We start from the raw sequence: 57,671 nt of genomic DNA on the forward strand, positions 1-57,671 counted from the left end.
AGATGTGTATAAGAGACAGGTGACGACCTGGGTGTCGGCCGGGCCGGTGCCGTTCGAGGCGGTGATCGTCACGGTCGAGGACCCCGGCGCGGTCGGGGTGCCCGAGATGACGCCGGTGGTGCTGTCGATCGTGAGACCGGTCGGCAGGCCCGTGGCGGTGAAGGTCGGCGTCGGCGTCCCGGTGGCGGTCACGGTGTGGCTGTAGGGCTGTCCGGTCGTCGCGTCCGTGGGCGTGCCGGAGGTGATCGACGGCGCGACGGTCGGCGTGGGGGTGGCGGGCGGCGGGCAGGTCTGTGACGGCGTGAGCGTGTTCGTGTCGAGCGTCACCGCGCCGTTCAGGGCGAGCAGGCGGCCCTGGACCGTTGCACCGGTGACCGCGGTGACGGACTGCTGGGCGAGGACGGTGCCCTGGAACTGCGCACCGCTCTGGATGGTCGCGGAGCTACCGACCTGCCAGAAGACGTTGCACGAGCTCGCGCCGCCGGTGATCAGGATCCGGGTGTCCGTCCCGACGACCAGCGTGGACGCTGCCTGGAACACCCAGGTCGACTGCGCGTCGCCGTCCAGGGTGAGCGTGTTGCCGTCCGACAGGTCCAGTGCACCCCCGGAGTAGACCCCGGGGACGAGCGGCGCACGGTTGTCGAGGTCGGTGACGTCGACGCCGCTCGGCGTGAGTGCCGCGGCCGCGTCGTACGCGGTCCGGGCGTCCTGCTGCGCCTGCGCGGCCTCGGTGCGGGACCGGACCGTGCCGGTGACGACGCCGTCCGGTGCCGCTCCGAACCCGGTGACCGCGGTGCCGGGCGAGACGCCGAGGTCACCGTTGACGACGGTCGGTCCGGTGTTGGTGACGGCGCTGGCCCCGAGGACGCCGTAGGTGGCAGCGGTCCCGAGCGTGACGGGCCCGTCGATCTCGGTGGCCGCGGAGGCGCCGGATGACGCCGTGAGGACGAGCGACACTGCGAGGCCCATACCGGCACCACCCGTCAGGACGCTGCGGAGGAACGGTGACGCGGCCATGGAGGCACCTGTCTGAGAGGGAGAGGCACAGTGCGTTCGTCGACGACGGACGCATGATCTCCGGTCTCCGGAGTATGCGTCACATCTGCTCGGAACGGGGTGGAGACGCCCGATCCGCCTCGCTCACGGCCGGACTCCCAGGTCGCACACACGCTCGGAGCGGTCACCGGCCGTTGGGGACCCCCAGTGCAGGGGGCAGCACGCACGAGCGGCGTCGGACGGGTGCACCCAGAGCCCCGTCCGACGCCGCGGTCGTCCCGCCCGACTACGCCCGGCGCACCCGCAGGCTGACGATCTCGAACGGCCGGAACGTCAGCACGACGGGCTCGCCGTCCTCCCACGTCCCGTCGTCGAGCGGTCGTTCGAGCAGGTCCACCCGGGTGACGCCGGCGACGTCGAACCCGAAGTCAACGCCGACGTCGGTCGCCCGACCGCCGAGGGCCTCGTACAACCGCACGACGACGTCCCCGCTCCGGTCCTCGGCGAGCTTCACGGCCTCGACGAACACCTGCGGCGACGACACGGTGACGAGCGGCTCGACGGCGGTGTCGCCGGGCACCGTCCGCACCGGCAGGTTGAGCCGGTACCCGGAGTCGGCGGCGTCGAGCACCGAGGCGCCGACGCGCAGCACGGTGCGGAACACGTGGTGCCCCTGGTCGGCCTCGGGGTCGGGGAACTTCGGCCCGCGCACGAGTGACTCCCGCACCTGCGTGGTGGTCCCGCCGTCCGCTCGGGTGGTCCGCGTGACGTCGTGCCCGTAGGTCGAGTCGTTCGCGATCGCGACCCCGAAGCCCGGCTCGGCGACGTGCACCCACCGGTGCGCACTCGTCTCGAACCGTGCGAAGTCCCACGAGGTGTTCTGGTGCGTCGGCCGGTCGATGTGCCCGAACTGGATCTCGCTCGACGCCTCGTCGGCCTTGAGGTCGAGCGGGAACGCCAGCTTGAGGAGCTTCTGCTGCTCGTGCCAGTCGACCTCGGTCTCGACGACCAGCTCGGGCTGCCCCTCGGTCGCCGTGTACCGGGTGGTCACGGTCGAGCTGCCGAACGGACGGACGACGACGAGCGCGTCACCCTCGACCGTGACGCTCGTCGCGGTGAGCGCGGACCCGTGGCGCTGGTACGCCCGGTCGATGTCCCACGCCTCCCACTGGTTCGGGGTGTCGCGGAACACGGTGTACTCCGCCGCTGCGGCGCCCGGGGCGACGGCGTCCCGCCCGGAGGCCCGCTCCACGAACGACACGACGTGCCCGGCCGCGTCGACGGTCGCGACGACCGCACCGGTGTCGAAGACGAACCGGTCGCCGTCCGGCTCGGGAGGCACGGCCCGCGCCACGTCGACGGGCGCGGCTCCCAGCGCGGTCACGCCGTCGGCGACCACCGGGGACGCGTTGAACCGGACCTGCGGGGCGGACGCGGCCGGGCCTCCCGGCTGGTCCGCGGTGGCCGTGCCGCCGGTGGCGAGTGCGGAGGTCGCCGTGCCGATCAGTTCCTCGAGGACACCTGCGACGCGGGCGTACTCGGCCTCCGCGTTCTCGTAGACCCAGGCGATGGACGAGCCCGGCAGGATGTCGTGGAACTGCTGGAGCAGCACGGTGTGCCAGGCCGACTCGAGTTCGTCGTACGGGTACGCCTGCCCGAGCCGGACGGCCGCGGTGGAGGCCCAGAGCTCGGCCTCGCGGAGCAGGTGCTCGGAGCGGCGGTTGCCCTGCTTCGTGCGGACCTGCGACGTGTACGTGCCGCGGTGGAACTCGAGGTACATCTCGCCGGACCAGATGCCGGGGGTGGGCAGCGCCCGTTCCAGCTCCTCGAACACCTGCGCCGGCGTGCCGAGGTCGACGCGGGGCGAGCCGTCCAGGTCGTGCTGGCGTCGGGCGGCGGCGACCATCTCGCGGGTCGGGCCACCACCGCCGTCACCGAAGCCGTAGAGCAGCATCGAGGTGTTCGCGACGCCGCGCTCCTTGTTCTGCCGCTCCCCCCGGTGCAGGTCCGCGGGCGAGACGTCGGAGTTGTACGTGTCCGCCGGGGGCAGGTGCGTGAGGACCCGGGAGCCGTCGATGCCCTCCCACAGGAACGACGTGTGCGGGATGACGTTCGTCTCGTTCCACGACGGCTTCTGCGTGACGAACCACTTCGACCCCGCGGCGCGCACGATCTGCGGGAGCGCGCCGGTGTACCCGAACGAGTCGGGGAGCCAGGCCTCGGGCGTGTCGATGCCGAACTCCTCGAGGAAGAACCGCTTGCCGGCGACGAACTGCCGGGCCAGGGCCTCTCCGCCGGGCAGGTTCGTGTCGGACTCGACCCACATGCCGCCGACCGGGATCCACCGCCCCTCGGCGACGCGCTGCTTGATCCTGCCGAACACCTCCGGGTACTCGTCCCGCATCCACGCGTACTGCTGGGCGGACGAGCACGCGAACGTGAAGTCGGGGTCGCGGTCCATCAGGTCGAGCACGTTCGAGAACGTGCGGGCGCACTTGCGCTTCGTCTCCCGCACCGGCCAGAGCCAGGCGGAGTCGATGTGCGCGTGCCCGACGGCGATCGCGCGGTGCGCAGCAGCACTGGCGGGCACGGCGAGCGCCGTCGCCAGCACGGCGCGGGCGTCGGCGGCGGTCCCGGCCACGTCGTCGGGGTCGAGTGCGTCCGCGGCCCGTTCGAGCACGCGGAGCACGTCGGCGCCACGGGTGCCGTCGGTCGGGAGCTCGGCCATGAGACCGCGCAGCACCCAGAGGTCCTGCTGCAGCTCCCACACGGTGTCGTCGCGTTCGACGACCTCGAGTGCGCGCAGGCGGTAGATCGGAACGTCGCCGGCGGTGTGCTTCGAGCCGAGCGGGGTGGCGCCCTGGAAGTCGTCGCCGCCGATGTCGGGGTTCGCGCCGGCCTCGACGTAGAGCTCGAACGACTCCCCCGGGCCGACCTGCAGCGGGACGGTGTCGTTGCGCGGCTCGATGGCCTTGATGGTGGAGCCGTCCGGGCGGAACGCGAGCCCTTCGGCCTGGAACCCGGGCTGGCGCTTGCTGAACCCGAGGTCGACGAGGAGCTCGGCGGTGGTGCCGTCCGCGGTGCCGAAGTCCGCGGGCACGGTGCCGGTGACCCGGAACCACGTGGTGCCCCACGGTCGGGCGCCCCACGGCTCGCCGACCGTGAACGGCGTGTACGTCTGCTGCACGGCCTCGCCGAAGGGCACCGGTTCGTCCGGCACCTGCCAGGCCTCGATCGTCACCGGCGATGCCCGTCGGTGGACGTTCGGGTCGACGCGGTCCCGCACGAGTCGCGCGATGCGGGCCTCGACGAGCGGTTCGTCCTGGTGCATGAGGGTCCTTTCGTTCCGCGTGGTGAGCGCGGCTGGGGTGCGGTGGTCAGCCCTTGATGGCGCCGGCGAGGGCGTTGCCCCCGCCGAGGCCGCGGGACACGAGCACGTAGAGGGCGATGACGGGCACGGAGTAGACGATCGAGAACGCGGCGAGCTGCCCGTACGCGACGGCCCCGTTCTGACCGAAGAAGTTGAAGATGCTCACCGCGGCGGGCACCTTGTCGGGCGAGAGCAGCAGGACGAAGGGGACGAAGAAGTTCCCCCACGCCTGGATGAACACGAAGATGAACACCACGGCGATGCCGGGTCGCATGAGCGGCACGACGATGCGGGTGAGCGTCGTGAACATCGAGGCGCCGTCGGTCCAGGCCGCTTCCTCCAGCGAGATCGGCACCGAGTCCATGAAGTTCTTCGCCATCCAGATCGCCATCGGCAGGCTGGTCGCGGCGAGGAAGAAGACGCAGCCCCAGATGTTGTCGATGAGGTTGAGCGACACGAAGAGCGCGTAGACGGGGACCATCATCGCGGTGATGGGCAGACCGGTGCCGAACAGGATGCTGTACAGGAACGGCTTGTTCACGCGAAGCTTGTACCGGGACAGCGGGTACGCGGCGAGGAGCGCGGCGACGACCGTCACGACGGCCGTGCCACCGGAGAGCAACAGGCTGTTCGCGAGCGGGATGAACGACAGCTCCGGGGTGAGCACCTGGGTGAAGTTGTCGAGCGTGAACTGCGACGGCAGCTTCACCGACAGCGACGCCTGCGTGTCCACCGACGCGAGCACGAGCCAGAGCAGCGGCACCGCGAAGCACACCGCGATGACGAGCAGGACGATGTTCGACACCCACCGGAGGGTGCGACCCCGGGGCGAGGTCATGTGGACCGCGCCCGGGGCGGTCACCGAGCGGGTGACGTTCGAGACCGGACGGTCAGCGGTGAGGGCCATGGTCAGTCCACCTCCGGCTTCAGTGCCTTGATGTAGATGATCGAGAAGACCGCGCCGACCACGAGCAGGATGGTCGCGATCGCCGTCCCGAAGCCGAGCTGCGAGAACTGGAACGCCTCCTGGTACGCCAGGATCGGCAGGGTCGACGAGTTCGTGCCCGGTCCGCCGCCCGTCATCACGAAGATGAGGGTGAAGACCGACAGGGTCTGCAGCGTCGTGAGCATGAGGTTCGTCGAGATGCTGCGGCGGATGACCGGCAGCGTGATGTAGACGAGACGCTGCCAGCCGGTGGCGCCGTCGACCTCGGCGGACTCGGTGATCTCCTCGGGGACCTCCTGCACGGCTGCCGAGTAGACGAGCATCGAGAACGCCGTCCCGCGCCAGACGTTCGCGAGGATGACCGCGATCATCGGGTACGTGTAGAGCCAGTTCGGCCCGCTGACGCCGAGGGACGCGAGGAACGAGTTCAGCGTCCCCTCGTCGTGGAAGAACGCGTACGCCGCGAACGAGGCGACGATCTCGGGCAGCACCCACGCGGCGACGACGAAGGTGCCGACGACGCCGCGGACGACCCGGTTCGCGCTGCGCATGAGCAGCGCGAGGCCGAGGCCGAGCACGTTCTGCCCCACCACCGCCGAGGCGATGAGGAACACGATCGTCAGGACCACGGACTTCGGGAAGTCCGGGTCCTGGAAGAGCTCGACGTAGTTCTGGAAGCCGACGAACTGCTGGTCCGCGGCGTCGATGCCGGTCAGCGCCGCGTTCGTGAAGGAGCCGTAGAACGACGAGATGACCGGCCCGAGCAGGAACACGACGAGCAGGACGACGGCGGGCAGGAGCGGGACGACGCGCGTCGCGTTCCGCATCGGGCGCCGCTTCCGCGGCGGGGGTGGGTCGGCGCGGTTCGGCGCACCGGGGGCCGACAGCGTCGGCGCGAGGGGGGTGCTGGACACGGTGGATGCCTTCCGGGTGCGGAGAGGGTTCCGGAGATGGGGGGCTGTCGGGAGGCGCGGGGCGGACGGGCACCGCGCCTCCCGTCAGGTGGTGCCGGGCGGTCAGCCGGCGACGGTGGCGTCCTTGCCGACGACGCCCTCGACGGCCTTGTCGTAGACCGCCGCTGCCTCGGCGGGCGACTGCTGACCGGTCATCACGGACTCCATCGCGACCTGGATGGCGTTCGAGACCTGTGCGTACTCGCTCGTCGCCGGACGGAAGTTCGTGTGCTCCACGAGCCCGGAGAAGAACTCGAAGGTCGGGTTCGCGCCGGTGTACGCCGGGTCCTCGGCGACGTCCTTGCGGACGGCGATCTGGCTGTTCTCCGAGTCGTACTTGATGGAGCCGTCCTTGTCGAGGAACATCGTGATGAAGTCGAACGCGTCCTGCGGGTTCCCCGACTTCGAACCGACCGCGAGCGTCCAGCCGCCGGACATCGAGTTGTAGCCCGGTTCCTGGCCGTTCTGCGTCGGGAAGGGCGCCTGACCCATCACGTCGTTCCACTCGGCCCACGGGGCGGTGCCGGACTCCAGCCAGGTGCCGGACTGCCACGAACCGTCGAGGTCGATCGCGAGCTTGCCCTCCGGCAGCCACGTCTGCGTGATCGTCGTCCCGATGTTGGTGTCGAGGGCCTGCTGCGGCGTGGGCCCGAGGTCGCCCTGGTAGACGTCCTCGATGAACTGCAGCGAGTCCTGGAACTGCTCCGAGCCGACGACCCACTTGCCGTCGCGGTACAGCGTGTTGCCGTCGCCGTCAGCGCCGTAGAGCAGCATCTCGAAGCCCTGCATGGTCGAGGCCTCGCCCTGCGCCTTGCCGGAGTAGATGTTGAACGGGATGACGTCCGGCTGCTGCTCCTTGATGGTCTTCGCGGCGGCGAGGACGTCGTCCCAGGTCTCCGGCTTCCACGGCACGGGCAGACCGGCCTTCTCGAAGATCTCCTTGTTGTACCAGAGCGCACGGGTGTCGGTGCCCATCGGGACGCCGTAGATCTTGCCGTCCTCCCCCTCACCCGCCTGCTTCGCGTTGTCGTAGAACTGGTCCCACTCGTCCCACTTCTCGGTGAACCGGTCGATCGGCTGCAGGTAGCCGGCATCGGCGTCGGCCTTGATGCGGAACGTGTCCTCGTAGATGACGTCGGGCGCGGTCGCGGGTGCCCGGTTCATCAGCGCGAGCTTCGTGGCGTAGTCGTCCTCCTGCGCCTGGATCGGGACGAGTTCGACCTCCTTGCCGGGGTTCGCCTCCTCGTACTCCTTCTTGACGACCTTCATCTGGGCGTCGAGCTGCTGGAAGGCGCCGAACTTCTGGTAGGCGATCTTGATCGTGTCGCTCGAGGCGGACCCCGAGCTCGAGCAGCCGGCGAGTCCGACCGAGGCGACGGCCACGGCGGCGAATCCGGCGATGATGCGGGTGCGTTTCATCGGTGCTCCTTTGCACGGGTGAAGGTCGCGGACTCCGTTGCCCGCGTTGCCGGTTTAGTCCATCGTATGGATTTGAACGTTGTCAAGCGTTCGACGGGAAGCGCGTCCGGTTCGTGACCTGCGCGCGGCGGGGGCGGTCCGGTCCGGCTTGGTTCGCGCTGCGCGACGTTCTCCGCGTCAGCGAGCACGAACGGTGTCGCTGCGCGCGAAGCGGCCCGTCGGCTCGACTGCGACCGGCCCGGGTCCGTGCCGGGCCCGGGCCCGGGTGGGCGGCTACCGGATCGGGGTCGCCCCGCCGGTGACGGTGACGCCGCCGCTCACGGGCACGTCGACGAGCAGCACGCTCGGCCGTCCGACGTGCCGCCCCTGCCGGATCACGACCCGGTCACCCGGCACGGCCGCACCGGTCTCCCGCAGGTACGCCCCGACGGACGCGGCGGCCGATCCCGTAGCCGGGTCCTCCGTGATGCGGCCGACCGGGAAGAGGTTCCGCGCCTCGTACTCCCCCGGTGTCACCGGGTGCAGCACGGTCACGGTCGCCGGCCAGCCGCTCCGTCGCATGAGGTCGGCGAGCGCCGCGGGGGCGAACCGGAACTGGTGGAACAGGTCCGCGTCGGCGAGGACGAGCACGGGGTGCCAGTTGCCGGCGAAGGCCTCGAGGGGCGGGTGCGCCGCGTCGAGGTCGTCCGGCACGAGTCCGAGCAGGTCGAGCAGCGGCAGCAGCCGGTCGTCGGGCAGCGGCCGGGTCGCGGGCACGACGCTCGTCATCGCGACCTGCACGACGCCCGCGGACCGGACCGTGTCGAGCACGACGTCGCCCGACCGTGTGACGAACACCCGCTGCCCGGGCCCCTGCCGCTCGGCGATCGCCACCGCGAGCGCGACCGTCGCGTGGCCGCAGAACGGCACCTCGGCGGCCGGGGAGAAGTAGCGCACCCGGACCCGGTCCCCGTCCCACCCGGTGACGAAGGCGGTCTCGGAGTACCCGACCCGCTGCGCGATCGCGAGCATCTCGTCGTCGGTGAGGGCCGCGGCGTCGAGGACGACCCCGGCCGGGTTGCCGCCGTGCGCACCGGCCTGCGGGTCGGCGAACGCGGTGTACCGGAGGACCTCGACGTGCTGCACGGTCCGAGGCTACCGAGCGTGCGCGACCCTCAGTGCGCGATGAGCAACGTGCTCGCGCGCGGCGACAGCGCCGCGTCGAGCACCAGGCAGGCCGCCCCGACCGCGGCCACGTCCGCACCGCGCTGGCTCTCGACCACGGTCACGGGGTGCTTCGGGACGAGGATCGGCGACCCGGCGATCGCCGCCGTCGCCGCCGGGAGGGCAGCGGGTGCGATCCGCGACCAGAACGGCCCGCCGAAGACGACCCGGTCCACGTCGAGGAGGTTGACGATGACGACCACCGCCCGTCCCATCACCGTGCCGACCTCGGCCGCGAACGCCGACGCGACCGGGTCGCCGGCCGCGACCGCGTCCCCGAGCGCGTCCCACGCCCGGTCGACGGCCGCGAGGTCGACCCCGGCGTCCGCCCCGTCGACCGCGAGCTCGTCCACGTCCCCGAGCGGGACGCCACGCTCCGCCGCGATCCGCACGAGCCGGTCGGGCGTCACGGTGGCCCCGACCTCACCACGCGCGCCCTCGCCGTCGGGCGTGCCGGCGAGGCTCCCCTGGTCGACCATGATGTGTCCGGCGTCCCCGGCGTTCGCCCCGGACCCGCGGACGGGCTCGTGGTCGATGACGAGCCCGACGCCGAACCCGGTGCCGAAGTACACGAACGCGAAGTCCCGCGCCGCTGCCTCCCGCGCCAGGAACAACTCGCCGACCGCCGCGGCGGTGACGTCCTTCTCGAGGAGCACGGGGTACCCGGTCGCGTCCCCGAGGGCGTCCCGGAGCGCCACGTCCCGCCACCGCGGCAGGAACGGCGGGTCGAGCACGATGCCGGCGGCCGCGTCGATCGGCCCCGGCGAGGCGACCCCGACCCCGAGCACGGCGTCGGGGTCGACGTCGGCGCGACGGACGAGTTCGTCGACCGCGGACGCCATCGTCCGGATCACCTGCTCCGGGTCCTCGGCGCTCGGGGTCGACGTGGTGGCCTCGGCCACCACCGCACCCGCCAGGTCGAGCAGCACGTACGTGACGACCGCGGGGTCGACGTGCACCCCGACGGCGAAGCGACTGCGGGCCTCCAGGCGGAGGATCGTGCGCGGCTTGCCGCGCCCGGACACCACCGTGCCGGACTCGACGATCATGCCGGCGTCGATGAGGTACCGGGTGACGTTCGAGACCGTCTGCGGGCTGAGGCCGGTGCGGGCCGCGAGTTCGACGCGGCTGAGCCCGTCGGGTGAGCGGCGAACGGCGTCGAGCACGACCGTGCGGTTGAAGCCGCCCAGCGACGGCAGGTTCGCCCCACGTCGATGCTCCGCCACCCGAGCGACGATACCGCCGGAGCACGCTGCCTCCGTCGCACCGCTGGCATCCGACCCGCCCGCACCGTTAGCCTGACCGACATGACGGACCTCCGCCTCGAAGAACTCTCCGCAGCGACCGCCGCAGCGGCCAACTCGCTGACGCTGAAGCCGGGGCAGGAGCAGTTCGTCCAGCCGACCTCGTACGCGCAGGCCGAGTCGGACGTGAAGCCGAGCGCCTCGTGGCCGCGGGTCGTCCTGGACGGGGACGAGGTCGTCGGGCTCATCATCGGCAGCTTCGACGCCGACAACGCGCAGGAAGAGCTGCGCAGCTGCATCTGGCGGGTCAACGTCGCCGCGAACGCGCAGGGCCGCGGTGTCGGCCGGTTCGCCGTGCACGGCCTGGCCGAGGAGGCCCGCAAGCGCGGCTTCGAGCGCCTGACCGTGGTCTACGAGCCCGGTGCCGGCAGCCCGGCGGCGTTCTTCGAGGCGATCGGCTTCCGGGTGATCGGCGAGACCCAGTACGGCGACCACTTCGCGGCGCTGACGCTCTAGGCGCCGTCGTGTCGGCACCGTCGTCCCACGAGGACGCGGACGACTTCGGTGCCGCCGTCGCGGCGGTCGTCCGTGCCATCCCGCCGGGTCGCGTGATGACGTACGGCGACGTCGCCGCCGTGCTCGGCTCCCGTGCCTCCCGTGCGGTCGGCAAGGTGATGGCCCACGAGGGCGCCGACCTGCCCTGGTGGCGGGTCGTCCGGGCCGGCGGGCTGCCACCGGTCCGCCACGAGGCACGTGCCCTCGAGCACTACCGCGCCGAGGGCACGCCGCTGCGCCCGACGCGAGCGGTCGACGACGACGCGGCCTGGAGGCTCGACATGCGCCGTGCGCGCTGGTCGCCGACCGCGGACGACCGGTCGGACTAGCGCCGGGCGGACGTGGCTGGGCCGGGCGTCGCCGGGCCGGGGGTCGCCGGGCCGGGCGTCGCCGGGCCGGGCTGCAGGTCGAACCGCGTGCCCTTCGGGTTCGACGGCAGCAGGAAGAACACGAAGAGCACGAGCGACCCGATGCCCGGGAGCACGTGCAGGAACTGCCAGAAGCCGGACAGGTTCGCGTCGTGCAGGCGCCGCGCCCCGAGGGCCAGCCCGCCGACGAGCGTCACGAGGGCCCAGAGCACGAACAGGTAGGACCCGACGGGGTTCTCGAGCAGCGGGGCGTCCGGGGTGAACGCCTGCGGCACGAGCTGCAGCACGAGGCCGACCGCGAACGACGTGAGCCACCACCACCAGAACTCGGAGCGGGACGCCCGGCCGGTGAACACCGTGTACTTCCGCCAGAACCGCCGGACGGCCTCGGCGAAGGGGGCGCCGACGAAGGGGTCGCGCAGGGCGACGCCTCCCGGCTGGACGTCGTTGCTGCTCATCCCCCCAGCAAACCACGGCGTCCGGTCCCGCCCCGGACGGGACGCACCCCCTCCGCGGACATCACTAGACCAGCGAGTCCCGCCAGGCCGCGTGCAGCTGCGAGAACCGCCCCGTCCCGGCGATGAGGTCGGCGGGCGTGCCGTCCTCGACGATGCGGCCGTACTCCATCACGAGCACCCGGTGGGCGATCGCGACGGTCGACAGCCGGTGCGCGATGATCACCGCGGTCCGGTCGGCGAGCAGGGTCTCGAGCCCCTCCTGCACCAGCCGCTCCGACGGGATGTCGAGCGACGCCGTGGCCTCGTCGAGGATGAGCACCTTCGGGTCCGCCAGGAACGCGCGGGCGAACGACAGCAGCTGCCGTTGCCCTGCCGACACCCGGCCGCCGCGCTTGTTCACGTCGGTGTCGTACCCGTCCGGCAGTGCCGTGATGAACGCGTGGGCACCGACCGCCTTCGCCGCCGCAACGATGTCCGCTCGGGAGGCTCCCGGTCGACCGAGCTCGATGTTGTCCGCCACCGAGCCGGAGAACAGGTACGCCTCCTGCGTCACCATGACGACCGCCCGGCGCATGTCCTTCGGGTCGAGGTCCCGCAGGTCGACGCCGTCCAGGGTGACCACGCCCGAGGTCGGGTCGTAGAACCGCGCCATGAGCTTCGCGAGCGTCGACTTGCCGGCACCGGTGGACCCCACGAGCGCGATGGTCTGCCCCGCCGGGATGTGCAGGTCGAACTCCGGCAGCACGACGCGGTCCTCCTTGTAGGCGAACGCGACGTGCTCGAAGTCGACCCGGCCGGCCGCGTCCGGCAGCTTCACCGGCTTCGCCGGGTCCGGGACGCTCGGCTGCTCCTCGAGGACGCCGGAGATCTTCTCCATCGCCGCCGAGGCCGACTGGTAGCTGTTGTAGAACATGGCGAGTTCCTGCGCCGGGTCGAAGAACCGCTTGGCGTACAGCGCGACCGCGAGCAGCGCGCCGATCTCGAGCGACCCGCCGACGACCCGGAAACCGCCGACGATGACGACCGCGGCGAGCGTCGCGTTCCCGATGAGCACCAGACCCGGGTCGAAGATCCCGAACAGGTTGAACACGCGGGCGTTCGCCTGCCGGTTCTGCTCGACCTGCTCGCCGTACTCGACCTCGTTGCGGGACTCCTTGCGGAACGCCTGCACCGCGCGGATGCCGGTCATCGTCTCGACGAAGTGCACGATCACGCGGGCACTCGTCGTCCGGGTGGACCGGAAGAGCTGCTGCGAGCGCTGCTGGAACCACCGGGTCAGGAACCACAGCGGCACGAGGGCGACCGCGAGCACCAGGCCGGAGGTCGGGTCGAGGAGCACGAGCGCCACCGCGGTGAAGAGCATGTACAGCACGCTCTGGATGAGCTGGTTCAAACCGGAGTCGAGCAGTTCCCGGATCGAGTCGAGGTCGCTCGTCTGGCGGGAGATGATCCGGCCCGAGGTGTACGTCTCGTGGAACTCGAGCGAGAGCCGCTGCGTGTGCAGGAACACCCGCTTCCGCAGGTCGAACAGGATCGCCTGGCTGATCCGCGCGGACAGCACGGTGTACCAGGCGGTGAGGACGGCGCCGACGACCGCGATCGTGATGTACGACCCCACGACGAGGAACGCCGGCGCCCAGTCGTCCCGGTCGAGCACGGTGGGCAGGGCGTGGTCGATGCCCCAGGCGATGAGCGCGGGTCCGGCGACCTGCCCGGCGGTCGCGAGCACCACGACGACGGCGATGCCCCAGAGCCGGGCCCGCAGCGGCGCGGTGAGCGAGCCGAGCAGTCCGAGCGACCGGCGCCGCAGGCGGCGGCTCTCGGCCTTAGTGAAGTCCTCGCGTTCCTCGCCGCGCACCCCGTGCACGGTGATCGACGCGGTGACCGGGGCCGCTGCCTCGGCTGCCTGCGTGCCGGTGCCGACCTGCGCCACCGGCACCGATCCGCCCGTGGGTTCCTGGTCGACGGTCACGCGCGCGTCCTGGTCGGTCTCGTCGCTCATGCCATCGCCTCCTCTCGGTCGTCTGCGTCGTCGTCGTCGAGCGACGAGATGACGGCACGGTAGTGCTCGTTCGTGGCCATCAGCTCGGCATGCGTGCCGACGGCGGTGACGCGGCCGTCCTCCATGAGCGCCACCCGGTCCGCGAGCGTCACGGTCGACGGACGGTGGGCCACGATGAGCGAGGTCGTGTCGGCGAGGACCCGGCGGAGACCGGCCTCCACCCGGGCCTCGGTGTCGACGTCGAGCGCCGACAGCGGGTCGTCGAGGACGAGCACGCTCGGCCGCGCCGCGATCGCCCGGGCGAGCGCGAGTCGCTGCCGCTGCCCGCCGGACAACGACAGCCCTTCTTCTCCGACCCGGGTGTCGACGCCCTCGGGCAGGTCGTCCACGAAGGACGCCTGCGCGATGTCGAGGGCCTCGCGCATGATCCGCTCGGCCTCCGGGCCGGTCAGGTCCGGGCGGCCGAGCAGGACGTTGTCGCGCACGCTCGACGAGAACAGGGTCGCGTCCTCGAAGGCGACCGCGACGTGCCGTCGGAGTTCGGCTCGGGTGAGGTCCCGCACATCGACGCCGTCGATCGTGACGGACCCGCCGGTGACGTCGTACAACCGGGGCACGAGCGACAGCAGGGTCGTCTTGCCGGAGCCGGTGAGTCCGACGAGCGCCATCGTCTCGCCGGGCTGCAGGTGCAGCTCGACGCCGTCCACCAGGTCGGGGAACTGCGGCGGGGAGTCCTGGTAGCGGAAGTGCGTCGCGTTGAACGAGAGCGCACCGTGCGGCTCGGTGATGGTCTTCGGCTCCGCGGGGTCCGTGATCGTGTTCTCGGAGTCCATGACCTCGAAGTACCGGTCCACTGCGGTGCGGGTGTCGAACGTCATCGACAGGAAGAACCCGATCGACTCGATCGGGAAGCGCAGCACGGTCGCGGTCGCGAAGAACGCGAAGAGCTGCCCGACGCTGAGGTCCCCCTGGCTGGCGAGCCAGATGCCGGCGAGCAGGCAGAGCGCGAACGCCACGTCCGGCACGAGCAGCAGCCACAGCCAGATCGCCGCGATCGCCTTGGCCTTCTCGATCTCGGTGCCGCGCAGCTGCTCGGCCTGCTCGGCGAACTCGTCGAGCTTGTACCGGCCCCGCCCGAACGCCTTGAGCACGCGGATGCCGTGCACCGACTGCTCGACGCTCGTCGCGAGGTCGCCGACCTGGTCCTGGCTGCGGCGGGCGACGATCGAGTACTTCCGCTCGAACAGGACGCTGTTCACCCACACCGGGATCGACGCCACCAGGAAGATGAGGCCGAGCTGCCAGCCGAACGTGAAGAGCACGGCGAACCCGATGACGATCGTCACGACGTTCACGACGAGGAGCACGATGCCGAACGCCAGCCAGCGCCGGATGAGCGACAGGTCGGACACCGAGCGGGACAGCAGCTGCCCGGACTCCCACCGGTCGTGGAACGCGACGGGCAGGTCCTGCAGCTTCGCGTAGAGCGCGTTCCGCATGCTCGCCTCGATGCGGGTCGACGGCCGCATGACGAGCTTCCGGCGCGAGGCGATGAAGAACGCCTCGAGGACACCGAGCGCGAGCACCGCGGCTCCGGCGGGCAGGATGAGTCCGCCGTCCCCGGATGCGAGCGGCCCGTCGACGAGGGCCTGCAGGACGTACGGGATGGCGAGCGCGACGACGGAGGCGCCGAGCGCCGCCAGCATCCCGCCGAGCAGACGCCATCGGTAGGGCTGGACGTAGGGCCAGAGCCGTCCGAGCGCGCGGGCGGTGGACGGTCGCGCCGGGGTCGGCGCCGGTTCCCGATCGGGTCCCTGGGACATGCGTGTGCGTCCTCGTGCTTCGTGCCGGGTCCCGTCGGCCAGGGGCTGGCCCTGTCCGGACGGGAGGCCCGGGGTGCGTTGCGTGGTCTGGTCGGCCGGTTGCCCGGTCACGGTGCCGCGGTCGTCGCCGTCGGGACGGCGTCCGTCGGTGGGCCGGATCGGCATCCGGTCGGAGGCGACGGGGACACGTGTCCCTGGCGCTCGGTCGGGCTGGGCCCGATCCGGCCCGGCGGGTGCGGGAGGCGGCTCTACGCGGTCGGCGTCGCCGGGACGACGGGTGCCCCCGCGGACGGGGACGACGCGACGGCGCGACGGGCGCGTCGTGCGTCGGGAGCGGTCCCGCTGATGGACGTCCGTGTCGTCCGGGCCCCCGTTGCCGTGGTGCCGGTCGTCGTGTCCATCGTCACTCCAGTCGTCGTCTTCGTCACCGTCGTGTCCGCGGTGCCGCCGACCCGTGGAGCAGTCGTCGGCTGAGGCCGCAGAGCCCTGCAGACTATCGGCAGCGACTCCCAGCGCGCAACCAGCAACGCGTGCTGGTCCGCGCGTCGCCGCCGTGCCCGACGGATCGGCGCTCAGTGGAAGAAGTGCCGCTCGCCCGTGAGGTACATCGTGACGCCGGCTGCCGTCGCGGCCGCGATGACCTCGTCGTCCCGAACGCTGCCGCCCGGCTGGGCGACCGCACGCACCCCGGCGTCGAGCAGGACCTGCAGGCCGTCGGCGAACGGGAAGAACGCGTCCGACGCGGCGACCGAACCGGCAGCGCGGTCCCCGGCGCGGTTCACGGCGAGGTGGCACGAGTCGACGCGGTTCACCTGCCCCATGCCGACCCCGACGCTCGCGCCCTGGTTCGCGAGCAGGATCGCGTTCGACTTCACCGCACGGCTGGCCTTCCACGCGAAGGCCAGGTCGGCGAGGGTCTGCTCGTCGGCCGGCTCGCCGGAGACCAGGGTCCACGCGGACTGGTCGAACCCGGTGAAGCGGTCGGCGTCCTGCACGAGGAAGCCGCCCGAGATCTGCTTGACCTCACGCTCGGCGAGCGCGAAGTCCCCCGGCAGCGTGAGCAGGCGGATGTTCTTCTTGCGGGACAGGACCTCGAGTGCCTCGGGGTCGAACGCGGGAGCCACGACGACCTCGGTGAAGATGTCGGCGATCGTCTCGGCCATGCCCAGCGTGACCGGACGGTTCGCCGCGATGACCCCGCCGAACGCCGACAGCGGGTCGCAGGCGTGCGCGGCGGCGTGCGCGGAGGCGATCGGGTCGGATGCGTCGGGGGCGGCGACCGCGATGCCGCACGGGTTGGCGTGCTTGATGATCGCGACGGCCGGCTCCGCGAAGTCGTACGCGGCACGGACCGCTGCGTCCGCGTCGACGTAGTTGTTGTACGACATCTCCTTGCCGTGCAACTGGGTCGCCTGCGCGATCCCGGTGCCGTCGGCGCTCGTGTACAGCGCCGCGGACTGGTGGGCGTTCTCGCCGTAGCGGAGCGTCGCGGTGCGGTCCGCGGTCAGCGTGAGCTGCTCCGGGAAGGCGCTGGGGGCCTCCCGGTCGTCGGCGCCGGACGCGACCGGTTCGGCGACGACGTCGGACGCGAAGTACGCGGCGACGGCGGTGTCGTACGCCGCGGTGTGGCCGAAGGCCTGCGCGGCGAGGCGCTTGCGGAGGGCGAGGTCGGTGCCGCCCGCACGGACGGCCTCGACGACCTCGGCGTAGGAGGCGGGCGAGACGACGATCGCGACGTTCGGGTGGTTCTTCGCGGACGCGCGGACCATGGCCGGGCCGCCGATGTCGACGTTCTCGACCACGGTCGCGGTGTCGGCGCCCGAGGCGACCGTCTCGACGAACGGGTACAGGTTCACGACGACGAGCTCGAACGGCGCGATGCCGAGGTCGGTGAGCTGCTGCTCGTGCGACTCGAGCCGGAGGTCGGCGAGCAGCCCCGCGTGCACGGCGGGGTGCAGGGTCTTCACGCGGCCGTCGAGCGACTCCGGGAAGCCCGTGACGCTCGCGACGTCGGTGACGGCGTACCCGGCGTCACGGATGGTCTGCGCGGTGGAGCCCGTGGACACGAGCTCGACACCCGCGTCGGCGAGGGCGCCGGCGAGCTCGAGCAGCCCGGACTTGTCGCTCACCGAGATGAGGGCGCGACGCACGGGCACGACGTCCCGGTCGCGGTACAGGCTGGGGTCGGCGGCGTGCACGCTCATGCGGGGGTGGTGCCCTTCAGGTCGATGTGTCCGTTGGCGATGTCGAGGACGGTCTGGATGAGCAGCCGGCGTTCGACGGGCTTGATGCGGTCGTGCAGGGTCGACTCGGTGTCGTGCGGCAGGACCGGGACGCGCTCCTGCGCCAGGATCGGTCCGCTGTCGACGCCGTCGTCCACGGCGATGACGCTCGCGCCGGTCTCGGTCACGCCGGCGGCCAGGGCGTCACGGACGCCGTGCGCTCCCGGGAACTCGGGCAGGTACGCCGGGTGCGTGTTGATGACCGACGGTCCGAACTCCGCCACGACCGCGGGCGGCAGCAGGCGCATGAGCCCGGACAACACCAGCAGGTCGGGCGTCCACGGGCGGATCTGCTCGGCGAGCGCCTCGCCCCACTCGGCGCGGGTCGCGTAGCGCGTGAACGGCACCGTGAAGGTCGGGATCGAGTACTCCTCGCCGAGCTGGAGGCCCTCGGCGTCACGGTCCGCCCCGATCGCGACGACGCGGGCGGGGTACTCGGCATCGCGGGTCGCCTCGAGCAGGGCCCGGAGGTTCGACCCGGTACCGGAGATCAGGACGACCAGTTCGAGCACGGGAACAACCCTAGCGGGGCTGCGCGCCGGACCGGGTGGTCAGAGGTCCACTCCTCGATCGGTCGTGACATGTGCAATACCAGTAGGTAGGTTCGATGGCGGAGGCGATCCGACCTCCGCCATGACGATCGGAGTCATCGTGAACCGTCCATCCATCCACTCGACGACCGTGGGCATCGCGACGGCGAGCGCCGTCGCCGCCGCTGTGCTCCTGCCGGTCGCACCAGCCGGAGCCGCCCCGGAGCGGCCGACGACCTCCGTCGCCACACGGGACGGGTTCGACACCGATGCGGTGCGCCAGGAGCTGCAGGAACTCGAGGGCACGCAGTCGTCAGCCGAGATCGAGCACATCGTCGACTCGGGCCACCTCGTGGCCACCTACACCGCAGGCACCTCGTCGACCATCGTCGCGGCGGTCGACCTCGGTCCCGCGCAGCGTGCCCAGAAGAAGGTGAGCCGGTAGCTCAGGCGTCGGTGTCGCCCTTCGGCCTCCGCCACCACGGCAACTCGTCCTCGGGGATCTGGTCGGTCGTGTCCCAGGTCGCCGCACGGGGCGCCGGACGCGCGGGGGGCTCCGGGTCCACGTCGTCCCGCCCCGCGACGAACTCCTCCGTGCTCCAGGGGAAGGCCGGCTGCTCGTCGGTCCGCGGCCCGACGGGGGCCGTGGCCCCCGACCGGGCAGGTTCAGCGTCGGCCGCTGGCGGGACAGCGCTGCCTGGCCGGTGCCGCAGGTCTCCGGCCCGCTCCCGCAGGTCCCCGGCCCGGTCGCGGGCACCGGTGGCAGCGGCACGGAGGCGTGCCCGGACGCTGTCGACGGCTCCGCCGGCTCGCGTGCGCGGCCCGGCGGCAGCGCCCGCGTGGTCGTCCAGACGCTCGGATGCGACAGCGTCCGTCCGCGCCCAGTCCGGCAGGTCGACGTCGGTGGCCTCGGCGTGCGCGGCCTCGGTCTGGGACGGCGCCGCGTCCGGCGCAGCCGGGAGGCCCGTGTCATCCCGGCCGTGCTCCGCCCCGTCCGCACCGCGTCCGGGCCGGTCGTCGCCGCGTCCGGGCTGGTCGTCGCCCGCCACACGGTCGGACGTCAGCGTCTCGCCGCCACGGTCGAGGTCGGCGCTCGCGCGGGGAGCTGCACCCGAGTCCGTGCTGGCATGCGAGTCCGTGCTGGCGTGCGTCACCGGGTCGTGCACCTCGTCCACCGAGAACCGGTGCACGTCGGTGGTCCGGCCGGCGCCCGCGTGGTCGAGGGCAGCGATGAGCGACCCGTGGTCGGCGCTCGCGTCCGCGGTGGCGACGTCGTCCTCGACCTCGTGCCAGCGCTCACCGATCCAGGAGCGCTCCGGCAGGCGCACCAGGTCACTGCCGATCGCGAGCGCGATGATCGCGGGGACACCGACCTCGAGTGCGGCGACGGCACCGACCACCAGGGCGTCCGGGCCGACGACGGCCAGGCGCCCCGGCCCCGCCGACCCCGCGGTGAGCCCGGTGACGACACCGGTCAGGACACCGGCGACCAGCCCGGTCACGACTCCGCCGAGCGCCCGGTACAGGGCCGAGTCGGCGGACCCGAGCGCACGGACGAGCCGCGGACGCAGCAGTCCACCGGTGACGAAGCCCGCCACGACGGGCACCAGGATCCAGACCAGGCCGAACGTGTGTCCCGACGTCGGCAGCGCCCCGAGCAGCGGCACGGCCGGGAGCGGGCCGAGCACCGTCCCGAGGGGCGACACCGACGATCCGGCGCCGATCGCGAAGCCCGGGCCGACGAGCCACGCCGTGGCCCACCCGACCAGGTCCGGGACGAACGCGAGCTGGCCGACGGTCATGGCGATGCCGCCGACGACACCGGCGTGCGACCGTTCGTAGAGCGTGATGACCTCGGCGAAGGAGCCGAGGAGCGCGAACCCGACCAGGATGCCGGCGACCGCCACGACGCACGCGGTCGCGACGGTGCCGGCGCGCAGACCGAAGCCGACGACGCCGCGCCAGAGCGCCGGGATGCGGCCGACCAGGTCCACCACCCGGAGGGTCAGCGGATCGGCCGCCTGGCCACGCCGACGCCGGCAGACCTCGGCCGTGACGACGGCCGGGACGCCGAACCAGAGCGCGGGCAGCACGACGGCCTGCCAGATCACCGGGTGGGTGGCGCTCGTGGTCGCGGTGAGGGCGACCAGCAGGCCGAGGGCGGCGACCGCCGCGGTGCCGACCAGGACCCCGGTGACGCGGTGCTCCGTCTCGGCGAACCGGCGTCCGGCCCGGCCGCCGAGCCACGCCGTGACGACGGCGAACCCGAGGGCCGCGAGGGTGACGACGATCGGTGCGGACGCCCCGGGAAGACCGGTGGCCTCCGCCGCCGCGGAGCCGAGCGTGAACGTGACGTCCACGCCGTGACCGATGAGCCAGACGTTGCCCGCCGCGGTCCAGAAGACGCTCCAGTCGACCTGGAGTCCGTACTCGAACGCCCACAGCAGGGTGAGCGGCACGAGGGCGACGCCCACGCCGACGCCGACCGTCACGATCGCTTCGATCACGGCGAGGAGGGCGGTTCCGAGGCGGTTCATCGCAGCGAGGATACGTGCCCGACCCCGCGCAGGACGGGAGGCTCGGCGCGGGTCCCGCACCGAGCCTCCCGTCCGACAGGAGCGCGCGTCAGCGCGCGGCGATGACCTCGCGCAGCAGCGCGGCCGTCTCGGACGGCGTCTTGCCGACCTTGACGCCGGCCGCCTCGAGCGCCTGCTTCTTCGCCTCGGCGGTGCCGGCGGAACCGGACACGATCGCGCCGGCGTGGCCCATCGTCTTGCCCTCCGGCGCCGTGAAGCCCGCGACGTACCCGACGACCGGCTTCGTGACGTTGGCCTTGATGTAGTCAGCGGCGCGCTCCTCGGCGTCGCCGCCGATCTCACCGATCATCACGATGGCCTCGGTCTCCGGGTCGGCCTCGAACGCGGCGAGCGCGTCGATGTGCGTCGTCCCGATGACCGGGTCGCCGCCGATGCCGATGGCCGTCGAGAAGCCCAGGTCACGCAGCTCGTACATCATCTGGTAGGTCAGGGTGCCGGACTTCGAGACGAGGCCGATCGGGCCCTTGCCGGTGATCGTCGCCGGGGTGATGCCGACGAGCGACTCCCCCGGGGTGATGATGCCGGGGCAGTTCGGCCCGATGATCCGGGTCTTCCCACCGAGCGCCTTCGCGTGCGCCCAGAACACCGCGGCGTCCTGCACCGGGATGCCCTCGGTGATGACGACGACGAGGGGGATCTCGGCGTCGACGGCCTCCATCACAGCGTCCTTCGCGAACGCCGGCGGGACGAAGACGATCGAGACGTCGGCACCGGTGGTGTCGATGGCCTCGCGCACCGAGCCGAAGACGGGGAGCTCGACGTCGCCGTGCGTGACGGTCGTGCCGGCCTTGCGGGCGTTGACACCGCCGACGACCTGCGTCCCGGCCTTGAGCATGAGGGCGGTGTGCTTCGTGCCCTCACCGCCCGTGATGCCCTGGACGATGACCTTGGAGTCCTTGTTGAGGAAGATCGACATTGCTCTGGTGCTCCTTACGCCGCGGCCGCGGCGAGCTCGGCGGCCTTCTCGGCCGCATCGTCCATGGTCGCGGCGACGGTGACGAGCGGGTGCGCTGCCTCCGCCAGGATCCGTCGGCCCTCGTCCACGTTGTTGCCGTCGAGGCGGACGACGAGCGGCTTGGTGGCCGCGTCGCCGAGGATGCCGAGCGCGGCGACGATGCCGTTCGCGACGGCGTCGCAGGCGGTGATGCCGCCGAAGACGTTCACGAAGACGCTCTTCACCTGCGGGTCGCCGAGGATGACGTCGAGGCCGTTGGCCATCACCTCGGCCGAGGCACCGCCGCCGATGTCGAGGAAGTTCGCGGGCTTCACACCACCGTGACGCTCACCGGCGTAGGCGACGACGTCGAGCGTCGACATGACGAGCCCGGCGCCGTTGCCGATGACGCCGACCTGGCCGTCGAGCTTCACGTAGTTGAGGCCGTGCTGCTTCGCCTTGGCCTCGAGCGGGTCCTCGCTCGCGGTGTCCTCGAGCTGCGCGTGCCCCTCGTGGCGGAAGTCGGCGTTCTCGTCGAGGGAGACCTTGCCGTCGAGCGCCAGGATCTGCCCGTCGCCGGTGCGGACGAGCGGGTTCACCTCGACGAGGGTGGCGTCCTCGCCCGCGAAGACGTCGTAGAGCTTCACGAAGACGTCCGCGACCTGGTCCTGGAGCTCGGATGGGAAGTTCGCCTGACGCGCGATGTCGAGCGCGGCCTCCTTGTTGATGCCCGTGAGCGGGTTCACCTCGACCCGGGCGAGCGCCTCGGGCTTCTCCACCGCGAGCTGCTCGATCTCCATGCCGCCCTCGACGCTGGTGAGCGACAGGTAGGAGCGGTTCGCCCGGTCGAGCAGCACCGAGAAGTAGAACTCCTCGGCGATGTCCGCACCCTGCGCGACCATGACGCGCTGCACGGTGTGGCCCTTGATGTCGAGGCCGAGGATCGCCTGCGCGTGCTCGAACGCCTCGTCCGGGGTCTTCGCGACCTTGACGCCGCCGGCCTTGCCACGGCCACCGACCTTCACCTGCGCCTTGACGACCACGACGCCGCCGATCTGCTCGGCAGCCGCCTTCGCCTGCTCGGGGGTGTCGGCGATGATCCCCTGGAGGACGGGGACGCCGTAGGACTCGAAGAGGTCCCTGGCCTGGTACTCGAAAAGATCCACGCTGTTCTTCTTCCCGCACGGTTCGTGCGATCGGCATCGGTGTCCGGTCGCGCCTCCACATCGAGGGTCGCTCGATGTCGAGACAACGGCCGCGACCGAGCCTAGCGCTGGCAGGTGGACGCGCGGTGCCCCGGTGGAGAACGCGCTGCCCCGCGCCGCCGCCGGCCCCTGTCGTCCGGGGTACGCCGTCTCCGGGCGACCGACCAGGCCGGATCGTGCACCGTCGATCGGGTGCAGAACGAACTCCGTACCCGTACCGCCGAGGTCTTCGGTTGGGAACTCCGCGACGCGCAGGAGACCGTGGTCGACGCCGTCCTCGAGGGCCGTGACGCCCTCGCCCTCATGCCGACCGGTTCCGGCAAGTCCGCGATCTACCAGGTCGCCGCCCTCGCACTGGACGGCCCCGTCGTCGTGGTCTCGCCCCTCGTGGCCCTGCAGGAGGACCAGGTCGTGGGGATCGAGGACCACCCGGACGCACCCCGCGCGGTGACGATCAACGCGACCCGGGCGCACCGCGAGCTCGAGGACGCGTGGGACGCCGTCGCGTCCGGGGCGGCCCGCTACGTCTTCCTCGCCCCGGAGCAGCTCGCCAAGGACGAGGTCGTCGACCGGCTGCGGGAGGCCGGGGTCGCGCTGGTCACGGTCGACGAGGCGCACTGCGTCTCGAGCTGGGGCCATGACTTCCGCCCGGACTACCTGGTGCTCGGCGAGGTCATCGAGCGGCTCGGACGTCCTCCGGTGCTCGCGATGACGGCGACCGGTTCGACTCCCGTGCGCAACGAGATCGTCGAGCGGCTCGGGATGCGCGACCCGCTCGTCGTCGCGACGGGCTTCGACCGCCCGAACCTGCGCTTCGAGGTCCAGCGGCACAGTGACGCCGACGAGAAGCGTGACGCGGTCGTCGCCCAGGTGGTCGGGCTCGAGGGCGCGGGGATCGTGTACGTCGCCACCCGTGCCGAGACCATGCTCTACGCGGACGAACTCGTCGAGAGCGGTCGCCGCGCCAAGGCCTACCACGCGGGCCTGCGCGTGCGGGACCGTGAACACGTGCACCACGAGTTCCTCGAGGGCGCCCTCGACGTCGTCGTCGCGACCAGCGCCTTCGGCATGGGCATCGACAAGCCGGACGTGCGCTTCGTCGTGCACGCCGACGTCCCCGAGTCCGTCGACGCCTACTACCAGGAGGTCGGCCGGGCCGGACGGGACGGCGACGTCGGCCTCACGACACTGCACTACCGCTCCGAGGACCTCGGGCTCCGCCGGTTCTTCGCCTCCGGATCGCCCCGGCCCGCGTCGCTCCGGGCGGTCTTCGACGCGGTTCCCGAGGACGGGGTCCTGCCCCGGTCGGAGGTCGCCGAGCGTTCCGGACTCGCCGCCCGCACCGCCTCCCGCGTCGCCAACGCCCTGGTGGACGCCGGCGCGCTGTCCGACGCCGCCGACGGACTCCGCCGTGTCCCGGACGGCCCCGCCGACGCGGACGCCGCGGTCGAGCTCGCCAAGGCGCACGCGAAGGAGCGGGAGCGGGTGGAGGAGTCGCGCATCGAGATGATGCGCCGTTTCGCCGAGACGACCGGCTGCCGTCGGCAGTTCCTGCTCGGGTACTTCGGCGACGAACTCCCCGAGCCGTGCGGCAACTGCGACACGTGCTCCGCGGGCACCGCGACCGACACGGATGCGCACGGGGCGGACGGGTCGCACGACGCCGAGTGGCCGCCGGACGCGCCGGTCGAGCACGCCGAGTGGGGCCGCGGCACGGTCATGAGCACCGAGGACGACCGGCTGACGGTGTTCTTCGAGTCCGCCGGGTACCGGACGCTGGCCCTCGCCGACGTGACGGAACGACACCTGCTCGAGCGCGTCTGAGGCACGTGCGCCGGACGGTGCGGCGGGGGAAGGCGCGGTCGCTCGACCACCCGTCGGCGACCGCGCTCCACTCCCCCGAGCACACGCAGTAGACACCGCGGGGGTGACCTCGCGGTGTCCCCCAGGTGAACGGCGGGCGAAGCCGACCCGCGCGGCCGCTGTCCGCCTGGGTGCGACCGGCCGTCCCCCGGGCGCCACGGACGTTCCCACCGGCACCCGGGTAGCAAGGAGCGGTGGGGCCGCGTCGGCGCACGACGGGCACCACCGCACGAGCACGCCACACGATCGACAGGAGCGACACATGTCCGACCCCGGCATCACCCCAGGCGACGAGTTCAGCGACGGCGTCAGCGACTCCGCCGACGAGGGCCGCGCCGACGACGTGGACCGCGAGTACGTCGGCGCGTACGAGACCGACGACGCCGAGGAGGCGCTCGAGACCGTGACGAACGACGCGGTCGCCGGCGAGACCGTCGAGCCGCAGCTCGGCGACGGCACCGACGACGGCCCGACCGGCGGGGCGCCGCGCGAGGGCTCGCCGGACCTCTGGGAGCACGGCGACGACCGTCCGGACCTCGGCGGCGACCTGGGCACGAAGCCCCTCTGACGTGACCGGTCGACGGACGGGAGGCCCGGAGCACGACGTGCGCGGCCGCTCCCGTCCGTCCCCTGGTCACGACCGCGACCGGCCCGGCCACCGGGACCGCGCGCTCCGCCGCTTCATCGCCGACAGCACGCCGGTCATCGCGGGCGGCCGCGCGATCCTGCTGCAGATCGCCGACCCGGTCGTCGCCGCGGGCGTTCGTCGGCACTCCGACTTCGCGGAGCGACCGCAGCAGCGGCTGGCCCACACCCTCATGTACGTGTACGCGGTGGTGACCGGCACCGCGCGGGACGCCGCCGTGGCGCGGTCGTTCGTCGAGCACGCGCACCGGCCGGTCGCGGGAGCGAACGAGGTCGACCGACAGCTGTGGGTGGCCGCGACGCTGTACGACTCCGCGATCCGGACCCACCGGTTGCTCGGCACCCCGGTCGACGCCGAGCGGGCGGAGGCGGTCCTCCGGGCCTACGCGCCGATCGCCACCGCGCTCCGGGTGCCAGCGGACCGCTGGCCGACGTCGGTCGCCGCGTTCGAGGCGTACTGGGCCGACACGCTCGGGACCCTCCGGGTGACGGACGACGCCCGCAGTGTCGTCCGGGACCTCCTGCACCCTCGGGCGGCACCGCTCTGGGTCCGTTCCGCGATGCCCCTCGTGCGGATCGTCACCGTCGGCATGCTGCCGGACGCCGTGCGCGACGACTACGGCTTCGCGTGGGGACCCCGCGAGGAACGACGCTGGCGACGCACCCTCGCCGGCATCCGGGCGGCGCGCGCCGTCGTGCCCGGACCCCTGCTGCGCCTGCCGCGGGCCCTCCTGCTGCGCGGGATGCACCGCACCGCGGCCCGGCACGCGCACCACTGAGTGATCGGGTGTCCGTCCCCCGCGAGCCTGGACGTCCCCGCGCCGACCACGGTTGAGTGGGGCCATGTCCTCCTCCCTGTCCGGTGACGACTCCCTGCTCCTGCCCGAGTTCGACGCGCCGCCCGCAGACCCGCTCGACCTCGCCCGCACCTGGCTCGACCAGGCCGGCGAGCACGAGGTGTCCGAGCCGCTCTCGATGACGCTGGCCACCGCCGGTGCGGACGGCCGCGTCGGTGCCCGGACGGTCGACGTCAAGCGGATCGACGACCGCGGCCTGGTGTTCGGCACCTCGACGCTCAGCCCGAAGGGACGGCAGCTCGCGGAGAACCCGCACGCCGCCCTGCAGGTGTACTGGCGCGAGACGATGCAGCAGCTCCGCTTCGAGGGCCGCGCCGTGCAGCTCTCCGACGCGGAGTCCGACGCGCTCTTCGCCGACCGGTCGCCGAAGTCGCGCGCCGCCACGGCCGTCGCCGACCAGTCCGCGGTGCTCGAGCCCCGGACGTTGCAGGACCTGATCGACGACGCGAACGTGCTCCTCGACGAGTCCGACGACGACGTGCCGCGCCCGGCGGGGTGGGTCGCGTGGCGGCTCGAGCCGGACCTCGTCGAGTTCTGGCACGGCAGCCGCGACCGGATGCACCGCCGCCTGCAGTACGCGCACGCCCACGGCGCCTGGTCGGCGACCCGCCTCCAGCCGTAGCGCCGCGCGCCAGAGGCGCCCCGCCCCGGCAACCGCCGATGGGTCGCGAGCGTGCGGCGACGGGGCGGGTCAGCCCCGCCCGATGGGGTTCGACATCGCCCCCGCCCGGATGAGCGAGGACGACTGGTCCGCCAGGTCGACCATCGCGAGCGTGTTGCGCAGCTGCAGCCGGTTCAGGCAGGAGTGCTCGAACGTCGGCACCCGCAGGTCGAGCGGACGCCGACGGTCCGGGTGCTCCGCCGCGTGCCGGTCGACGCACCCGCCGACGAGCCGCCAGAAGACGTCCCCGGGCAGGACCCCGTCGTCGTCGAGGACCGCTGCCAGGAAGCGCAGCACCCCGTCGAACACGTCGGTGAACACGGCGAGCGCCGCCTCGTCGTCGTCGACCGGGTGCACGATGCGGCGGATGTCCTCGGGCACCGGACGGTCGTCGTGCTCCCCGAGGACCACGACCTCCTCGCCGATGTCCTTCATGAACGCGCCGGTCACGGCCCCGTCGCGCAGGACGAGCACCAGGTTCTCGCCGTGCGGCATGAACGCCAGGTCGTGCACGGTCAGGCAGTGCACGACCGGCCGCAGGTACGCGTCGAGGAAGCGCCGCACCCACGTCGCCGCGTCCAGCCCCGAGGTACGCACGAGCTCGGCGGCGACCGCACGCCCGTCGGCGTCCCGGTGCAGCAGTGCCGCCATCGTCATGAGCTGCTCCCCGGGAGCCGTCCTGGGCACCGGGCTCTCCCGCCACAGCGCCGCGATCATCTTCCGCTGCGGCGAGGCGACGTCCACCCGGTGGTACGCGTCGCCGGTGTACCCGATCGCCGCGTGTTCGCGCAGCACCCGGAACCCGGCGTCCCGCAGGGTGGTGTCGGCCGCCACGAGCGACGCGACCCAGTCGTTCACCGCTGGGGTCGAGCGCATGTACGCCGGGGACATGCCCCGCAGGAACCCCATGTTCTGCACCGCGAGCGCCGTCTTCACGTACGAGCGCTCGGGGTGGCTGCGGTCGAAGGCGGTGCGGATGGACTGCTGCGGCTGGAACAGGTCCCGACCCTCCCCGAGGTCGACGAGGTCCTGCCGGCCGAGGTCGGGCGCGAACGTCACGGCGATGCGGTGCTGCCACTGCCAGGGGTGCACCGGCAGCCAGACGTAGTCGTCGGGGTCCAGGCCGCGTCGGGTGAGCGTCCGGCGGTGCTCGGCGACCGTGTCGGCCCCGAGTTCCGCGGCCCAGTGCTCCGCCTCGGTCCGGTCCTCGGCGAGCGCCAGGGAGGTGTGCGCCCGACGGGCGGCGAGCCACCGGATGCGGAAGCGGCCGCCGGACTCCGGTGCGTACGCCCGGTACTCGTCCAGGCCGAACCCGATCCGCCCGTTCGCGGCGACGAACGCCGGGTGCCCCTCGGTCATCGCCGCCTCGACGTCCTGGAACGAGGCGACGACGTCCCCGTCCCGTCGGCCGCGGGCGAGCTGTCGGGCCGACGGACCTCCGCGGCGGTGCTTGGCGGCCGCGCTCGCGAGCGTCGAGGCCACCTCCTCCAGGTACGTGCCGAGCAGGGCGTCCGGGATCCCGAGCACGTCGCGCAGTTCCAGCACGAGGTCCTGCGCGTCGAGCGGCAGCGGCACGGGGTCGGCCGAGGCGGACTCCCGCGTCAGGGTGCGCTCGTCGACGGACCAGTGCTCGAGCTGGTGCTGCCGTGCCCGGAAGCGGTAGCGCGAGCCGCCGGTGTCGAGCAGCCACCCGTCGCCGTCCGGTCGCGGTGTGACGAGTCGCTCGTGTGTGAACTCCGCCACGGCCTTCGCCACCAGGTGTCGTTGCGCGACCGCCAGGTGCTCGGGCCGGAGGTGCGCGGCCGGGCCGTCGTCGTCGGGCACGCCGATCGATGCGGTGTCGAGCACCGAGAGCAGCGCGCGCTTGCCGTCCAGGTCGACCTCGCGGAGCGCCCGGAACCCGACCTCGGCGTTCTTCGCCTGCACCGCGCTGTTCCGCACGTCCGGCTCGACGACCACGCGCCGGGCACCGAGGGCGTCCCGGCAGTGCTCGACCACGGCGCGCATCACGGCACTGGTGAGTCCGTGCACCCGCCCTGCCACGGGAGGCGGGGCGACGAGCAGGTGCATGCCGACGTCACCGGGACGTGCGTCCCAGACGTCGACGAGCAGGACCGTCGCCGGGTCGTAGGTCTCGGCGTACGCGCACGGCACCCCGTCGCGCAGGACGAGCCAGCCGTCCTGCGCCGGGTCGGCCTGCACCGCGGTCAGGTACGTCCGCACGCCGTCGACGTCGACGTGCTGCATGCCCCACCACGACGACGGCGGAGCCGCGAGCCACGACTGCACGCGGGCGGTGTCCCGCTCCGGGTTCACCGGCACCACGGACAGGAGGCCCGGCAGCACCTCCGCCAGACCGGTCCGGTCGTGCTGGACCGCGCTCATGCGCGCACCTCCGCGCGCTCGCCGCGCTCGGCGCGCTCGGCGCGGACCGAGGCGGGCAGACCGAACTCCTGGAAGGCGATCCGGGCCTCCAGGCCGTAGACCTCGCGCCCCGTGACGGACCGGATGATCGACGCGTTCCGCCACGCCCCCATGCCGAGGTCCGGTGCGGTCAGGCCGTGCGTGTGCTCCTCGGCGTTCTGCACCCAGATCCGACCGCCGAGGGTGTCCACGTGGTGGTCGCGGGCGACGGCGGGTCGGCCGCCGGCGTCACGCGCCACGAGGTGCGCGACCGGGTCGAGGAACCGCGGCGGCCGCGGCGCGTACCCGGTGGCGAGGACCAGGCGCTCGACCTCGTGCTCGTACGTCTCGCCGAGCTGCTCGTGCCGGAGCGTCAGCCGGTACACGCCCCGGTCGGCGTCCCAGTCGGCGGCGGTGACGCTCGTCTCGGTGCGCAGCGTCGTCGGGACGGGACCCCTGGCGCTGATCCGGTACAGCGCGTCGTAGACCTCGCCGACCAGGTCCGCGCTGATGCCCTTGTACAGCCCGCGTTGCTCGCGGCCGAGGCGGTCCCGGACGTGCTCGGGCAGCGCGTGGAAGTGGTCGGTGTACTCCGGACTCGTCATCTCGAGGGTGAGCTTCGTGTCCTCCATCGGGAAGAACCGCGGCGACCGGGTGATCCAGTCCAGGCGGTACCCGCCGTCGCGGATGCCCTCGAGGAGGTCGCGGTAGACCTCGGCGGCGGACTGGCCGCTGCCGATCACCGCGACGGACCCGGCGCTCCGGAGGGCGTCCCGGTTCGGCAGGTAGTCGGCCGAGTGCAGCACCGGGCCGTCCAGGTCGCGGAGCGCGGCGGGCACCGACGGCTCGGTCCCGACGCCGACCACGACGTGCCGGGCCCGGTACGTCTCCGCGCCGTCCGCCGTCTCGGCGTGCACGGTGAACAGGTCCTGCTCGGCGTCGTGCTCGACCGCGACCACCCGGCGTCCCCAGCGGAGGGTGTCGAGCCGGTCGGCGGCCCAGCGGCAGTAGGCGTCGTACTCGCTGCGGAGGGGGTGGAAGTCCTCGCGGATGAAGAAGGGGTAGAGCCGACCGGTCTCCTTGAGCCAGGCCAGGAACGAGAACGACGAGGTCGGGTCCGCCATCGTGACGAGGTCGGCGAGGAACGGCACCTGGATCGTCGCGTCGTCGAGCATCATGCCGTGGTGCCAGGCGAAGCCGTCACGCGCGTCGAGGAACACGGCGTCGAGGTCGTCGATCGGGTCGGCCAGGCAGGCCAGCCCGAGGTTGAACGGGCCGATGCCGATGCCGACGACGTCGTGCACCCGGGTCGTGGCGGTCGCGGTCGCGTCGACGGCGGTCATCGTGCGGCTCCGCCGGTCACGGTCGGCCGGGTCGACGCCGCGCGCAGGCGCTCCGCCGTGGCCACCACGTGGTCGAGGGAGGCCCGCATCTGCTCCGCCGTCGTCGCCGGGTTGAGCAGGGTCAGCTTGTTGCACGGCCGCCCGTCGACCACGGTCTTCGCGATGAGCACCCGTCCCTCGGCCAGGAGCGCCGCGCGGAGCGGTGCCACCATCGCGTCCGACTCCTCGTCGGTGACCCCCGCCGGCTGCCAGCGGAACAGGACCGTGCTCAGCTGCGTCGGTGCCACGAGGACGAGGTCCGGGTCGGCCTGCACGAGCGTGTGCGTGTCGGCGGCCAGGTCGACGACGGCGTCGAAGGCCCGTCCGATCGCCTCCGCTCCGGAGGCGCGGAGCGTCGCCCAGAGCTTCAGCGCGTCGAACCGGCGGGTGGTCTGCAGTGACTTGTCGACCTGGTTCGGTTCCGTCGCGCCCTCCGGGTTGAGGTAGTCCGCGTGCCAGGAGGCCCGGCGTAGGTCCGCCGGGTCGCGCACCACGAGCACGCTCGACGACACCGGCTGGAAGAAGGACTTGTGCAGGTCGGTCGTGACGCTGCGGGCGCGCTCGATGCCGTCGAGCAGGTGCCGTCGCGTCGGGGACACGAGCAGGCCGCACCCGTAGGCGGCGTCGACGTGCAGCCACACGCGCTCGAGGTCGCACACGTCCGCGATCGGCGCGAGCGGGTCGATCACCCCGCGGTCGGTGGTGCCGGCCGTGACGACGACGGCCATCGGGGTGCGACCGTCGGCGCGGCCGTCGGCGATCGCGAGAGCCAGTGCGGACGGGAGCATCCGGCCGGACGTGTCGGTCTCGACGTCGACGACCGCGGCGTCGGGCAGGCCGAGCAGTCGGGCGGACTTGCGCACGCTGAAGTGCGTCTCCGCGGTGGCGAACACGGCGAGGTCGGCGAGCGCGGGGGCGGCGGCGGGCGTCGCGGAGGCGGCCGTCGCGGACGCGGCGACCCTGGCGGGGGCGGCCGTCGCGGCCTCCCGCGCCAGGAGGAGGGCCTGCAGGTTGGACTGTGACCCGCCCGACGTGAAGATCCCGTCACCCGTCGGGAAGCCGATCCGCCGGGCCAGCCAGTCGACCACGTGCCGCTCGATGTCGGTCCCGATGCGCGACTGGTCCCACGTGTCGACCGAGGGGTTGACGGCGGCGAGCACGGCCTCCGCGGCGACCGCGGGCAGGGCGACCGGGCAGTTGAGGTGCGCGAGGTACCCGGGCGTGTGGAACCAGACGGCCTCGCGGACGAACAGGTCGTCGAGTTCGGCGAGCGCACGCTCGGTGCCGAGTGCCGGTCCGTCGAGGTCGACCGTGGCGACGCGCTGGTGGAGGTCCACCGCGGGGGTGTCGGTCGTCGGGACCTCGGCGACGGCGATGCGGTCGGCGAGTCGGTCGATGGTCGCGCCCACGGCCTGCCGGTAGCGCTGCGCCGTCTCGGGACTGATCAGGTCGAGCGGAGTCGTGTCGAGCGGAGTCGTGTCGAGCGGGGTCATGTTAGGTGAGGCTAACCTCACCTGCTCCCCCTGTCACCCGTCCGGAGCACCGGGCGTTGCGGACGCGAGTGACCCTCGAGTGCGTCCGGGCCGGGGCTCCCGGTACGGTCGGGGCATGGGGCACGTCCAGCAGCTCACCGTCCGACCAGCCGTCGACACGGATGCGCCGGGCATCGCCGACGTGCACGTGCAGGCTTGGCGCGAGGCGTACGCCCACCTGCTGCCGGCGGCGTTCCTCGCGTCACTCGACCCCGTCGCGCGCACCACACGGTGGCGGCGGACGATCGCGGGCGCGAGCGCAGCCGGCACGAGCGTGGCGGTCGCCGAGCACGGCGGAGCCGTCGTCGGGTGGGCCACCGCGGGTCCGGCTCGCGACGACCCCGCCATCCGGGACGTCGAGCTCACCGGCATCTACGTCCTGGCATCGGCGCACGGGTCGGGCGCCGGTCAGCTGCTCCTCGACGCCGTCCTCGGCAACGCACCGGCGTTCCTGTGGGTCGCCGACGACAACCCCCGGGCGCAGGCCTTCTACCGGCGGAACGGGTTCCGCCGTGACGGCACGACGAAGACCGAACGCCTCGGCGACAACGCGGTCCTCGCCGCCCGGATGGTGCGCTGAGGCGTCGGCTAGAGCTTCTCGATCGGCGCGATCTTGATGAGCAGCTTCTTCCGCCCCGCGCTGTCGAACGCGATCTCGGCGATCCGCTTCGCACCCTGACCGGTCACCGCCGAGACGGTCCCCTGCCCGAAGTCGACGTGCGAGATCCGGTCGCCCGGAGCCAGCTCCATGTCGCCGTTGTCCCGGACCTGCCCGGACACCCGGTTCGCCCACTCCGTCTTCGGCTTCGTCTTCGCCGCGGCGGCCGCACGGTCGTAGGACCCGCCGCCCCAGCCGCCACCGCCCCGGTAGCCACCGCCACCGGTGCCGCCGCCGAAGCCGCCGTCGCGCTTGGCGTTGAGCGCGCGGGGCTGTGTGCCGCCGCGACTGTTCGCCATGCCCGGTGACTGCTTCCACTCGACGAGCCCCTCGGGGATCTCCTGCAGGAAGCGTGAGGGCATCGCCACGTTGACGTCGCCGAACTGCGCCCGGGTCATCGCGAGCGACAGGAACAGGACCTTCTTCGCCCGGGTGATGCCCACGTAGAACAGGCGTCGCTCCTCGGACGGACCACCGGGCTCGTTCGCCGACATCCGGTGCGGGAGCAGGTCTTCCTCCACACCGGTCAGGAACACGGCGTCGTATTCCAGGCCCTTCGCGGTGTGCAGCGTCATGAGCGACACCGTGCCGGAGGAGTCGTCGAGTTCGTCGGCCGCGGCCACCAGGGAGACCTCGGTGAGGAAGTCGGCGAGCGTGCCCTCGGGGTTGTTCTTCTGGAACTCCCGGGTCACGGCGACGAGTTCGTCGATGTTGTCGGCACGGGCGGCGTCCTGCGCGTCCGGCGACTTCCGGAGCTGTTCGAGCAGCCCCGAGCCGTCGAGCAGCTGGGTGAGGGTGTCGACCACCGGCTGGTCCGCGGCCTTGGCGGCGACCTCGTCGAGGAGCCCGGCGAACGAGGTGATCGCGGTGCGCACCTTCGGTCCGAACCCGAGCTCGTCCGCGTGCCGCAGGGCCTCGCGCATCGAGACCTCGTGCTCGTCGGCGTACCGCTGCAGGGCGGTCTCGGTGACGGCGCCGATGCCGCGCTTCGGCACGTTGAGGATGCGTCGGAGCGACAGCGGGTCCGCCGGGTTGGCGACCGTGATCAGGTACGCCATCGCGTCCTTGATCTCGGCGCGCTCGTAGAACTTCGTGCCGCCGAGCACCCGGTACGGGATCGCGGCGCGGATGAAGATCTCCTCGAGCGCACGCGTCTGCGAGTTCGTCCGGTAGAACACCGCCATGTCGCGGTAGTCCATGCCGTCCTCGTGCAGACGCTGGATCTCGTCCGCGACGAACTGCGCCTCGTCGTGCCCGGTGTACCCGGTGAAGCCGACGATCTTCTCGCCGGCACCCACGTCCGTGAACAGGTTCTTCGCCTGCCGGTCGAAGTTGTTCGCGATGACCGCGTTCGCGGCGTCGAGGATGTTCTGCGTCGATCGGTAGTTCTGCTCGAGCAGGATCACCTTCGAGTTCGGGAAGTCCCGCTCGAACTCGACGATGTTGCGGATGTCCGCGCCGCGGAAGGCGTAGATCGACTGGTCGGAGTCACCCACGACCGTGAGCGACGCCGGCGCCATCGACCCGTCGGTCTCCCGCATCCGCTCGACGTGCTGCCCGGCGTCCTCGAGCTTGTCGACCTGCTCCACGGGCACGGGACGGGTGAGTTCGCGGATGAGCGCGTACTGCGCGTGGTTCGTGTCCTGGTACTCGTCGACCAGGACGTACCGGAAGCGGCGCTGGTAGAGCGCGGCGATCTCGGGGAACGCGCGGAACAGGAACACGGTCTGCCCGATGAGGTCGTCGAAGTCGAACGCGTTCGCCCGGCGGAGCTCGCTCGTGTACCGCCGGAACACCTCGGTGAACATGACCTCTTGCGGGTCGTCCGTGTTGATGTTGCGCGCGTAGGTGTCGATGTCCTGCAGCTCGTTCTTGAGCTTCGAGATCTTCGACGCCGCCGCCCCGACGGTCAGCCCGAGCGTGTCCGCTTCGAGGTCCTTGATGATCCGCTTGAGCAGCGCCCGGGAGTCGGCCGAGTCGTAGATGGTGAACGACTGCGGGAACCCGAACCGCTCGGCCTCGCGCCGGAGGATCCGCACGCATGCCGAGTGGAAGGTCGAGATCCACATGCCCTCGGCGGCCTGCCCGACCAGGGCCTGCACCCGCTCGCGCATCTCGGCCGCGGCCTTGTTCGTGAACGTGATCGCGAGGATCTGGGACGGCCAGGCCTCGCGGTTGGCCAGCAGGAGCGCGATGCGTCGAGTGAGCACGCTCGTCTTGCCCGAACCGGCACCGGCCACGATGAGCAGGGACTCGCCGCGGTACTCGACGGCTTCCTTCTGCTGGGGGTTCAGGCCCGCGGTGAACGGGTCCTCGTACGCACGGTCACCCGCGCCGGGACCGTGCGTACGGCCGGGCGTCGAGTCGGAGGGGTCGAGCACGATCGTCATGTCCGGGACAGTCTAGGCGCGACCTGCGACACCCATCAGGCCCGCGCAGCGCCGTCCGCGACGAGCGATCGGGCACGGACGGCGAGGTCCGCGTGGTCCGCGAACACCCCGTCCACGCCCGTCCGGACGACCGAGGTGAACCACCGCTCCCAGTCGCCGTGCGCCGCCAGGTCGCCCCCGCGCCGGAGCGCCGCGGGCAGGAACCGGTTCTCCGGTCGGAGCGTCCACGTGTACACCGCGAGCCCGACGGCGTGCGCCCGCTCGACGACGTCGCTCCGCACCGGTCCCGGGTCGTCGACGGCGCGGGTGTCCACACCTGCCATCAGGGTCGGCAGGTCCACGCTGATCCCGTCGAACTCCGTCGCGAGCCGGGCCAGTGCCGCGTCGGTCCGCTCGGTGGCGTACGTGGGGGCCGCGGCGCCGGCTGTGGCGACCTCGTCCGCGGCCGCGCCCCGGGCCTCCTGGAGGTACACCAAGCGCGCACCGGTGCCGAGCGCGGCCACCTCGCGCAGCACGCACTTCTCGAAGGACTCGACCGTCAGCCGGTCGTCGCCACGCCAGCCGGCCGAGCCGAGGACGCCGTCCAGCAACGAGGCCATCGGGAACCCCGCGGCGGCGAACGCGCTGGCGTGCTTCACCTCGGCGACGAGCCCGACCCGCCGCGGGGCGGCGTCCAGGATCGCGAGCAGGTCCTCCAGGCGCAGGACCGTGTCCTCGCCGTCGTGCTGCCGGGAGGCCCGGCGCAGCTCCGGCAGGCGCTCACGGGTCCGCAGGGTGCGCAGTTCCTCCCACGTGAAGTCCTCGGTGAACCAGCCCGTGACCCGGTGCCCGTCGATCGTCTTCGTCGTCCGCCGGTCCCGGAACTCCGGGCGGTCGGCGACGTCGGTCGTGCCGGACACCTCGTTCTCGTGCCGGAGCACCAGGACGCCGTCCTTCGTCGGCACGAGGTCCGGCTCGATCGCGTCCGCACCGAGCGCGATCGCGAGCTCGTAGGCGCTGCGGGAGTGCTCGGGCCGGTACCCGGAGGCACCGCGGTGGGCGATGACGAGCGGCTGCATGCACGCGACGATACGGACTGCGCGAGGACGTCGCCGACGTTCAGCCAGCGTGGGGACACCGTTCGGTGGACCGACAGCAGCGGTCCATAGGCTCGTCACCAGGAGGGCCCGGGGACGTTCCGCTTCCCGCGAATCCACAGCCATCGAGCACACCTGGCCCGTAGGCTGTGAGGACACGAAGGAACGGCTCCGCCGCACTCCTTCCCGAGCCCACGAGCCGATGCCATCCGGGTACCGGCTCCACGACTCCACACCAGAGGAAATCAGAGGACACCATGGCCTTCAAGCCCGGTTTCGACCAGTCCCCCGCCTTCAACGACGCGGGCCGGAACGCATGGGGCGCCGGCTCGAACACGCAGCAGGGGTACCCCCAGCAGGGCTACCCGCAGCAGGGCGGCTACCCGCAGGCGCCGTACGGCCAGACCGGCTGGGGACAGGCGCCGCAGCAGCCCGGGTTCTCGCCCGACCAGCTGCGTGACATGTACGACCGCCCCTCGGCGAACAAGGTCGACACGGACCGGATGTCGTACGAGGACACCATCGTCAAGACGCTCCTGGCGTTCGGCGTGCTCATCGTCGGTGCCGTCGCCGGCTGGAACCTCCCGCCGGTGGTCTGGATCGTCGGCGCGCTCGTCGGGTTCGTCCTCGCGCTGGTGAACACCTTCAAGAAGAAGCCGTCGCCCGCCCTGGTGCTGGCGTACTCCTTCTTCGAGGGCCTCTTCGTCGGTGGCATCTCGGGCATGTACAACACCATGTGGGACGGCATCGTCACGCAGGCGGTGTTCGGCACGCTCGGTGTCTTCGCGGTCACGCTCCTGCTCTTCACGTCCGGCAAGGTCCGCGCGACCCCGAAGGCCACGCGGTTCTTCATCGTCGCGATGGTCGGCTACATGGCGTTCTCGCTCGTCAACATCGTGCTGATGCTCCTGGGCGTGACGCAGTCGGCGTTCGGGCTCCTCGGCGTCACGGTGTTCGGCATCCCGCTCGGTGTCGTGATCGGCATCCTCGTGGTGCTCATGGCGGCGTACTCGCTCGTCCTCGACTTCGACCAGATCAAGACCGGTGTCGAGCGCGGCGCTCCCCGCATCTACGCCTGGACGGCGGCGTTCGGCCTCATCGTCACGCTCGTCTGGCTGTACCTCGAGATCCTGCGCATCCTGGCGATCATCGCCAGCAGCTCGCGCAACTAGCTCGCAGCACACGGAGGGCCCCGGCAGTCGCCGGGGCCCTCGGTCGTTCCCGCGCGCTGCGCCGCCGGCACGACGCGGTCCCGGGACTCGCCGCGCGCGCCCGCCGAGGTTCCGTGGTTCCGGAACCTCGCGCCCCGAGATGCCGCACTTCCGGAACCACGGCGACCGCATGCGGCACGTCGTGGAAGCACGGCGTGCAGCAGCAAGCACGTGGGCGGGCCACTAGTCGGGAGGCACCGGTTCCGCGATTCCGGAACCTCGCGCTCCGACATGGCGCACTTTCGGAACCGCCGCGACCGCGGGCGGCACGTCGTGGAACCGCGACGGGAGGCGCACGGCAAGGAGGCGCGGGGCGCGCCCGGCAGGACGAGCGAGGGCCCGGTACGCACTGCGTACCGGGCCCTCGGGCGTCAGGGAGCCTCACTCCCACTCGATCGTCCCCGGCGGCTTCGACGTGACGTCGAGCACGACCCGGTTGACGTCGCGCACCTCGTTGGTGATGCGGTTCGAGATCTTCGCGAGCACGTCGTACGGCAGGCGCGTCCAGTCAGCGGTCATGGCGTCCTCGGACGAGACCGGACGGAGGACGATCGGGTGCCCGTAGGTACGACCGTCGCCCTGGACACCGACCGAACGGACGTCGGCGAGGAGCACGACCGGGCACTGCCAGATCTCGTCGTCCAGGCCCGCTGCGGTCAGCTCGGCGCGGGCGATCGCGTCCGCGGCCCGCAGGATCTCGAGGCGCTCGGCGGTGACCTCGCCGACGATGCGGATGCCGAGACCCGGGCCGGGGAACGGCTGACGCCCGACGATGACCTCGGGGAGTCCGAGCTCGCGGCCGACCGCGCGGACCTCGTCCTTGAACAGGGTGCGGAGGGGTTCGACGAGCTGGAACGTCATGTCGTCGGGCAGCCCGCCCACGTTGTGGTGCGACTTGATGTTCGCGGTGCCCGAACCGCCGCCGGACTCGACGACGTCCGGGTACAGCGTGCCCTGCACGAGGAACTTGACCTCGGCGTCACCGTCGGACGCGCGCGCTTCGAGCACGAGTGCCTCGGCCGCGGCCTCGAACGTGCGGATGAACTCGCGCCCGATGATCTTGCGCTTCTGCTCCGGGTCGCTGACGCCGGCGAGCGCGTCGAGGAACTGCTCGCGGGCGTCGACCGTGACGAGTCGGACACCGGTGGAGGCGACGTAGTCCTCCTCCACCTGCTTGCGCTCGTCGGCGCGGAGGAGCCCGTGGTCGACGAACACGCACGTCAGCTGGTCACCGACGGCCTTGTGCACGAGCGCCGCGGCGACGGCGGAGTCGACGCCACCGGACAGCCCGGCGATCACGCGGGACGAGCCGACCTGCGCGCGGATTCGCTCGACCTGCTCCTCGATCACGTTCGCGGAGTTCCAGTCGCCCGGCAGCCCGGCAGCCCGGTGCAGGAAGTTCTCGAGCACGGCCTGGCCGAACGCCGAGTGCTTGACCTCCGGGTGCCACTGCACGCCGTAGAGCTTGCGCTCGTCGGAGGCGAAGGCGGCCACGGGCGTCGAGTCGCTGGAGGCGAGGACCTCGAAGCCCTCCGGGGCCTTCGCGACCGAGTCACCGTGCGACATCCAGGTGGTCTGTGACGCCGGCTGCCCGCCGAGCAGGACGCTGTCGGTGCCGCTGACGGTGACGTCGGTCGCGCCGTACTCGCGCAGGCCGGTGTGTGCGACCTCGCCGCCGAGCGACTTCGCCATGGCCTGGAAGCCGTAGCAGATGCCGAGCACCGGGACGCCGAGGTCGAGGATCTCGCTGTCCAGGGCCGGAGCGCCGTCCTCGTAGACGGAGGACGGGCCTCCCGACAGGACGATCGCGGCGGGGTCCTTCGCGCGGATCTCGTCCGCCGTCACGGAGTGCGGGACGATCTCGCTGTAGACGTTGGCCTCGCGGACGCGCCGTGCGATCAGCTGCGCGTACTGCGCGCCGAAGTCGACGACGAGGACGGGACGCTGTTCGGTCTCGCTCACCGAGCGCTCTCCTTCTCCCGCGACTGCTGCGCGGTCAGCTCGTGGTGGGTGGTCATGGCGGCCTTCTGCATGCGGTGCTCGACCACGAAGGACATGAACGGGATGATGCCGCCGAGGGCGATCAGCAGGAAGCGCGACGGCCGCCAGCGCATGATGCTCCAGAGGCGGAAGTCCGCGAAGAGGTAGACGACGTACAGCCAGCCGTGGGCGATGAGGATCGCGACGGACAGGTTGAACGTGCCGGGCGCCTCGCCGGCGGTGCCGTTCGGGACGAAGAACGCTCCCCCGCCGAGCTGCATCTCGCGCTGGATCGGCGTGTACTTGATGACGACCTCGACGATCAGGGCCAGCAGCAGCACACCGGTGATGTACGCGGAGATGCGGTAGAACCGCACGGCCCCCGGGATCTTCGGGATGTCGCGGGTCCGGACGGTCAAAGCCATGCCGTCGATCCTACCGGCGACCCGGCTCGGCCCGGGCGTCGTCCACAGCGGCCTCGTCGGCGGGCGCCTCGTCATCAGCGGCGCCACCGGCGGCCGCTTCGGCGGTCTCGCGCTCCTCGTCCTGCTCGCGCTCCCAGGCGTCCTTCACGAAGCGGTACCAGAGGAAGACGGCGAACCCGGCGAAGACGACCCACTCGACCGCGTAGAACAGGTTGAGCCAGTCGAACTGGACCTCGCGCGTGGGGGCCCGGTCGGCGATGGTGCCGAGGTCCGCGGCGTCCGCGACGGCGGCTCCGGCGACGACGTAGCCGCCGTACATCCGGTCGTCGAACGCCTTCCAGGTGTTGACGAACCGGGCCGGGGCGACGGCGGAGTACTCGCCCTGCTCGAAGGCGTCCTGGTCGGGCGACTCGGCCGGGTAGTACCGGCCCTCGACCGTCATGGTCGCGCCGTCGGTCAGACGGTCACCCCCGGCGACGGCGGCCGCCCGCTGGTCGGACCACCCGATCACGACCGGGAGGCTCGCCCCCGTCGCGTCGTCGACCAGGTGTCCGACGGCCTGGTACGTCCCACCCCCGCTGCGGCCGGTGAGGACGGTGGTGTCCCCGGCGACGAAGCGCCCGGAGACGGTGATCTTCTGCCCCGCGAGCGTCGAACCGACGGGCTTCTCGGGGGTCGTGACGTCATCGAGAGCGCGCCGCGTCTCCGTCCCGGCGGGCAGCGGCTTGCCGTTCTCGATGCTGCGCTCGAGCTGCCACCTGCCGAGCGCGGCGAACACGCCCGCCAGCACGATGGCCAACACGAGCAGTGCGATCCACCTCGGACGTCGTGCAACGGCCCACATGCGTGTCAGTACTCCGGATCGCGTGGTCGGACCGGGCGTTCGGGACGCTCGGCTGGGATCTCGATCGACGACGTGCTCACGCGCACGGGTTCCGGTGTGACCGGCTGTGCGCGCGACGGCGTCGTCTCCGGTTCCCCATTCTCGCGCTCTTCCCTGCCCGCAGCCTCCACGAGGGCGATCTCCTCGGCGAACCGACGGTCGCGCTCGGCCTTGCGCTCGGCGGCGGCCTGCGCTGCCGCCAGCTCGCGCCCGCGGAGCTTCCGCACCCGACCCGGCCGGAGCACGAGCCGACCGATGCGGTCGGAGTTCACCGCGAGCAGCGGACCGAGCACCGCCATGATGAGGACGTAGAGCCCGGCGAACGCGGTGATGCGTTCCTCGAGTCCGGCCGCCGCGGACAGCGTCGCGAGGATGAGCGCGAACTCCCCGCGGTTGACGAGGATGACCGCCGTGTTGATGCCCTGCTGGACGCTGAAGCCGTTCATCCGGGCGACGAGCTGCCCCGCGACGGCGTTGAGCACGACGGTCATGCCGATGGCGGCGACGACCGGCCAGAGCACCTCGCCGAAGGTCGAGACGTCCAGGCCGAGGCCGAAGTTCACGAAGAAGAACGCCGCGAAGACGTCACGCATCGGGAGCGCCAGCTGTTCGATGCGGTCCCGGTAGCGCGTGGCACCACAGAGCAGCCCGATGACGAACGCACCGATGGCGTCGGTCACGCCGAGCAGGTCCCCGATGCCACCGAACATCACCGCGAGGCCGAAGAACAGCACGGTGAACAGCTCGTCGTCGCGGGTCGCGAAGATCCGCGAGACCTGCTTGCCGCCCCAGCGCGCCAGGCTGAACATGACGATGAGGAACCCGAACGCGAGCGCGAGCTTCCCGATGACCGCCCAGACGTTCGTGTCGCCGGAGAGCACCACGGACACGATCGCCAGGTAGACGGCGATGAAGACGTCCTCGATGACGGTGACGCCGAGGATCATCGGTGTCTCGTCGTTCGCCAGGCGCCGGAGCTCGATGAGGAGCTTCGTCACGATGGCGCTCGACGACGTCGCCGTCATCCCCGCGATGATCAGGGCTTCGCGCGTGCCCCATCCGAGTGAGAAACCGAACGCGAACCCGACGCCCATGTTGATCGCGACGTAGGTGCCGCCCGACACGAGGAGCTTGCCGGCGTTGCCGTAGAACTCCTCTTGGTCGAACTCCAACCCCAGGTTGAACAGCAGCAGGATGAGCCCGAACGTGGCGATGAGCTCGATCGTGTGGGACTCGACGCTCAGTCCGATCCACGGGGTGTGCGGGCTCGCGATGAGCCCGACCACCATGTAGACCGGGATCGCCGGCAGGCCGATGGTCTTGCCGAGACGTCCGAGGACGTAGGCGATGAGGAACAGGCCGCCGATGGTCAGCAGCTCACCACCCAGGTGCATCGACTAACTCCCGGGCGGCGCCTCGGCAGCGGCTGCTGCCAACTGACCGCTGCGGTAGAAGGAGAACGCCTTCGCGACCTTCTCGGGCGCGCCGGCGACCACGATCGTGTCCCCGGGGAACACGACGAAGTCGGACGAGGGCGCCGGGTTGGCGCTGTCGCCGCGGACCACCGCGACGACCGTCAGGCCGATGAACCCGGAGTCGTGCAGGTCGCCGAGGGGCTTGCCCGCGATGGCGTCGTCGTAGTCGACGCTGAACCAGTCGATCGACAGGCCGGGGATCTCGTCGAGCTTGTCGAGGCCCTCCGTGATCCGGGTGCCGCCGAGCAGCTCGGCGAGGGTGTGCGCCTCGTCCTCGCTCAGGCGGAGCGAGACCTTCTCGGACTTGTCCGCGCCGTCGGCGACGTCCGCGAACGAGATGAGGTCGGAGTGACCCGACCGGTGCGTGATGACACCGCACTTGCCACCGTCGTCGGTGTAGAAGCTGTGCAGCACGCCGACGCCGGGGAGTTTGACGCGATGGACGTCGACCATGATGGCTCCCTTTCCCAGGACACCCATGCTAACCACCGGGAGGGCTGGGCCATTCCGTTCTCCACAGGTCATCCCGGCGGTGGACGCGGCGGTCCACCCCGCCCGGTGAGGATGGCCGGATGACCTCCAAGACCGTCGTCGCCGTGTCCGGCGCGCTCGTCGTCACCGCCTACGCCGCGCTGCTGGCGGTGAACGCCCTCGTGCTCGACCCGCTCGCCGCGGTGCCGGGGAAGTCGCTGTCGGAGATCTACGCCACCGTCGACGCGATGGGCATGAACTCCCGGCAGGACGTCGTCGGTGTGCTGGTGACGGCCGGCATCGGCGTGGTCCTCGCCGTCGGCTTCGCGATCGCGGCGATCTGGAAGGAGATCCCCGTACCGGTGGCCCTCGTCTGCCACCTCGCCCTGGTCGCGTGCGGCGCCGGTGCCGTCTTCCAGTCGGGCTTCTTCCTCGGCATGGACGTCGCGGACTCCTTCGGGGTGTCCGGCGGCGCGCACGGCATGGGCGCCGCTGTGCTCTACGGCACGAGCCTCGCGGCCCTCGTCGCGATCCCGGCGGTCCTGTTCCTGTTCCTGACGATGGTGCAGACCCTCCGCCGCGCCCGCACCGCCGCATAGCCACCCGCGGCGGCGCGACGACGGCGTCGACGCGCAGCCGCAGCCCGTCGGCGCAGAACGCGGCCACCGACCGTGCGTGGTGGGCGGACGGGAGGCGCGCCCTCAGCTGGTCCCCGGACCCGCGCCGGCCCGGTCCGGACCGACCGACGCACCAGCGGCACGTCGTCGTTTCCGGGTGGGGAGCCTCCCGTCCGGCCCGCGTCAGCTGGGCTCGGTCGTCTTCTCGCCCACGACCTGCTCGTCGGACGCCGTCGCCCCCTCGGCGCCGTCGCTCCGGCCGCCGCCGACGACGACGTCGTCCTCCTCGAACCCGAACGCGATGTCCGGCGCCTCGAGCCGCACGCGGTCAGCGGACTCGTCGTCGGGTTGCAGCTGCGACTCCCGCTCGGCGGCCACCCGCTTGAGGTAGTTCGACACCTCGTTCTCGGTGGTCTCCTGGTCCCAGCCGAGCACGTCCGCCATGAGCCGCGCGGCCACCGGCGCCGCGGACTCGCCGCGGTCCCATGCCTCGATGGAGATGCGGGTGCGGCGGGCGAGGACGTCCTCCAGGTGCAGGGCACCCTCGTGCGAGGCCGCGTACACGACCTCGGCCCCGATGTAGTCGTCGGCACCGGGCAACGGCTCGGCGAGTGAGGGGTCCTCCTGCACGAGCTGCAGCACCTCGGTCGCCAGGGTGCCGTACCGGTTGAGCAGGTGCTCGATCCGGACCTTGTGCACGCCGAACGTCTTCGCGGTGCGGGCCCGCTTGTTCCACGCGGCCGGGTAGCCCTCGGCGCCGAGCAGCGGGATGTCCTGCGTCGTCGACTCCGGGATCCTGCCGTCCATCGCTGCGGCGGCCTCGTCGATGGCGTCCTTGCCCATCACGCGGTAGGTCGTCCACTTGCCACCGGCGACGACCACGAGGCCCGGGGCCGTGTGCGCGACGACGTGCTCGCGGCTGAGCTTCGACGTGGCCTCGGACTCCCCCGCCAGGAGCGGTCGGAGACCGGCGTAGACGCCCTCGACGTCCTCGCGGGTGAGCGGCACGGCGAGCACCTTGTTGACGTGTTCGAGGATGTAGTCGATGTCCGCCGCGGTCGCCGCCGGGTGCGCCTTGTCGAGGTACCAGTCGGTGTCGGTCGTGCCGATCAGCCAGTGGCGACCCCACGGGATGACGAACAGGACGCTCTTCTCGGTGCGGAGGATCATGCCCGAGTTCGACTGGAACCGGTCGCGCGGGACGACGAGGTGCACGCCCTTCGACGCACGCACCTTGAACTGCCCGCGGGTGCCGACCATCGCCTGGGTGTCGTCGGTCCAGACACCCGTCGCGTTGACGATCTGCTTCGCCCGGATGTCGAAGTGCTCACCGGTCTGGATGTCGTGCGCGTGCGCCCCGACGACCCGCTCCCCGACCTTGATGAAGCCCTCGATCCGGACCCGCGAGGCAGCGTGTGCGCCGTACGAGGCCGCCGTGCGGACGAGTGCGGCCACGTAGCGGGCGTCGTCGACCTGCGCGTCGTAGTAGGTCATGCCGCCGACGAACGCGTCCTTCTTCAGGGACGGCATCGAGTGGAGCACCTGCGTGCGGGTGAGGTGGCGGTGGTGCGGCACGCCGGGCGGACGTCCGCCGGACCAGCTGAAGACGTCGTACATCGCCATGCCGATGCCGATGTAGAAGCGCTCCCAGACCCGGTGGTTGAGCGGGTACAGGAAGCGGACCGGCTTGACCAGGTGCGGGGCGATGCGCTGGAGCAGCAGGCCGCGTTCGATGAGGGCCTCGCGGACGAGCGTGAAGTTGAGCTGCTCGAGGTACCGGATGCCACCGTGCACGAGCTTCGACGACCGGCTGGACGTGCCCGAGCCCCAGTCGCGGGCCTCCACGATCCCGACCGACAGGCCCCGGGTGACGGCATCGAGTGCGGCACCACCGCCGACGATGCCGCCGCCGACGACCAGGACGTCGAGCTCCCGGGTCTTCAGGGTCTCGATCGCGGCCTCGCGCTCGTCCGGGCCGAGCTTCGTCGCGGGGTCGAACCCCGCGGTGCTCGACGCACCGTTCGTGACCGTCGTTGTCATGATCGCCTCCATCGCCGTCCGGCGCCGGAGCAGCGCCCGCGGATCGTCCACGGGCGCACCGCGTCAGCGGTGGTAGGGCGCCACGACCACTTCTACTCGCTGGAACTCCTTGACGTCGGAGTACCCGGTCGTCGCCATCGACCGACGCAGGGCGCCGACCAGGTTGGCGCGGCCGTCCCACGACGGGGTCGGGCCGTTCAGGATGCTCTCGAGCGAGCCGATGGTGCCGACCTCGACGCGACGGCCGCGGGGCAGCTCGGGGTGGTGCGCTTCGGCACCCCAGTGGAAGCCACCGCCCGGCGCCTCTGACGCGCGGGCCAGTGCGGTGCCGAGCATGACGGCGTCGGCCCCCATCGCGATCGCCTTGACGACGTCCCCGGCGGTGTCGAGACCGCCGTCCGCGATGACGTGCACGTACCGCCCGCCGGACTCGTCCATGTAGTCGCGACGAGCGCCGGCGACGTCGGCGACCGCGGTGGCCATGGGTGCGTGGATGCCGAGCGCGGCACGCGTGGTCGACGCCGCGCCCCCGCCGAAGCCGACGAGCACGCCCGCGGCACCGGTGCGCATGAGGTGCAGGGCCGCCGTGTAGGTGGAGGCGCCGCCGACGATCACCGGGACGTCGAGCTCGTAGATGAACTTCTTGAGGTTGAGCGGCTCGGTGTTCTGCGACACGTGCTCGGCGCTGACCGTCGTGCCGCGGATGACGAACAGGTCGACACCGGCGTCCACGACCGTCTGCGAGAACTCCTGTGTGCGCTGCGGGCTCAGCGAGCCGGCGACCGGGACGCCGGCGGCACGGATCTCGGCCAGACGGCGGGTGATCAGCTCGGCCTTGACCGGCTCGGCGTAGATCTCCTGCATGCGCTTCGTGACGTTGCCGTCGGTCAGCGTGCGGATCTCGGCGAGGTACGGCTCCGGATCCTCGTAGCGGGTCCACAGGCCCTCGAGGTCGAGGACCCCGAGGACGCCGAGACGCCCCATCTCGATGACGGTCGCGGGCGAGGCGACGGAGTCCATCGGCGCGGACAGGATCGGCGACTCGAAGGTGAACGCGTCGATCGACCACTGGACGTTGACGTCCCGCGGGTCACGCGTCCGCCGCGAGGGGACCACCGCGATGTCGTCGAACGCGTACGCCCGACGTCCGCGCTTGCCTGCACCGATCTCGACTTCGCTCACCCGGCAACCCTACCGGGCGGGGTGTGCGGGTGGCACGGCCGGACGGTCGGCGGGTCAGCGCGCGCGACGTCGGCGGAGCACCCGGAGCGTGAGCCCGAGCAGCAGCGCCAGCACGATCAACACGACGAGGAGTGCGGCGGCGACCTTCACGAGCAGGGCCGCGCCCACGAAGAGCACGACGAACACCACCCACACGAGGGCGTCCATCGCCCGGGCCGAGAAGCGTTCCACGCTGGAACGGTACCCGACGCGCCGGAGGCGGGACGGGCCTCCCGGCCGGGCAGGAGGCACGGGCCCGCTCCCGCAGACACGCCCGTCTGCGCGAGACGCCGCCGAGTGCGCGAGACGCCGCCGGAACCGGTGGCGTCTCACCGCTCCGGCGGTGTCTCGGGTGAGACACCGGCGTCTCGATGCGACACCGGCGTCTCCGAGAGACACCGGCTGTCCCGTTCCGATCCCGGCGTCCGCCCGGCGGCACGAGAGCGGGGCCGTGCGGCGCGCAAGCGCAGCCAGCACGGCCCCGTCCGTCGCGGATGCTGCCCCCACAGCGGCACCCGCGGTGTCGACGACCCTACTTGGTGGCGTCGACGTCCTTGGCGAGCGTCCCGAGGTAGAGCTCGATGACCTTCGGGTCGTCGGCGAGCTCCTTCCCGGTGCCCGAGTACGCGTTCCGCCCCTGGTCGAGGACGTAGCCGCGGTCGCAGATCTGCAGGCACCGGCGGGCGTTCTGCTCGACCATGATCACGGAGACGCCGGCCTTGTTGATGCGGCGGGTACGGATGAACGTCTCGTCCTGCCGCACCGGCGAGAGGCCGGCGGAGGGCTCGTCGAGCAGCAGCACCTTCGGGTCCATCATGAGCGCCCGCGCCATCGCGACCGACTGCCGCTCACCACCGGAGAGCGACCCGGCGCGCTGGCCCTTGCGCTGTCCGAGCACGGGGAACAGGTCGTAGATGACCTCGAGCCGCTCGGCGAACTTCTTCGGGCGCAGGTACAGCCCCATCTGCAGGTTCTCCTCGATGGAGAGCGAGGGGAAGACGTTGTTCGTCTGCGGGACGAAGCCGACCCCGGCCTGCACGAGCTTGTTCGCCTTGAGGTTCGTGATGTCCTCGCCCTGCAGCGTGACCGAGCCCTCGCGGATGTTCACGAGGCCGAACAGCGCCTTGAGGAGCGTCGACTTGCCGGCACCGTTCGGGCCGATGATGCCGATGAGCTCGCCCGGGTAGCAGACCAGGTCGCACCCGTTGAGGATGTTGACACCCGGCAGGTAGCCGGCGACGAGGTTGTCGGCACGCATGACCGGCTCGCGGTCCTGCACCGCGGTGGCGCCGCCGGTCGCGGCACGCGGGGTCGTGCTGCCCGGGGTGACGGCCACCGCTGCCGGCTCCGCACTGGAGGCCCGGTCCGCGCCGGTGCCGTTCGTCGCGTCCGTCATCGGGTCGCCTTCCCTTCGTCGGCGGCGTCCGCCGCGTCCTCTTCTGCGACCTCGTCGGCGAGTTCCTCGTAGGTCTCCTCGGTGAGGAGCGAGTCGTCACCGAGGTCGGTGTCGTGGTGGGCGCCGAGGTAGGCGTCGATCACGGCCTGGTCGTCCATGACGGTGGCGGCCGGGCCCTCGGCGACGACCTTGCCCTCGGCCATCACGACGACCCAGTCCGAGATGTGCCGGACCATGTGCATGTCGTGCTCGACGAAGAGCACCGTCATGCCGTCGTCGCGGAGGGACTGGATGTGCCCGAGCAGCGACTGCGTCAGCGCCGGGTTCACGCCGGCCATCGGCTCGTCGAGCATGATCATCGTCGGGTCGGACATGAGCGCGCGGGCCATCTCGAGGAGCTTCCGCTGGCCGCCCGAGAGCGATCCGGCGTAGTCGTCCTTCTTCTCGAGGAGCTTGAAGCGGGCGAGGAGGTCCTCGGCCTTCGCCGTGATCTCCTGCTCACGCTTCCGCCACAGCGGGCTGACCAGCGCGGCGAAGAAGTTCTCGCCCGGCTGGTCCTTCGCGCCGAGCAGCATGTTCTGCATCACGGTGAGGCGCGACAGCGCCTTCGTCAGCTGGAACGTGCGGACCATGCCGGCGCGGGCGACCTTCGCGGCCCCGGTGTTGCCGAGCGTCTTCCCGTTGAACTGCCAGCGGGCCTCCTTGCCGCTCGTCGGCTTGTCGAAGCCGGTGAGCAGGTTGAAGAAGGTGGTCTTGCCGGCGCCGTTCGGCCCGATGAGGGCCGTGATGGCACCGCGCTGCACCTCGAGGTGGTCCACGTCGACCGCGGTCATGCCACCGAAGCGGCGGCTGATGTTGTCGACCGTGAGGATGGCGTCCGGCTTCGGCGAACCGGGGGCGTGCTGCACCGTGGTGAGGGCGGTGGGGACGCCGGGCGTGGTTCCGGTGGGTTCAGACACTGAACGTCAGCTCCTTCTTGTTCCCCAGGAGTCCCTGTGGGCGGAAGACGATGAGGAGCATGAGCGCGACACCGACCAGCACGTAGGAGAACTGCTCGGCCTGCTGGGCGCTCATGATCGAGTTCGGGATGAAGTCACCCGCGAGCGTGCGGATGAAGAGACGGACGACGAAGAACAGGATCGCGCCGAGCACCGGTCCGAACACCGTCGCAGCGCCTCCGAGGATGAGCGCTGTCCAGATGAAGAAGGTCATCGAGCGGCCCATGGCGTCCGGCTGCACCGAACTCGGCAGGACGTAGATGACCCCGGCCAGGGCACCGAGCGCGCCACCGAAGACGAGCGCCTGCATCTTGTACGAGTAGACGTTCTTGCCGAGGGAGCGGACCGCGTCCTCGTCCTCGCGGATGGCCTTCACGACACGGCCCCACGGGCTGCGCATGAGCAGGAACAGCACGAGGGTGAACAGGGCGACCAGGCCCCAGCCGACGATGCGGATCCACCAGCCGTTGACGCCGTTGTTCGAGTACGTGAACCACAGGATGGTCGTGGTGCCGTCGGGAAGGAAGCTCAGCGCGTTGAACGGCTCGCGGTAGCTCGAGCCGGTGATGCCGTTCGAGCCGCCGGTGGTGTCGGTGAGCAGACTCGATCGGCCGACCATGCGGATGATCTCGGCACCGGAGATCGTCACGATCGCCAGGTAGTCCCCGCGCAACCGCAGGGTCGGGATGCCGAGGATGACCGCGAAGACGATCGCGATGGCCAGGGCGATGAGCACCGCGAGCCCGACGGGCAGGCCGTTCGAGATCGAGATCGCGAACCCGTAGGCGCCGAGCAGCAGGAACGCCGCCTGGCCCATGTTGACCAGGCCGGTGAGCCCGAAGTGCACGTTGAGGCCGATCGCCGCGAGCGCGAACGCCGCGGTCGTCGGCGCGAGGGCCTCCTGCGTCAGCGAGGTGAGCAGGGTGAGGATGTAGTCCATGCGGGTGCTCCCTTAGCCGATCCGCTCGGCACGGCCGAAGATGCCCTGCGGCCGGAACAGCAGGATGAGGATGAGGATGACGAGGGCGGTGGCGTACTTGAAGTCACCGGGCAGCACCAGGTTCGTGAGCTCCACGACGATGCCGATGATCATCGAGCCGACGAGCGCGCCGTAGGCCGTCCCGAGACCGCCGAGGGTCACCGAGGCGAACATGAGCAGCAGCAGCTGGAGACCGGTCTGCCAGTTCACGCCGTTCAGCACGAGGCCGAGCATCACACCGGACAGACCGGCGAGACCGGCGGCGAGCGTCCACACGAAGCGGATCACGCGGTCGACGTCGATGCCCGAGGCCGCGGCGAGCGCCGGGTTGTCGGACACCGCACGGGTGGCACGTCCGAAGCGCGTCTTCCCGAGGAACAGCCCCGTGCCGACGAGCACGACGAGCGCGATCCCCATCGCGACGTACGACTGCACCGTCAGCGTGATGCCGGCGAACGTCACCGTCTCCGGGTTGCCCTGCTGGATGCGGACGGTCGAGGCCCCGAAGAAGTACTGGAAGGCGTACTGGGCGGCGATCGAGAGACCGATCGTCACGATCATGAGCTGCGTGAGGCTGATCCGGCGCTTCCGCAGGGGCTTCCAGATGCCCGCGTCCTGCAGGTACCCGGTCGCGGCACAGAGCAGCACGGTCACCAGCCCGGCGAGCCAGATGTTCCATCCGAGCTGGTTCGCGAAGACGTAGGCGAGGAGGCCACCGAGGGTCACCTGCTCACCGTGGGAGAAGCTGGACAAGCCGGTCGTGCCGTAGATGAGCGACAGGCCGATCGAGGCGAGGGCGATGAGGAGTCCGAGCCGGATGCCGGAGGCGAACTGCTGCCAGAACCGTGCCGCGGTGACGCTCGTGGCGCCGGTGTCGGTGGTCGCGCCCTCCTGGTCGGAGAGCTGGAAGATCGTGCCGGCGTTGGCGTTCAGGTTGCCCTGCACGGTGCGCTCGGCGTCCTTCGCGTCGGTGAGGTACTGCCCCTTCGGCAGCGAGTCCTGGTCGACCTTGACCGTGTAGGACCCGGCCTCCGAGATGCTGACCGACCAGCGGCCGTCGGCGTTCGTCGTCGAGGACCCCGTGAACGAGCCGGGGCCGGTGACGTCGACGTCGACTCCCGCGGCGGGCTCCCGCTCCGAGTCGAGGATCGTGCCCTGGATGCAGCCGTTCGTCGTGCTGACCACGCAGGGCCCGGTGCTCGCCGGTGCGCTGCTGGCGGAGGGGCTGCTGGTCGCTGCGCCGGCGACGGGCGAGAGCACCACGTCGACGGCGAAGGTGGCCAGGAAGGCGAGGAAGAGCACGGCGGCGAGGACCAGGCGACGACGGCCTGGTGCCCCGCGGCGGAGTCGGCGCGCCAGCGCTGACCCCGGCGGAGTGATGGAACCCACGGATGAGCCTCTCGTTCGGATAGTCGAGGACCCTAGGGATTTTTTGTGTCCCCCGTGTTTCCGGCACGTTCCCTGCACAAATCGTGCCGCAACCGTGACCTTGCACAGGCGAGTCGATTTGCGTTCCCGCGGAGAAGCCGCCCGTCCGGCCGGTACAGCGACCGATCCCGCCCCCAGGAATGGCGCCTGCGTCGCGCGCGTTACCATGTCCCATCGAGAGCCCACCGGTGCGTTCCCGGTACTGACACCCGTTCACCTCGCCCACGAAGGGGACCCATGGACCAGCCGGATCCGTTCGGATTCATCGGACTCACGTACGACGACGTCATGCTCCTGCCGGGGCACACCGACGTCATCCCGAGCGAGGCGTCCACGACGTCCCGGCTCACCAAGCGGATCTCGGTCAACGTGCCGCTGCTCTCCGCGGCCATGGACACCGTCACCGAGTCCCGCATGGCCATCGCCATGGCGCGCCAGGGCGGCATCGGGATCCTGCACCGCAACATGTCCATCGAGGACCAGGCCGCCTACGTCGACAAGGTGAAGCGCTCCGAGTCGGGCATGATCACCAACCCGGTGACCACCAGCCCGGACGCCACCGTCGCCGACGTGGACGCGCTCTGCGGGCAGTTCCGCGTCTCCGGCCTGCCGGTCGTCGAGGCCGACGGCACGCTCGTGGGCATCATCACGAACCGGGACATGCGCTTCGTCGCACCGTTCGAGATGTCGAGCACGCTCGTGCGTGACGTCATGACGAAGGCCCCGCTCATCACGGCGCTCGAGGGCATCGACCCCGAAGAGGCGATCGCCATCTTCGCGCAGCACAAGATCGAGAAGCTGCCGCTGGTGGACGCCGACGGCAAGCTCCGCGGGCTCATCACCGTCAAGGACTTCGACAAGAGCGAGAAGTACCCGGACGCCACGAAGGACGAGGAGGGCCGACTGCGCGTCGGTGCCGCCATCGGCTTCTTCGGCGATGCCTGGCAGCGCGCCGAGGCCCTCCGCGACGCCGGGGTCGACGTGCTCGTCGTCGACACCGCGAACGGCGAGAGCGAAGGCGTGCTCGACATGGTCCGCCGCATCAAGGCCGACTCGTCGTTCGACGGCATCGACGTCATCGGCGGCAACGTCGCGACCCGTGCCGGTGCGCAGGCGCTCATCGACGCCGGTGTCGACGCCGTCAAGGTCGGCGTCGGCCCGGGCTCGATCTGCACCACCCGCGTGGTCGCCGGCGTCGGCGTGCCGCAGGTGACCGCCGTGTACGAGGCCTCCCTCGCCGCACGCGAGGCCGGCGTCCCGATCATCGCCGACGGCGGCCTGCAGTACTCGGGCGACATCGCGAAGGCCCTCGTCGCGGGCGCGGACACCGTCATGCTCGGCTCGCTCCTCGCCGGCACCGACGAGTCCCCGGGCGACCTGGTGTTCGTCGGCGGCAAGCAGTTCAAGGCGTACCGCGGGATGGGCTCCCTCGGGGCGCTGCAGACCCGCGGCAAGAAGACGTCGTACTCGAAGGACCGCTACTTCCAGGCGGACGTCCCCTCGGACGAGAAGCTCATCCCCGAGGGCATCGAGGGCCAGGTGCCCTACCGCGGCTCGGTCGGCAACGTCGTCTACCAGCTCGTCGGCGGGCTGCGGCAGTCGATGTTCTACGTCGGCGGCCGGACGATCCCCGAGCTGAAGGCCCGCGGCAAGTTCGTCCGCATCACCGCGGCCGGGCTGAAGGAGTCGCACCCGCACGACGTCCAGATGGTCGTCGAGGCGCCGAACTACCGCGGCTGACCCCGCGCGAGACGCCGCCAGGTGCATGAGACGCCGCCGGATCCGGCGGCGTCTCGTGCGTCCGGCGGCGTCGTGCGTTGACGGGGGCGTCGTACTCCCTCCTGCACAGTGACGGTCGGACTGGAGGCTCTCCACAACTCGGGCGGTCTGGCTCGGGACCGCAGGCGGGCTGCCGGATCGTCACCTGCATGCAGACCCACTCGTCGACGGTCCTCACCGGGTTGCCGTCGACCCTGACGGACCCGGTCCGACTGTTCCACGGCACCGCTGTCGAGCGTCGGGACTGGTCAGCGCTCGGCCCACTCGAGCGTCGACAGCTCGTCGTCCGTGCACGGGCCGCCGGCCTCCGGGCAGACGGGGTCGTGTCGCACCGATCCGCTGCCGCACTGTGGGGCTTGCCTGACCACGGGCGACCGGACTGGCGGCTCCACCTCATCGACACCCACGTGTCCAAGACGCACAGTGGCAGAGGAGTCATCCGTCACGTCGGACGCGTCACCGACGACGACGTCGTGGTGCTCGACGGTCTCCGGACGACCTCACTCCTGCGGACCGTCGTCGACCTGGCCCACACGTCGACCTTCGAGCACGCGGTGGTCGTCCTCGACCACGTGCTCCACGCCGGCCATCTCGACCGGGATGACCTGGCATCGGCGTTCACCGGTCGCCGGGGGCAGCGCGGGTCGCGGCGAGCGATGTCGGCCCTGGCGTTCGCCGATGCCGCAGCGGAGTCACCTGGCGAGTCGATCAGCCGCGTCACCGTCCGACGGCTCGGGGCTCCGTCGCCCGTCCTGCAGCAGGAGTTCGCCACGGACGGCGGGACGTTCCGGGTCGACTTCTGGTGGCCGGGGTCCGGCATCGTCGGCGAGTTCGACGGCCGGGTGAAGTACGACGACCGTGATGTGCTCTGGTCTGAGAAACGACGGGAGGACGCGCTGCGGCGCACCCACCGCGTCCGCGGGTTCGCGCGCTGGGGCATGGCCGAGGCCGAGGACCTGGCCCGCCTCGGCGCGGTCCTGGTCGCCGCGGGCCTGCCGCTTGGTCGGGGCTGGGCGCGCCGTGCGCCGTGAACCGCCGCGCCGCGTCCCACCCGTCCCGTCCCGCCCCGCCCTGCTCGCGAGACGCCCCCGTCATCACAGAACACCGCCGACCGCTCGAGACGCCGCCGAATTCAGCGGCGTTTCGGTGACGTGGCGGCGTCTCGGGGAGACGGGGGCGTTTGACGCGACTGACTACGCGCTCCGCCAGTCGTCCGACGTGATGTGGCTGCCGCCGTGCGGGCCCATCTGGAGCATGCCGCCGTCGACGGGGAGCGACACGCCGGTGATGTACGACGACGCGGGCGAGGCCAGGAACGCCACGGCGGCCGCGATCTCCCACGCGTTGCCCGGACGGCCGAGCGGCACCCCGGGACGGGAGATCGTGTGCGGGTCCTCGTCCTCGGCGCCGGTCATCCGGGTCGCGATCTCCCCCGGTGCGACGGCGTTCGCGGTGATGCCGTGCGACGCCAGCTCGATCGCGATCGTCTTGAGCAGGCCGCCGAGCCCGTGCTTCGCGGCGTCGTACGCGCTGGAGCCGTACCGCGGCTGGTGCTCGTGCACGCTCGTGATGCCGATGATCCGGCCGCCGGTGCCCTGCGCGACCATGCGACGAGCGGCTGCCTGGATCGTGACGAAGGCCCCGTCGAGGTCGGTCGCGACGGTGTGCCGCCACTGGTCGAGCGTCAGGTCGAGGAACGGAGCGTTGTCGCCCGTGCCCGCGTCGGCGACGATGACGTCGACCCCGCCGAGTTGGGACACGAGGCCGTCGATGACCGCGCCCGCCCGCTCGAGGTCGGTCACGTCGAGCTGCGCCACGTACGCCTGTCGCCCGGCGGCGCGGACCTCGGTAGCGGTCTCGTCGGCCCGGTCGGGCTCGGACAGGTAGGTGATCCCGACGTCCATGCCGGCGGCCGCCAGCGCGACCGCGGTGGCCTTGCCGATGCCCGACTCCGAGCCGGTGACGATGGCCCGCGTGGGCCGGAAGACGGTGGTGGAAGATGTGTCGCTCATGTCTGCGGAACGTACGCCGGGCCTCCAGGACGACCGTCCGGGACCACGGAGACCGTCCAGACGGACTCCTGATCAGGGGTTCCGGTGAGGCCGCTCAGAAGTGTCACGGGTATGTAACGAAACACCCAGGTGTGTACTTCCGTCACACGGGCGAAACACATCGACCCTAGTTTTCTCCTCAATCCCACGCGGAGACGCCGCGCTCGACCCGATGCGGTAGGGCCTCCGCGCAGAGAAAGGGTTCCACGGATGATCAGAACCACCCGCGCCACCACGGCGCTGGCACTGGCGGGAGCGGCAGCGGTGCTCCTCGTCGGCTGCTCCACCTCGAGCAACGCCGGTGACGGCGCGTCCGAGTCGGCCAAGGCCGGCGGCGCGAAGAAGGACCCGGCCGCGAGCTGCGAGGCCCCCTCGTCGCCCAGCACCGACCCGCTGAAGATCGGTACGATCCTGCCGCTGACCGGGTCGCTGGCCTACCTCAACCCGCCGGCCGAGTCCGGCGTCGGCCTCGCCGTCGAGGACATCAACGCCGCGGGTGGTGTGCTCGACGAGGACGTCACCATCGACCCCGCCACCGACTCCGGCGACAGCAACGACATGACCGTGTCGAGCTCCGCCGCGACGAAGCTCGTGGACGCGAAGGTCCCGGTCGTCATCGGTGCCGAGTCGTCCTCCGTCACGCTCAACGTGATCGACCAGCTCACGAGCAACTGCATGGTGCAGATCTCGCCGGCGAACACGGCGACCGACCTGTCCGGCTACTCGTCGCACTACTACCGCACCGCTCCGCCGGACTCCGTCCAGGGTTCCGCGCTGGGCCAGCTCGTCACGGGTGACGGCAACGCCAAGGTCGCGTTCCTCGTCTTCAACGACACGTACGGCACCGGCCTCCGCAACTCCGTCCAGGAGGCCGTCGAGTCCGCCGGTGGCCAGGTCGTCTACGGCGCCAAGGGCAAGGGGCAGGAGTTCCCGCCCGGACAGACCACGTTCTCGTCCGAGGTGACCGCGGCACTCGCGACCGAGCCCGACGCGATCGTCGTGCTGGCCTTCGACGAGACGAAGTCGATCATCCCCGAGCTCGTCTCGCAGGGGAACAAGGCGAAGATCTACATGTCCGACGGCAACACGGCGGACTACTCGAAGGACTTCGACAAGGGCACCCTCGAGGGCGCGCAGGGCACCATCCCCGGTGCCAGCCCGAAGGACGACCTGAAGAAGCGCCTCGTCGACTTCTACAAGAAGTCCTCGAACAAGGACCTCGCCGACTTCTCGTACGCGGCCGAGTCCTACGACGCCACCACCCTCGCCGCCCTCGCCGCGGTGAAGGGCAAGGGCACCGACTCCGGCACGATCCAGGCCAACATGGCTGCGGTCTCCGGGGCCGACGGCGGCACCGAGTGCTCGACGTTCAAGGACTGCAAGGACCTCCTCGACGACGGTGAGGACATCCACTACACCGGTCCGTCCGGCATCGGTCCGTTCGACTCCAAGAACGACCCGTCGAGCGCCTACATCGGCATCTACAAGTTCGACGGCGACAACAAGCCCGTGTACCAGAGCGCCATCCAGGGCTCGGTCTCGAAGTAACACCCGCCCGACCGACGGCCCCCGGGAGCAGCTGCTCCCGGGGGCCGTTCGCGTGCGCGGGGCATGCGGGCGGCTCGGCTGCGGGCGGGAGCGCGGAGACACCGGCGTCAGCACGTCACGCCGCCGAACGGTCGAGACGACGCGGAACAACGCGGCGTCTCGACATCGAAGCGGCGTCAGGGACAGACAGGCGCGTCCCGCAGGCGCGACTCGCTCGCCGGCCGGGAGGCCCGCCCCGCCCCCGCCGGCTCAGGCCGGCTCGGGTACGGCCTCGCGTCGCGCACCCCGCCGCGCAGCGGTGAACGAGTCGACGGTGAGCAGCACGAGCGCCGACCAGACGATCCCGAAGCCGATCCACCGCGCGACCGACATCGGCTCGTGCTGCACGAGCACCCCCACGAGCAGCTGCATCACGGGTGCGAGGTACTGCGTCAGCCCGAGGGTCGACAGGCTCACCCGACGGGCCGAGGACGCGAAGAGCAGGAGCGGCACCGCGGTCGCCGGCCCGGTGAGCACCGTGACGAGGGTGTGCACCCAGCCCTCGCTCGTGAACGTGACCCCGCCGCCGAGCCCGGTGACGCCGAGCACGACGAGCGCCCCCACCGCGAGCGGGAGCAACCACACGGTCTCGATCGTCAGCCCGCTGAGTGCGTCGACCGTGCCGCCCACGCGCTTCTTGACGAGACCGTACGTCCCGAACGAGAACGCCAGCGCCAGCGAGATCCACGGCATCCGTCCGTACCCGACCGCGATGACGACGACGGCCAGGACGCTGACGCCGACGGCGGTCCACTGCAGGGGTCGGAGGCGTTCGCGG

At 71.5% G+C, this 57,671-nt stretch carries 48 protein-coding genes (1 of these 48 running past the window's edge); 14 read left to right on the forward strand and 34 right to left on the reverse strand.

Translation table 11 applies throughout. The annotated features are described in order from the left end of the window. The 7 genes from DEI84_RS00005 to DEI84_RS00035 all read right to left on the reverse strand — a co-directional run. Window positions 1-1,017 (reverse strand): ice-binding family protein (locus DEI84_RS00005; RefSeq protein ID WP_110889224.1); only part of this gene is annotated, 1,017 nt, incomplete at its 3' end. Between the two features lie 265 nt (window positions 1,018-1,282). After that, window positions 1,283-4,327, reverse strand: a complete 3,045-nt coding sequence (locus DEI84_RS00010) for a glycoside hydrolase family 38 C-terminal domain-containing protein (protein WP_110889225.1) — start codon at window positions 4,325-4,327, stop codon at window positions 1,283-1,285. Window positions 4,328-4,373: 46 nt separating this feature from the next. After that, window positions 4,374-5,204 (reverse strand): carbohydrate ABC transporter permease, encoded by an 831-nt coding sequence (locus tag DEI84_RS00015; protein WP_375537637.1) that lies wholly within the window; start codon window positions 5,202-5,204, stop codon window positions 4,374-4,376. Window positions 5,205-5,275: 71 nt separating this feature from the next. Further along, on the reverse strand, window positions 5,276-6,226 hold the full coding sequence (locus tag DEI84_RS00020) for a carbohydrate ABC transporter permease (protein ID WP_110889227.1): 951 nt from the start codon (window positions 6,224-6,226) through the stop codon (window positions 5,276-5,278). Window positions 6,227-6,328: 102 nt separating this feature from the next. After that, window positions 6,329-7,684, reverse strand: a complete 1,356-nt coding sequence (locus DEI84_RS00025) for an extracellular solute-binding protein (RefSeq protein ID WP_110824167.1) — start codon at window positions 7,682-7,684, stop codon at window positions 6,329-6,331. A 273-nt stretch (window positions 7,685-7,957) separates the two neighbouring features. Next, on the reverse strand, window positions 7,958-8,809 hold the full coding sequence (locus tag DEI84_RS00030) for a PhzF family phenazine biosynthesis protein (protein ID WP_110889228.1): 852 nt from the start codon (window positions 8,807-8,809) through the stop codon (window positions 7,958-7,960). 29 nt (window positions 8,810-8,838) lie between these two features. After that, entirely contained in the window at window positions 8,839-10,113 is a 1,275-nt protein-coding gene (locus DEI84_RS00035) for an ROK family transcriptional regulator (protein WP_110889229.1), read from the reverse strand. Window positions 10,114-10,194: 81 nt separating this feature from the next. Here DEI84_RS00035 and DEI84_RS00040 point away from each other — a divergent pair, with 81 nt between their 5' ends. Both DEI84_RS00040 and DEI84_RS00045 read left to right on the forward strand, forming a co-directional pair. Beyond that, complete coding sequence (locus DEI84_RS00040) at window positions 10,195-10,647, forward strand: GNAT family N-acetyltransferase (RefSeq protein WP_110824170.1); 453 nt, start codon at window positions 10,195-10,197, stop codon at window positions 10,645-10,647. A gap of 8 nt (window positions 10,648-10,655) precedes the next feature. Then, entirely contained in the window at window positions 10,656-11,015 is a 360-nt protein-coding gene (locus DEI84_RS00045) for an MGMT family protein (protein ID WP_110889230.1), read from the forward strand. Here DEI84_RS00045 and DEI84_RS00050 read toward each other — a convergent pair. The 3 genes from DEI84_RS00050 to DEI84_RS00060 form a co-directional block, all read right to left on the reverse strand. Next, window positions 11,012-11,512: a DUF805 domain-containing protein gene (locus tag DEI84_RS00050; RefSeq protein WP_110889231.1), complete on the reverse strand. Its 501-nt coding sequence runs from the start codon at window positions 11,510-11,512 to the stop codon at window positions 11,012-11,014. The genes DEI84_RS00045 and DEI84_RS00050 overlap by 4 nt on opposite strands. Before the next feature lie 64 nt (window positions 11,513-11,576). Continuing rightward, a complete protein-coding gene (locus DEI84_RS00055) occupies window positions 11,577-13,385 on the reverse strand; it encodes an ABC transporter ATP-binding protein (protein ID WP_110889549.1) in 1,809 nt (602 codons plus the stop codon). Between the two features lie 125 nt (window positions 13,386-13,510). Beyond that, window positions 13,511-15,337, reverse strand: coding sequence for an ABC transporter ATP-binding protein (locus DEI84_RS00060; protein WP_110824433.1), 1,827 nt, complete (start codon window positions 15,335-15,337; stop codon window positions 13,511-13,513). Window positions 15,338-15,682: 345 nt separating this feature from the next. On the opposite strand from DEI84_RS00060, the gene DEI84_RS15865 reads away from it, so the two are divergent. Then, complete coding sequence (locus tag DEI84_RS15865) at window positions 15,683-15,811, forward strand: hypothetical protein (RefSeq protein WP_258365820.1); 129 nt, start codon at window positions 15,683-15,685, stop codon at window positions 15,809-15,811. A 98-nt stretch (window positions 15,812-15,909) separates the two neighbouring features. Here DEI84_RS15865 and purH read toward each other — a convergent pair whose 3' ends face one another. Next, the gene (purH, locus tag DEI84_RS00065; protein WP_110889232.1) at window positions 15,910-17,541 is read right to left on the reverse strand and encodes a bifunctional phosphoribosylaminoimidazolecarboxamide formyltransferase/IMP cyclohydrolase; all 1,632 of its coding nucleotides are present in this window, start codon (window positions 17,539-17,541) and stop codon (window positions 15,910-15,912) included. Then, the gene (purN, locus tag DEI84_RS00070) at window positions 17,538-18,131 is read right to left on the reverse strand and encodes a phosphoribosylglycinamide formyltransferase (RefSeq protein ID WP_110889233.1); all 594 of its coding nucleotides are present in this window, start codon (window positions 18,129-18,131) and stop codon (window positions 17,538-17,540) included. Before purN ends, purH begins: the two co-directional genes overlap by 4 nt. Before the next feature lie 139 nt (window positions 18,132-18,270). On the opposite strand from purN, the gene DEI84_RS00075 reads away from it, so the two are divergent. Beyond that, window positions 18,271-18,594, forward strand: a complete 324-nt coding sequence (locus DEI84_RS00075; RefSeq protein ID WP_146236257.1) for a hypothetical protein — start codon at window positions 18,271-18,273, stop codon at window positions 18,592-18,594. Window position 18,595: 1 nt separating this feature from the next. Here the strand turns inward: DEI84_RS00075 and DEI84_RS00080 are convergent, their stop codons facing one another. The 3 genes from DEI84_RS00080 to sucC form a co-directional block, all read right to left on the reverse strand. After that, window positions 18,596-20,686: a DUF6350 family protein gene (locus DEI84_RS00080; protein WP_110889235.1), complete on the reverse strand. Its 2,091-nt coding sequence runs from the start codon at window positions 20,684-20,686 to the stop codon at window positions 18,596-18,598. Window positions 20,687-20,774: 88 nt separating this feature from the next. Then, entirely contained in the window at window positions 20,775-21,662 is an 888-nt protein-coding gene (gene sucD / locus DEI84_RS00085; RefSeq protein WP_110824176.1) for a succinate--CoA ligase subunit alpha, read from the reverse strand. Between the two features lie 14 nt (window positions 21,663-21,676). Next, window positions 21,677-22,846, reverse strand: coding sequence for an ADP-forming succinate--CoA ligase subunit beta (gene sucC, locus DEI84_RS00090; RefSeq protein ID WP_110889236.1), 1,170 nt, complete (start codon window positions 22,844-22,846; stop codon window positions 21,677-21,679). 231 nt (window positions 22,847-23,077) lie between these two features. Here sucC and DEI84_RS00095 point away from each other — a divergent pair, with 231 nt between their 5' ends. From DEI84_RS00095 to DEI84_RS00110, 4 genes are all read left to right on the forward strand, one after another. Further along, window positions 23,078-24,709 (forward strand): RecQ family ATP-dependent DNA helicase, encoded by a 1,632-nt coding sequence (locus DEI84_RS00095; RefSeq protein WP_110889237.1) that lies wholly within the window; start codon window positions 23,078-23,080, stop codon window positions 24,707-24,709. 301 nt (window positions 24,710-25,010) lie between these two features. Continuing rightward, complete coding sequence (locus DEI84_RS15525; protein WP_181420288.1) at window positions 25,011-25,316, forward strand: hypothetical protein; 306 nt, start codon at window positions 25,011-25,013, stop codon at window positions 25,314-25,316. Between the two features lie 37 nt (window positions 25,317-25,353). Continuing rightward, a complete protein-coding gene (locus tag DEI84_RS00105) occupies window positions 25,354-26,172 on the forward strand; it encodes an oxygenase MpaB family protein (RefSeq protein WP_181420289.1) in 819 nt (272 codons plus the stop codon). A gap of 64 nt (window positions 26,173-26,236) precedes the next feature. Further along, window positions 26,237-26,872, forward strand: coding sequence for a pyridoxal 5'-phosphate synthase (locus DEI84_RS00110; RefSeq protein ID WP_110889239.1), 636 nt, complete (start codon window positions 26,237-26,239; stop codon window positions 26,870-26,872). 69 nt (window positions 26,873-26,941) lie between these two features. On the opposite strand, the gene DEI84_RS00115 is transcribed toward DEI84_RS00110, so the two are convergent. Genes DEI84_RS00115 through DEI84_RS00125 form a run of 3 tightly spaced genes read right to left on the reverse strand, consistent with a single transcriptional unit; the run spans window position 26,942 to window position 32,189 of the window. Continuing rightward, window positions 26,942-29,296, reverse strand: a complete 2,355-nt coding sequence (locus tag DEI84_RS00115) for a GNAT family N-acetyltransferase (protein WP_110889240.1) — start codon at window positions 29,294-29,296, stop codon at window positions 26,942-26,944. Next, on the reverse strand, window positions 29,293-30,657 hold the full coding sequence (locus DEI84_RS00120; RefSeq protein ID WP_110889241.1) for a lysine N(6)-hydroxylase/L-ornithine N(5)-oxygenase family protein: 1,365 nt from the start codon (window positions 30,655-30,657) through the stop codon (window positions 29,293-29,295). The genes DEI84_RS00115 and DEI84_RS00120 overlap by 4 nt, the downstream gene beginning before the upstream one ends. Further along, on the reverse strand, window positions 30,654-32,189 hold the full coding sequence (locus DEI84_RS00125) for a pyridoxal-dependent decarboxylase (RefSeq protein WP_110889242.1): 1,536 nt from the start codon (window positions 32,187-32,189) through the stop codon (window positions 30,654-30,656). Before DEI84_RS00125 ends, DEI84_RS00120 begins: the two co-directional genes overlap by 4 nt. Window positions 32,190-32,304: 115 nt before the next feature. Here DEI84_RS00125 and DEI84_RS00130 point away from each other — a divergent pair, with 115 nt between their 5' ends. Further along, complete coding sequence (locus tag DEI84_RS00130; protein WP_110889243.1) at window positions 32,305-32,808, forward strand: GNAT family N-acetyltransferase; 504 nt, start codon at window positions 32,305-32,307, stop codon at window positions 32,806-32,808. Between the two features lie 8 nt (window positions 32,809-32,816). Here the strand turns inward: DEI84_RS00130 and DEI84_RS00135 are convergent, their stop codons facing one another. Both DEI84_RS00135 and DEI84_RS00140 read right to left on the reverse strand, forming a co-directional pair. Continuing rightward, complete coding sequence (locus tag DEI84_RS00135) at window positions 32,817-35,276, reverse strand: ATP-dependent helicase (protein WP_110889244.1); 2,460 nt, start codon at window positions 35,274-35,276, stop codon at window positions 32,817-32,819. A 35-nt stretch (window positions 35,277-35,311) separates the two neighbouring features. Then, window positions 35,312-36,334, reverse strand: a complete 1,023-nt coding sequence (locus DEI84_RS00140) for a glycerophosphodiester phosphodiesterase family protein (protein ID WP_110889245.1) — start codon at window positions 36,332-36,334, stop codon at window positions 35,312-35,314. Window positions 36,335-36,609: 275 nt separating this feature from the next. Here DEI84_RS00140 and DEI84_RS00145 point away from each other — a divergent pair, with 275 nt between their 5' ends. Then, window positions 36,610-37,524, forward strand: a complete 915-nt coding sequence (locus DEI84_RS00145) for a Bax inhibitor-1/YccA family protein (protein WP_110889246.1) — start codon at window positions 36,610-36,612, stop codon at window positions 37,522-37,524. A gap of 420 nt (window positions 37,525-37,944) precedes the next feature. On the opposite strand, the gene guaA is transcribed toward DEI84_RS00145, so the two are convergent. From guaA to DEI84_RS00170, 5 genes are read right to left on the reverse strand one after another with little or no spacing between them, the layout of a single operon-like run. After that, entirely contained in the window at window positions 37,945-39,525 is a 1,581-nt protein-coding gene (gene guaA / locus DEI84_RS00150) for a glutamine-hydrolyzing GMP synthase (protein WP_110889247.1), read from the reverse strand. Further along, window positions 39,522-39,968, reverse strand: a complete 447-nt coding sequence (locus tag DEI84_RS00155) for a DUF3817 domain-containing protein (protein WP_110824190.1) — start codon at window positions 39,966-39,968, stop codon at window positions 39,522-39,524. The genes guaA and DEI84_RS00155 overlap by 4 nt, the downstream gene beginning before the upstream one ends. Window positions 39,969-39,978: 10 nt before the next feature. After that, on the reverse strand, window positions 39,979-40,770 hold the full coding sequence (locus DEI84_RS00160; RefSeq protein WP_181420290.1) for an SURF1 family cytochrome oxidase biogenesis protein: 792 nt from the start codon (window positions 40,768-40,770) through the stop codon (window positions 39,979-39,981). A gap of 47 nt (window positions 40,771-40,817) precedes the next feature. After that, window positions 40,818-42,245 (reverse strand): cation:proton antiporter, encoded by a 1,428-nt coding sequence (locus DEI84_RS00165; protein WP_110824192.1) that lies wholly within the window; start codon window positions 42,243-42,245, stop codon window positions 40,818-40,820. Window positions 42,246-42,248: 3 nt separating this feature from the next. After that, a complete protein-coding gene (locus DEI84_RS00170) occupies window positions 42,249-42,779 on the reverse strand; it encodes a cation:proton antiporter regulatory subunit (RefSeq protein ID WP_110824193.1) in 531 nt (176 codons plus the stop codon). A 119-nt stretch (window positions 42,780-42,898) separates the two neighbouring features. On the opposite strand from DEI84_RS00170, the gene DEI84_RS00175 reads away from it, so the two are divergent. Next, a complete protein-coding gene (locus tag DEI84_RS00175; RefSeq protein ID WP_110889249.1) occupies window positions 42,899-43,396 on the forward strand; it encodes a hypothetical protein in 498 nt (165 codons plus the stop codon). A 201-nt stretch (window positions 43,397-43,597) separates the two neighbouring features. Here DEI84_RS00175 and DEI84_RS00180 read toward each other — a convergent pair whose 3' ends face one another. From DEI84_RS00180 to DEI84_RS00205, 7 genes are all read right to left on the reverse strand, one after another. Then, on the reverse strand, window positions 43,598-45,454 hold the full coding sequence (locus DEI84_RS00180) for a glycerol-3-phosphate dehydrogenase/oxidase (RefSeq protein ID WP_110889550.1): 1,857 nt from the start codon (window positions 45,452-45,454) through the stop codon (window positions 43,598-43,600). 63 nt (window positions 45,455-45,517) lie between these two features. After that, a complete protein-coding gene (locus DEI84_RS00185; RefSeq protein ID WP_110889250.1) occupies window positions 45,518-46,636 on the reverse strand; it encodes a GuaB3 family IMP dehydrogenase-related protein in 1,119 nt (372 codons plus the stop codon). Window positions 46,637-46,690: 54 nt separating this feature from the next. Beyond that, window positions 46,691-46,867 carry a hypothetical protein gene (locus DEI84_RS15530; protein WP_181420291.1) on the reverse strand — a complete coding sequence of 59 codons (177 nt, stop codon included), beginning with the start codon at window positions 46,865-46,867 and terminating at the stop codon, window positions 46,691-46,693. Between the two features lie 340 nt (window positions 46,868-47,207). Continuing rightward, window positions 47,208-48,071: an ABC transporter ATP-binding protein gene (locus tag DEI84_RS00190; protein WP_110824196.1), complete on the reverse strand. Its 864-nt coding sequence runs from the start codon at window positions 48,069-48,071 to the stop codon at window positions 47,208-47,210. Beyond that, window positions 48,068-49,030 carry an ABC transporter ATP-binding protein gene (locus tag DEI84_RS00195; protein WP_110889251.1) on the reverse strand — a complete coding sequence of 321 codons (963 nt, stop codon included), beginning with the start codon at window positions 49,028-49,030 and terminating at the stop codon, window positions 48,068-48,070. Before DEI84_RS00195 ends, DEI84_RS00190 begins: the two co-directional genes overlap by 4 nt. Then, window positions 49,023-50,009, reverse strand: a complete 987-nt coding sequence (locus tag DEI84_RS00200) for a branched-chain amino acid ABC transporter permease (protein ID WP_110824198.1) — start codon at window positions 50,007-50,009, stop codon at window positions 49,023-49,025. Before DEI84_RS00200 ends, DEI84_RS00195 begins: the two co-directional genes overlap by 8 nt. A gap of 12 nt (window positions 50,010-50,021) precedes the next feature. After that, window positions 50,022-51,350 carry a branched-chain amino acid ABC transporter permease gene (locus DEI84_RS00205; protein ID WP_110889252.1) on the reverse strand — a complete coding sequence of 443 codons (1,329 nt, stop codon included), beginning with the start codon at window positions 51,348-51,350 and terminating at the stop codon, window positions 50,022-50,024. A gap of 363 nt (window positions 51,351-51,713) precedes the next feature. On the opposite strand from DEI84_RS00205, the gene guaB reads away from it, so the two are divergent. Together guaB and DEI84_RS00215 are read left to right on the forward strand one after the other, a co-directional pair. Beyond that, window positions 51,714-53,216 (forward strand): IMP dehydrogenase, encoded by a 1,503-nt coding sequence (guaB, locus tag DEI84_RS00210; RefSeq protein WP_110824200.1) that lies wholly within the window; start codon window positions 51,714-51,716, stop codon window positions 53,214-53,216. Between the two features lie 188 nt (window positions 53,217-53,404). Then, on the forward strand, window positions 53,405-54,286 hold the full coding sequence (locus tag DEI84_RS00215) for a hypothetical protein (protein ID WP_110889253.1): 882 nt from the start codon (window positions 53,405-53,407) through the stop codon (window positions 54,284-54,286). A gap of 162 nt (window positions 54,287-54,448) precedes the next feature. Here the strand turns inward: DEI84_RS00215 and DEI84_RS00220 are convergent, their stop codons facing one another. Further along, window positions 54,449-55,267 carry an SDR family oxidoreductase gene (locus DEI84_RS00220; RefSeq protein WP_110889254.1) on the reverse strand — a complete coding sequence of 273 codons (819 nt, stop codon included), beginning with the start codon at window positions 55,265-55,267 and terminating at the stop codon, window positions 54,449-54,451. 249 nt (window positions 55,268-55,516) lie between these two features. On the opposite strand from DEI84_RS00220, the gene DEI84_RS00225 reads away from it, so the two are divergent. Then, window positions 55,517-56,854, forward strand: coding sequence for an ABC transporter substrate-binding protein (locus tag DEI84_RS00225; RefSeq protein WP_110824202.1), 1,338 nt, complete (start codon window positions 55,517-55,519; stop codon window positions 56,852-56,854). 249 nt (window positions 56,855-57,103) lie between these two features. Here DEI84_RS00225 and rarD read toward each other — a convergent pair whose 3' ends face one another. Continuing rightward, a protein-coding gene (gene rarD / locus DEI84_RS00230) for an EamA family transporter RarD (RefSeq protein ID WP_110889255.1) crosses the window boundary here: on the reverse strand, window positions 57,104-57,671 show its 3' portion. It continues 386 nt past the right edge of the window; the window shows 568 of its 954 coding nt (coding positions 387-954); the start codon falls outside the window, past its right edge; the stop codon is at window positions 57,104-57,106.

The sequence above is a fragment of the Curtobacterium sp. MCBD17_023 genome, assembly GCF_003224415.1.
Classification (GTDB): Bacteria; Actinomycetota; Actinomycetes; order Actinomycetales; family Microbacteriaceae; genus Curtobacterium.

What these genes read in the sequence shown, in the direction of transcription:
- DEI84_RS00040 (WP_110824170.1), top strand. Translation starts at nt 10,195, where the DNA reads ATGACGGACCTCCGCCTCGAAGAACTCTCCGCAGCGACCGCCGCAGCG.
- purH (WP_110889232.1), bottom strand. Translation starts at nt 17,541, where the DNA reads ATGAGCGTGCACGCCGCCGACCCCAGCCTGTACCGCGACCGGGACGTC.
- DEI84_RS00170 (WP_110824193.1), bottom strand. Translation starts at nt 42,779, where the DNA reads ATGGTCGACGTCCATCGCGTCAAACTCCCCGGCGTCGGCGTGCTGCAC.
- DEI84_RS00010 (WP_110889225.1), bottom strand. Translation starts at nt 4,327, where the DNA reads ATGCACCAGGACGAACCGCTCGTCGAGGCCCGCATCGCGCGACTCGTG.
- DEI84_RS00140 (WP_110889245.1), bottom strand. Translation starts at nt 36,334, where the DNA reads ATGCAGCCGCTCGTCATCGCCCACCGCGGTGCCTCCGGGTACCGGCCC.
- DEI84_RS00015 (WP_375537637.1), bottom strand. Translation starts at nt 5,204, where the DNA reads ATGACCTCGCCCCGGGGTCGCACCCTCCGGTGGGTGTCGAACATCGTC.
- DEI84_RS00165 (WP_110824192.1), bottom strand. Translation starts at nt 42,245, where the DNA reads ATGCACCTGGGTGGTGAGCTGCTGACCATCGGCGGCCTGTTCCTCATC.
- DEI84_RS00080 (WP_110889235.1), bottom strand. Translation starts at nt 20,686, where the DNA reads ATGAACCGCCTCGGAACCGCCCTCCTCGCCGTGATCGAAGCGATCGTG.
- DEI84_RS00120 (WP_110889241.1), bottom strand. Translation starts at nt 30,657, where the DNA reads ATGACCGCCGTCGACGCGACCGCGACCGCCACGACCCGGGTGCACGAC.
- DEI84_RS00180 (WP_110889550.1), bottom strand. Translation starts at nt 45,454, where the DNA reads ATGACAACGACGGTCACGAACGGTGCGTCGAGCACCGCGGGGTTCGAC.
- DEI84_RS00060 (WP_110824433.1), bottom strand. Translation starts at nt 15,337, where the DNA reads ATGTCCCAGGGACCCGATCGGGAACCGGCGCCGACCCCGGCGCGACCG.
- guaB (WP_110824200.1), top strand. Translation starts at nt 51,714, where the DNA reads ATGGACCAGCCGGATCCGTTCGGATTCATCGGACTCACGTACGACGAC.
- DEI84_RS00225 (WP_110824202.1), top strand. Translation starts at nt 55,517, where the DNA reads ATGATCAGAACCACCCGCGCCACCACGGCGCTGGCACTGGCGGGAGCG.
- sucD (WP_110824176.1), bottom strand. Translation starts at nt 21,662, where the DNA reads ATGTCGATCTTCCTCAACAAGGACTCCAAGGTCATCGTCCAGGGCATC.
- DEI84_RS15525 (WP_181420288.1), top strand. Translation starts at nt 25,011, where the DNA reads ATGTCCGACCCCGGCATCACCCCAGGCGACGAGTTCAGCGACGGCGTC.
- DEI84_RS00125 (WP_110889242.1), bottom strand. Translation starts at nt 32,189, where the DNA reads ATGACCCCGCTCGACACGACTCCGCTCGACACGACTCCGCTCGACCTG.
- DEI84_RS00110 (WP_110889239.1), top strand. Translation starts at nt 26,237, where the DNA reads ATGTCCTCCTCCCTGTCCGGTGACGACTCCCTGCTCCTGCCCGAGTTC.
- DEI84_RS00135 (WP_110889244.1), bottom strand. Translation starts at nt 35,276, where the DNA reads ATGACGATCGTGCTCGACCCCTCCGACTCGACGCCCGGCCGTACGCAC.
- DEI84_RS00175 (WP_110889249.1), top strand. Translation starts at nt 42,899, where the DNA reads ATGACCTCCAAGACCGTCGTCGCCGTGTCCGGCGCGCTCGTCGTCACC.
- DEI84_RS00155 (WP_110824190.1), bottom strand. Translation starts at nt 39,968, where the DNA reads ATGGCTTTGACCGTCCGGACCCGCGACATCCCGAAGATCCCGGGGGCC.
- DEI84_RS00050 (WP_110889231.1), bottom strand. Translation starts at nt 11,512, where the DNA reads ATGAGCAGCAACGACGTCCAGCCGGGAGGCGTCGCCCTGCGCGACCCC.
- DEI84_RS00115 (WP_110889240.1), bottom strand. Translation starts at nt 29,296, where the DNA reads ATGAGCGCGGTCCAGCACGACCGGACCGGTCTGGCGGAGGTGCTGCCG.
- DEI84_RS00025 (WP_110824167.1), bottom strand. Translation starts at nt 7,684, where the DNA reads ATGAAACGCACCCGCATCATCGCCGGATTCGCCGCCGTGGCCGTCGCC.
- DEI84_RS00145 (WP_110889246.1), top strand. Translation starts at nt 36,610, where the DNA reads ATGGCCTTCAAGCCCGGTTTCGACCAGTCCCCCGCCTTCAACGACGCG.
- DEI84_RS00130 (WP_110889243.1), top strand. Translation starts at nt 32,305, where the DNA reads ATGGGGCACGTCCAGCAGCTCACCGTCCGACCAGCCGTCGACACGGAT.
- DEI84_RS00215 (WP_110889253.1), top strand. Translation starts at nt 53,405, where the DNA reads ATGCAGACCCACTCGTCGACGGTCCTCACCGGGTTGCCGTCGACCCTG.
- DEI84_RS15865 (WP_258365820.1), top strand. Translation starts at nt 15,683, where the DNA reads ATGGACGTCCGTGTCGTCCGGGCCCCCGTTGCCGTGGTGCCGGTCGTC.
- DEI84_RS00220 (WP_110889254.1), bottom strand. Translation starts at nt 55,267, where the DNA reads ATGAGCGACACATCTTCCACCACCGTCTTCCGGCCCACGCGGGCCATC.
- DEI84_RS00200 (WP_110824198.1), bottom strand. Translation starts at nt 50,009, where the DNA reads ATGGACTACATCCTCACCCTGCTCACCTCGCTGACGCAGGAGGCCCTC.
- DEI84_RS00190 (WP_110824196.1), bottom strand. Translation starts at nt 48,071, where the DNA reads ATGACGGACGCGACGAACGGCACCGGCGCGGACCGGGCCTCCAGTGCG.